A 50,485-nucleotide genomic window follows, 5' to 3' on the forward strand; every position below is an offset into this window, starting at 1 on the left:
CCCATTCCGCCGTGTCCACCCATTCCTCCGCCATGAAATCCTCCCATCATATACATACATCTCCTTTTTTAATTGTTTACGTGTCATTTTGTAGGGTAATCTTTTGAAATTAGAATGATTACCATTAGTACTGTATGCATGACATCCGTCCAATGAATGGGCGCCTGTGAGATTCTAAGCAGATGAGAATACAATTGCCAGCCTGTTTCTTGTTATAATAACAAGGAGGACGTGTGAATTACAGAGAGGGGGGACCCTAAGGCTATGAAAATTATGGTTCTAATTGCGGATGATAACTCTTTTATTCGGGAGGGTCTGAAGATTATTTTGTCGACTTACGAGGAATTTGAAGTGCTTGACACGGTGAGTGATGGAGAAGAGGCCGTCAATTACTGCCTGGCACATGCAGTCGATATTGCCTTGCTAGATGTGCGTATGCCCCATTTAAACGGGGTCGAAGCAACGAAATTGATCGCCGAGCAGACGAGTACGAAGCCGATAATCTTAACCACTTTTGATGATGATGAATACATATTGGATGCGATTAAAAACGGGGCCAAAGGCTATTTATTAAAAAATAATGATCCTGAACAAATCCGTGATGCGATGAAAAGTGTTTTTCATGGCAACAGTATTCTTCAGGAGGGAATCCTTGAAAAATTAAAATCCAATCTGTCGGTGACGGCAACGAACGAATCAGAAGCAAAAATGGACCTAACTCCGTTTACAGAACGAGAGCGAGATATTTTGGCACTGATTGCAAAAGGCTATTCCAATAAAGCGATTTCGAAGCAATTATTTATCTCTGAGGGGACGGTTGCCAATTACATCACGTCTATTTTAGGTAAGACAGGGCTTGAGCACCGAACCCAAATTGCCATTTATTATTTGACCGGGAAAGTCGACTGAGATGGAGTTTTGGATCATTTTTACAAAGATGGTGCTGCTAGTCTATATTGCCGTTCAATGTGTCCAAGAAAATGTCAGTCATATCTCTTGGGTGGTTCTTGCCTTCCTTATTTATTTTTCTACCAATATTACCGTTTATCTTTTTAAAAATCACACCACCAAAAAGGCGGTCCTAGCCCTGTCGATTGCTATTACGACAGTGGCCTATCTCGTTGTCCATCCTTTGTTCAGTTTGATCTTACCGCTAACGATCGTTGAACTGGCGGCTGGCTGGATTGAAAAGAAATTATTCATATTGCTGCTAGCTTTGGTCCCCATTTTGGATATGGATCCATCGTTACGGCCGATTTATAGCTTAGTAGCCTTCCTTTCGTTTCTGATTTTTTCGCTTACGTCCACCTATGGTGAAAAACTTCTAAAAAATGAAGAGCTAAACGATTCAATGCGAAGAAAGCTGCAGAAACTAACTAAGAATATCAATGAAAATACAGAATACATACGGCAGTCCGAATACACCTTTAAATTGGAGGAACGCAACCGTATTTCACAGGAAATCCATGATAAGATTGGCCACTCGATGACAGGGGCACTCTTTCAAATGGAAGCGGCGAAACGGTTGCTGATGACCGATCCAGATAAGGCCACGGAGCTCCTTCAAAATGCGATCAACATTTCAAAAGAAGGAATTGAAAATATTCGCCTGACCCTAAAGAATCTGAAGCCCCCGACAGAACAAATGGGGATTCATCGCTTGAAGCTGTTGATTGATGATTTCAACGCCAAACAACCGCTCAAAACGGTCCTTACCCATGAAGGTAACTTAGACATCATTTCCCCCATTCAGTGGAAAATCATCCATGAAAATATCACTGAGGCGTTGACGAACGCGCTTAAATATTCTCATGCCAGCCAAGTTTCGGTCGATCTAAAGGTCCTTAACAAACTGATTCGCGTTGAAGTGAGGGATAATGGGGCGGGAACGGATACGATTAGGAAGGGTTTAGGAATCATTGGTATGGAGGAGCGGACAGCTGCTGTCCATGGAAAGGTAATTATCGACAGCACGCAGGGGTTCTCCGTGACCATGCTCCTGCCCTTCGAATAAAGTGGGCTGTAAGACACCGAGGTGTTGAAATTTTCCCTTTATGAGAATCTCACACTAACTATATGAATATTCTCATGTGAAAAGAATGAACGATTGCACTTATGCGCGTTCATTCTTTTTCTATATACTGGAAGCAGACAAATGGATTAGGAGTGAGAGGATGAATGTCTTAGAAATTAAGAACTTAACGAAAAAATTCGCTGACTTTATTGCAGTTGATAATATGAGTCTATCTGTGGCTGAGGGGGAAATCTTTGGTTTCCTTGGTGCCAATGGAGCAGGGAAAAGTACGACGATTAATATGATTGCTGGTCTGCTGCGCAGCAATGATGGGGAGATTTACATCCTCGGGAAAAACAGTACCAAACACAGCCGCTTTGCCAAAATGAATATTGGCATGGTCCCACAGGATTTAGCCATTTATGAAGATATGACTGCCTATGAAAATGTGAAATTCTTTGCGGGCCTTTATGGCTTGCGCGGAGCCGAATTACATGAGCGAGTCGTGGAGGCTCTTGAATTCGTAGGCCTCGAGGATAAACACAAAAGTTATCCGAAAAGCTTTTCCGGGGGGATGAAACGCCGCCTCAATATTGCATGTGCAATTGCCCACCGCCCAAAGTTAATTATTATGGATGAACCAACCGTCGGGATTGATCCACAATCACGGAACTATATTCTTACCTCCGTCCGCAAGTTAAATGAAATGGGCTGTACAATCATTTACACGAGCCACTATATGGAGGAAGTCGAGGAGATTTGTTCACACATCGCAATCATTGATCATGGCAAAATCATTGCCGAGGGGACGAAAGAGCAGTTGAAGTCGATTATTACCAATACGAAGGATGTCTGGATTGAGGTTAAATCGGCAGAAAAGGTCGACGTAGCGGCGCTTAAAAGCATTAATGGTGTGGAAGCCATCTCGGTCGATGAAAATATGATTAAAATTAACTCCGATACTGGCGTCAATAACCTCAACAAAATTATTGAGCATTTGATGAGCTGCCAAATGGAAATCCGCTCCTTACAAGAAAAAGCACCAAACCTGGAGACTGTATTTTTAACATTGACGGGCCGAAATTTACGTGACCAATAAGGGGGATTCACTTTGAATATCATCAATATCGCCTGGAAAGGAATTAAAACGGACTTCCGCGACACCCGCACTTTGGTTTTTATGTTAGCTTTTCCGATCGTGTTAATGCTTGTACTTGGGACGGCATTGTCGAACACGTTTACGACCAGTCTTCCTGTCGATGATATCGATGTTTTATATAAAGATACTACAATGGGGGAGTACTTTGGGCATTTTATCAGCGAGGCTGAAAAGTCTGGTCTTCATTTTAAAAAAGTGACCGGCTTCATTGATGGTGAAAAGGAAGTCAAGCAAGGGAACTATGATGGCTATGTTGAAGTAACTGATCAAGGGATTCAGCTCTTTGTCAATAATGGGACCAGTATCGAAGGAACGATCCTCGAAGGCATGCTTTCCTCTTTTGTCGACCAATACAATATTGCTTCTGAAATTATCAAAGTGGCTCCGGAAAGGCTGGAAAGTGCCTTCACTCATGAAAATTCAGTGAATTTTATTAAGGAAACTTCATTGCTTCCCGACCAACAGCCGGGTTCGATGGATTATTATGCGATTGTCATCACGACGATGATTATCCTTTATGGAGCCATGTCCGCCAGTTCATTAATCACGAGTGAGCGGGTGCGGAGGACAGCCGAGCGCCTGATTGCTTCGCCAGTCAGAAAAAGCGAAATATTTATCGGAAAAGTACTGGGGAGTCTTGTCAGTAATAGCCTCTGTATCCTGCTCGTTATCCTCTTTAGCAAGCTCATTTTCAAAGCCAATTGGGGGGAGCATCCTGGTCTGGTATTCCTAGTGTTACTGACAGAAGTGGTGTTTGCGGTCAGTTTGGGAATTGGTGTCAGCTTCCTGACAAAAACTAGTGCCGGCCCGACCGTGATCATCATGCTGTTCGTTCAGTTATCCTCCTTTTTTGGCGGTGCGTATTTTAAAATTGATAATCCTGAAGGCATCTTTAAGTTGATAACCGACCTCTCGCCGCTAACTTGGATGAATACCGCGCTGATAAAGATTATTTATGCGAATGACTTTGCGGCAGCCATTCCTGCCCTGACGATTAATCTTGCTGGGGCACTCATTTTCTTGCTCGTGTCGATTATCTCTTTGCAAAGACGGGAGGGATTATAATGAAGGAAATCCTCTGGTTAATTAAGAACACCTTGCGTGTGACGTTTCGAAAAAAGAAAAACATTATTATGTACTTATGTATGCCATTAGTCGGGATTTTTATTTCCCTGCTCGTTTATGGCGGCGATCAAAAAACAATTCTGCATGTCGGGATTGTCAATCAGGATCAAAGCGCGATCACCTCGGATACGATTCAATTTTTAAAAGGCTTAGAAAATGTCGAAATAGCGCCGATAGCCGCTGATCAAGTTAAGGGGAAAATTTCCTCGGGTGACCTCGACAGTGTGATTACCTTTGAGAAGGGGTTCACTGCCAGTGTCTTGGCTGGAAAACCGGACCATATACAGATCACCTCAATCAAGGGAGCAGCGATTACTGGCTACGTGAAGTCGTATTTGCATCAGTATATTGATAATATCGCGACCATTAGTTATGTGGCGGATGGAAATCAACAGACGTTCGAGCAGATGTATCAAGACTTCCAACAAACGGGGTATCAATTGACCACACACGCGTTAGAGGATTCTTCCAAAAACAAGTATATGACCAACCAAACAATCGGATTCCTGATCATGATTATGCTCATGTCAGCCGGCAATATGTCCGAGATCATTCTACTGGAAAAAGAAAACCGTACCTATTATCGGTTATTATCGACACCGATTAACGCCAGAGAGTATATCCTTTCCAATGTGATCGTTAACATGATTTTGATGTCGATTCAGGTACTGATTACGTTGACGATTATGAAAGGGATCTTTCATATCGGGATGAATATGTCGTTTGGTGCTGCCCTTTTCGTGATGTTACTGTTTTCATTAATAGCAGTGGGAATCTCGTTAGTGATTATTTCTTTTTCAAACAGCCGCAGTGCCGCGGGTGGGCTGCAGAATTTAATTATTACCCCAACTGTGATGCTTTCCGGCTGCTTCTGGCCGGTGGAAGTAATGCCGAAATCATTACAAAGAATCGCTGATTTCCTGCCGCAGCGCTGGACCTTGGATACGTTAACGAAACTGCAGGAAGGAAATTCATTTAGCGGTTTGTATTTACATTACATCATTCTATTCGCCTTCGCGGCCGCGTTTTTCTTGATTGCTGTTTATCGATTCAGCCGAAATAATTCGACACAGACCTTTATTTAATCTGGTTGTTAGGTTATACCTATTAAAAAGGTAATGAAGTAAGGAGAAAGACTATCAAATTTTGATGGTCTTTTTTCATTGGTCTAGGTAATTTGTACTAAAAGTTAGTGATTTTGACAAAAGTTGAGGTCATTTTTTTCGACTCTTTCACTAAATATTCTACATAACATTACAAATTCATTACATTTTCCCAACTTCCATTGTTATTATTCTCTTGAAAATTTAAACTATAACTATATTAGTCGGAAAAATTTTCTTGAGGAAAAGGTGTGTATGTATGAAACGGAAATTATTAATATATTCGGTATCAGTTGCGTTACTAACTTCAATCTTTCAAGCAGCTCCTGCTTTTGCAAGTCCAACGGTTACCCAAGGGCAAATCAATCAGACAAAAGGACAAATTGATAAGACAAAAGATCAGATTGAAGAAGTAGAAACAAGAATTCAAAAACTAGACGACAAAATCATGATCGGAATGGAAAAAAGCAAACAGCTAAACGATGATATTAAAGGGCAACAGGGTCAAATCATCAAAACAAAGGCTGATATTGAAAGAGCCAAAAAAGACTTAGAAGCGAACAAAACCTATTATTCTGCAAGACTAAAAACCATGCAGGAGCAAGGCCAGCAGTCAATGATTTCCTACGCAGAATTTATTCTGTCTTCTAAAAGCTTTTCCCAGCTATTAACTCGCTCGACTGCGATTATGCAAATTCTTGATAGTAATACAGATGTCATGAACGCGTTAGCTAAAAAAGAAGAATCATTAACATCAGCAGAGCAAAAGCTTGAAAAAGAATTAGCTCAATTAAAAAACAGCCAGGATGAATTAGCTTCAGAACAGAAACAGATTGAAGCGGATAAAATAGAAATGAATAAGGTATTAGCAGACTCAAAGGATACCTTAAAGCAACAACAAACCCAGCTAGCTAATGAAGAATCACTAAAACAGGCTCAAGATCAAGCACGTCAAGAAGCGCAAGAAAGAGCAAGAAGAGAAGCACAAGAAAGAGCTCGTCAAAAAGCTCCAGTAAGTCCGAGTCCAAGTCAAAAGGCACCTCGTTCTTCGGCAAACAATGACAACAACGATAGCCCATCTATCATAAATGAGGATGATGGAGCAACAAACGCTGATAAGGCAGATGCAGTTGTCGAATATGCTAAACGGTTCTTGGGTGTCCCTTATGTTTGGGGCGGAACATCTCCAAGCGGGTTTGACTGTTCAGGTCTAACACAATATGTGTTCCGTTCAGTTGGCATTTATCTTCCAAGGGTAGCTCGTGCTCAACAGGATGTTGGCACCGCTATTTCTCCGTACAATGTCAGAAAAGGTGATTTAGTATTTAGAGGAAACCCTGCATACCATGTCGGCATCTATATTGGAGGCGGCAAATATATTCATGCTCCACAAACGGGTGATGTCGTAAGAATTAGAGATTATAACCCAGCTAAATTTACAACGGCAGCAAGAGTGTTGCATTAAAATATAATAGAGCAGCAAAAGGCTTGGAGGAACACTCCAGGCCTTTTTTCTATGCGTAAAGACATATGACGTAAATTTGTGGACTTATAACAAATTGAAGGGCACTTATGACATAAATTTGCAGACTTATGACATGTTTTCGGATATTTATTACCTATTTTACAAAACTTACGACATTATCTGGATAATAATTGGAAAATTCTTTTAAAGCCGTTCAATAGTTCGTCAAAACATTTTAAACAAACCGTGAACTTATCACTATACCTGTGTTGTTTACATAGAAAATGCAATATATTGGAATCATAAAGAAGAAACAAAATTTGAAAGGCGGAATCATTTATGTTTAATAAATTTCTAAGAGAAAATAAGATTGCAGCAGTTATATTAACGTTCATACGATTATACCTAGGTTATTCTTGGTTTACAGCAGGTTATGGAAAATTATCAAGCGGCGGCTTTGATGCGGCAGGCTTTTTAAAAGGAGCGATCGCAAATCCTGTAAAAGGTCCAGATGGCACCGTTGTATTTGGCTGGTATGTAGACTTCTTGAAACACTTTGCACTACCTAATGTTGATGTATTCAATGTCATCGTTCCGTGGGGTGAAACGTTAATCGGCTTAGGATTAATTCTTGGATGCTTAACAACTGCAGCGATGTTCTTCGGTCTAGTCATGAACTTCAGCTTCTTCTTAGCAGGTACGGTATCTCATAACCCTAGAGACATTTTCCTTGGCTTTATCATTTTAACAGCTGGTTACAATGCAGGCAGAATCGGTTTAGACCGTTGGGTGATTCCATTTATTAGAAGAATGAGCAAAAAAGGTACTGTTCACGAGAGAGTTTAAGTGAATAAATTCTCAATCAAAAGACGATTCAGTTCCGAATCGTCTTTTGCGCTTTTCTAGTTATCATTAACAATTGGCTGGTCAAATAAATCAGAATTAACTGCCGTGCTGGTACTTGATCCCGTAATTGTTGTTATATGAACCCCTGAATTAGTGGATCCTGAACCGACTGTGCTTTTAGAGGCGCTTTTTGGAGATATAAACAATGAATTGCCAAACTGGACCACCCCGCCACTAATGGTATCAATCTTGACTGGAAACTCCTTCATAAAGAACATCCTTTACTTTTTAATTACTTACTATATGCAAATTTCCTATTTTTGTTCGCGGGGCGATCTTTTCCTAAAAATTCTCGTCCTTAATTAAATGCAAAAATTTCTCTAAAATGGCATATCGATCGTGTATATCTGAATGAATATGATCAAAAACCTCCGCAATCACTGCTCGTATTTGTTCTTTTGGCAATCGCTGTATTGTTGAAGAGGGTTTAAAATAAAGGTACATTGGGAACCCGCCTTCATGTGTAGGAAGCTGATAAGGGATGTTTAACTTTCTAGCTCCCAATCGTTCGTAAAAGTTTATTCGTCGTTGTTGCTGTTTTCGCGTCGCTTCATTACCCTCGGGTATTTCCACCTCTACGAACATACCAACCAAGTCATCCCGCTTTGTTTGAATGATTTTATTAAAAAGCTGCGTTCCGTACCCAGCATTCCTGAATTTAGTGTCGATTGCCATATAATCAAGCCAGATGGCTGATAGATGTTCTATCTCATAGAGTAAGGCATAGCCTACCAACTCCTCTTTCTCTTTTGCGAGGAGAAGCTTATAGTGCCTTTTCGCCAAAAGCGATTGCAAATGCTTGTACGCTTTTAGTTCATTGGCTGGAAATTCGCTTACTAAACTTTGATAGACGTCCATAAGCTCGTCTAGACTGCCTTCTGATACTTCGATATTATTGATTTTCATCTTCGCTGCCTGCCTCATCCTTGGTAAATATTCTCTATAAAATCATGCACTAATAGTAAAAAAATATCCATCTATGTGCGTTAAACAAAGTACTAAGGAGTAAGGTGTGGCTATCCGCCAGTAAACAAGTGCCGACTACTTCCGAGGAAACAGGACGCCATCGCTGGTCTCGTATTTTCAACAATTACTTTGCAAACCGAAATTTTCCTTAGATTCGTGTCGAACTACGTAGTATAATAGTTTTTATGAGTCTATCAGACATATAAACTATTATATTAGGAGGAATAATGAGGAAAGTAGTCATCTCTGTCTTGTCACTGTTGATTTTTGTTTTAGTACATCCATCTTTCATGAGCGCAGCCGGAACGACATATCCCAAAGTAAACGATTATATTAATTCTAAGAAACTAGTACCTGCAAAGGTAGAAAATGATTACAAAAGCGTTTTTACCAATTTTACTTACCGAAATGGTTATGGCGAAGTGGAGGGCGTCGTTGCCCATGAAACGGCCAATAACAGCTCAACGATTACGGGTGAGATTGCCTATATGGTGAGGAACCACCAAAGTGCTTTTGTTCATGCGTTCGCCGATAGTTCGCGGGTCATTGAAATCCATACACCGAATTATGGGGCATGGGGAGCAGGCTCTTATGCAAACCAACGTTTTGTGCATATTGAGTTGGTCAGAGAGAATTCCTTTGACAAATTTGCACGCTCGATTAACAACTATGCGAATTACATTGTATCTGTACTTTATGATTATAACCTTCCGCTAGTTAACGCGGAAAAAACAGGTGTAGGAACGTTATGGTCTCATGGGGCGGTTTCGAAGTACCTTGGCGGAACCAACCATAGCGATCCCCATGCTTATTTTAAAAAGTGGGGTTATAGCTGGGATCAGTTTGTCCAGCTAGTCACGGCGAAATATAAAACGCTCCCTAACAAAACAGAGAGCACGAACCGTTTAGGGCAGCTCCCAAGCAGCAAGGTAATGATTTACCAAGACTATAATAATACAGCATCCGCCTCCCCAGCAGGTGAAGCCTATACGAACAAAACCTTGTTCATAAAAAAATTAGCCTTTATCAGCGGCCAAACGTATTACTTGCTTAGTGAGCAGCCAAGCAGTGTGGACGGAGTGATTGGCTGGGCGAAGGCCTCAGATATACTCACCTATCCTGAGTCCAGTGTAAAGGCTACTTCAAAAACCTTGTATTTTACAGGGAAAGGCAGTGCCTATAGCAAGGCTTGGGGCATGAAGAAAGATATCGTTTATTCACTTTCCAGTTACAAAGACCAGGAGTTTAAAGTGAATGCGACCGAAACAGTTGGCAATATGGTTTGGTATCGCGGAGGGTTAGATGGAAAAACCGTTTGGCTTTATTCGAGTCGATTGGCGCCTAAAGTGGAGAAGTCAACCAGCCGTTTAGGCCAGCTTAAAAATGCGTCTGTGATGATTTATAAAACAGTCGGGAACCAAGATGGGTCCATTCAAGCTGGAGCAACCTACACCGGTACCGTCCATTATATTAAGAAACAGGCAACCATCAACGATCAAACCTTTTATTTAATTAGTAGTCAGCCTAGTAGTGTCACAGGTGTAATCGGCTGGGTCAAATCGTCGGATATGACCAGCTATTCCCATACAACTTATGACAACAAGGCAAAAACCATGTATCTCACGGGCAAGGGCAGCGCCTATAACAACCCATGGGGCAGCTGGAAGAATCTTGTCTTTAAAGATCTTTCGAAAAATAAAAACCAAGAATTTAAGATTAACTTAACCGAAAAAGTGGGCACTGGCACATGGTATCGCGGAAGTCTCGCTGGTAAAACCGTCTGGATCAACGGCGGGTACCTGACACCTGCGCTCGAAAGCTCTACAAATCGATTAGGTAATATCAAAAAAAGCAACATCAAGATTTATCGCAAGCTGGGGGCGAGCGCCTACTTTACGGCAACCTCTGGTTATACCAATAAGGTTTACTATATTAAAAGAAAAGGTAAGCTCAGCGGTCAAACCTATTATTTGTTAAGTAAAAGCTATGATGGTTCGGGCGTGGTCGGCTGGGTCAAATCGTCCGATATCTCCGACATTAGCTATGCGGTGGTAAGCCAAAAAGCTAAAACCATCTATCTAAAGGGAACGGGCAGTGCCTATAGCAAAGCGTGGGGCGGTAAGAAGGATGTTGTGTATAAGTACCTTTCTTCCTACAAAAACAAGAAATTCACAGCGGAGCTGACGGCTAAAGTCGGAACCACTTACTGGTATCGCGGAAAGCTAGCGGGGAAGACAGTTTGGTTGACGAAATAGGTTAATTTAAATGGGAAAAGGGGCTAAAATTAGCCCCTTTTTTCTATGGTTCATCATCCTAATACCTTAACTTGATTATTTACCTCACTAATAGCAACTGCTACATCTTCAACTTCTTTAGTTTGAGTTTCAATGCTAGAGTCTAACTCTCCTGTTTGCTTCATGACATTTTCGACCTCTAAAGCAATTTCTTGACCGTATCTAGCCTGTTCGTTAATTGCAACCATCATTTGGTTGACGCTCTCTTTGATGCTGGTGATATTTCGAACAATTTCATCTGAGGTTTGTGCCTGTTCTTTTGTGGCAATCGTTACCGAGCTTGATTGTTTGGTGACATTTTCAACTGCCTCTACTATGGCAAGTCCGCCCCTGGCTTGTTCTGAAGTTGCAATAGAAATCTGGTGGACCTGATCTTTTGTATCGATAATACCCTGCACAATTTCGGCTGCCGTGGTCGCTTGTTCTTTGGTTGAATGTTTCATTTCAATGGTTTGAATTGTTACATTCTCAACAGCCTCTGTAATGAATTCACTATTCTTCCTCTGCTCCTCAGTTGCTTTAGCAATTTGGTTCATTTCTTCTGTTACTTGATTAATACCTTCTGAAATTTTCTGGATGGCCTGATTGGTTTTGTCGGCCAATTGATTGCCGACCCTAACTTTATGGGCACCTTCTTTTATTGATGTCACGGCAACAGCCGTTTCAGCTTGGATTCCCTTGATAAGATTGGCAATTTCTTTCGTTGCATGCGCGGAACGTTCCGCCAGTTTTCGTACTTCTTCAGCTACAACTGAAAAACCCTTTCCATGTTCACCCGCTCGAGCCGCTTCAATCGCAGCATTGAGAGCCAGCAGATTGGTTTGGTCTGCAATTTCATCAATAACTGCGACAATGCTGCCAATTTCCTCCGAACTTTTTCCGAGTTTTTGCATGATTTCACTAGCTTGGTTAATCACTTGAGAAATTTCTTTCATTCCATTCAAGGTTTCATTCAAGGATAATGTCCCTTCCTGGGCATCATCCTTAACAGAGTTGCTGAGATTGTTGACTGTTTGGACACTTGCAGCAATTTGTTTGATTGAGACAACCATTTCTTCAACCGTTGCTGAAGTTTGTTCAGCCGTATCTGTTAATGCAACGGCATGTTCACTAACACCTTTAATTGATTTACTCATTTCTTCAATAGCTTCCGCAATTTGTTCGACACCAGCACTGGCATTGCTAGCATTGCCAGCCACCTGTTCAATGGAAGCCATCATCTCTTCAATGGCAGAAGAGGTTTCTTCTGCTGAGACAGCAAGTGTATTTGCACTTCCAGCTACTATGTTGATCGTTGCATTCATTTGCTCCACCGCTGCTGAGATTTCATCAACTCCAGACGCTGTTACATTGGTATTCCCAGCTACTTGTTTAATAGAATTAACCAATTCACTAACGGAATTATTAGCTTTGTTCATAGATGCATCTAATTCTTGGGCACTAACCGCTGTTTTATCAATCGACTTTTTAATTTCTGTCACTGAATTATTCGTTCGATCGACATTTTTAATAAATCCTTTTACCGTACGTGAGATGAGTCTAGTTGTAAAAAAGGCAATAAATGAACTAAACAACGAGGCAATAACTGATAGGATGAGAATTTCATAATTGAACCTGTTTGAGTCTTTGTAGGAATTATCAATCGTATCATTGGCATTATCTTTAGCGGTTTGATAAAGCTCTCCTAGAAGCATATTGTTCTTCTCACTAATGAGATTGAATTCTTTCAACTGTGTATGTATTAATTGATAATTGTTTGTTCTGGACTTGTTAAAAAACAATGAAAGATTTCCGTTATATTGTTCAAAATTGTTGTTAAACTCGGTTAGTAATTTTTCGCCTTGATTAGAGTATTTGAGCTTGTTTAGCTCCTTTACATTCTTTTCTACATTTGCTATGTCCTCTTTTATAAGCTTTTCTAGTTTTACCTTTTCTTCAATATTACGTTCAAAACCATGTTTGGTTATATTTTGATCGATTCGAATGAGTTCTTCTTTTAAGTCTCCTAATGCCACTATCTTAGGCACATTTGTTTTCCCAATTGTAATAGTTTGGTCTCTGAGGTGGAGGACGTTGTTATAGGAAACATCTGTTATCACGATAAAAAATAGGATGATAATAATATAACTGCCCATTTGTTTCACATTCATTGACACATTTTTAAACATAATTTTAGCTCTCCTTTTCAATGTGTTTGCCTTGGTTGTAATTATATTAAAATATTAATTCCTAGGAAAAATAAACCATTTACTTCACCAAATATATAGATAATTGGAAGGGATTGTTATGAGAAATGTCACAATTATCCACTTGAAAAATTACTCTTTTTTGAAATGACATAGAAAACTCATAAAATAAATTGGAACACAAAAAACCTACTAGGATTATTAGTAGGTTTTTGACAGATCAACTTAGTGTTGCACTGGCTCGATCGTTCTATCGTCTTTAAGCTGTACAGTGGCTGGTTTTTGCTGCTGAGTCAAAAAGAAAAAGACGCCAAGCAGGACGAGCAAACCGCCGATAATTTGCCAGGTGACAAGATGCTCATTTAATAAAATAACTGCTAGAATGGTGGCACCGACGGGTTCACCTAAAATACTCATTGAAATGGTTGTCGCATTGACGTAGTTTAGAAGCCAGTTGTTTATCACGTGACTGACAGTTGGTACCGTGGCGAGTAGTAGGAAGATTCCCCATTCCTTGGCTGGATAGCCTGTTAATGACACGCCTGCCGAAACGTTATAGATGGTAAGGACAATCGCTGCTGAAAAAAAGACACAAAAGCTATAGAGCCAATGGGAGACTTTTTTGACGATGGATTGCCCAATTAATAAGTAACCAACGACAGAGATCACACTAAAAAAGGAAAGTAAATCACCCGTAATAGCATTCTTACTTAAACCGAAGTCGCCCCAGCCAATCATCATCGCACCGATGATGGCGATTCCCATCGTCATCAATGCAGAAATCGTCGTTCGTTCTTTAAATAGAAGAAAGCCACCGAGCAGGGAGACAATTGGCTGCAAGGCAAGGATAATCGTTGAACTTGCAACCGTTGTTAGCTTTAATGACTGGAACCAAAGAACAAAGTGAAGCGCTAAAAAGAGACCAGAAAAAAATAAAAAGAACCAATCCTTTTTAACGATATTTTTAAATTCACCACGTTTTTTCCAAACGATGGGCACCATTAAGATACTGGCAAACCACATCCGATACATGCTCAAAATCGAGGCCGGTGCATCTGACCATTTGACAAAAATCGCTGAAAATGAGATAGCGATTATGGAAATGGTTAGCGGCAGGCCGATGCTTCTAGTAGTATCTTTTTCCTGTTGTTTCATCATATCCCCCTCTGCCTATTAATAGGCCTGTTCTAATAAATAAAACTTCCTTCGAAGCCCGAAAGTTATAGTAAATAAATTTTATTATATCATGGCGTCAGCTACCGGACGTAATAAATTTATACCAAGATGAAAGGGGAATTGAGTAAATGATGAAAAAAATCCCCTTAATGATTCATTAAGGGGATAAGATTTATTTTACTTTCACTGTCCTCGCTTTACTTACATTTCTTGCTTTGTCCGTAGCTGTCAAACTTAGGACCGTTTTCTTCTTTTGTGCTTTGATTTTCACTTTATACTTCCCTTTTGAGTCTACTTTGGTAGTACCAATGACTTTTTTACCAACCTTAATGGTAATGGTAGCGTATGCCTCGGCAGTACCTGAGATCTCTTTGGTTGTACTTTTCACCGAAGTAGTGACAACTGGTACCGACGGGGCAATTTTGTCAACGACGGTTACATACTTAGCAGTACTGATATTTCCGTCTGCATCCTTGGCTGTCACGGTTAATTTCGTATCTGCTTTTTGAACTGGAACGGTTACTTTATAGTAACCCTTTGAATCTGCTTTTCCAAGGTACTTTTTTGATCCTATTGTAACGGCAATATAAGCTCCAGCTTCTGCTTTACCCGTGATAACCTTGTTTAGGTTAGAAATGGTATAAACAGTTGGTACCGACGGGGCAATTTTATCAAGAACTGTAATAATTTTAGCAGTACTTTCATTTCCTACTCCATCCTTAGTTGTTACAGCTATCTTTGTCCCTGCTTTTTGGAGTGGAATGATTACTTTATAGGAACCTTTTGGATCTGCTTTAAAAGCTGTATATTTTTTCGTACCAATTGTTGCAGTAACAATAGCTCCAACCTCTGTTGTCCCTGTGATGATGTTCGATTTATTTGAAACCAAACTGATTGTTAATAAGGTTGGCGCGGTTTTGTCGATGACAGTAATGGTTGTCACGGAGCTAACATTTCCATTACCGTCAGCCGCAGTAATGGTGATCTTTATTCCGGCTGTTTGTATTGGAATGGTTATTTTAAAGTTTCCGTCAGAATCCGCAACTTTCGCGAAGGTTGAAATCCCAATTGTAACAGTCACAGTTGCTCCAGCTTCCGTTGTACCACTTATTTCGTTTGACTTGTCAGAAACTACACTCACTTTAGGTGCCGCTGGTGCTGTTTTATCAATAACTTCAACAATCGTAAAATCACTAATATTTCCTACTGGATCGGTTGCCGTGATGACAAGTTTTGTTCCGGCTGTTTGAACGGGAATGGTAACAATGAATTTACCGTCAGTTTCTGTTGTACCAGTACCAATGACTGATTCAGTTACTTTTACTTCCACGATAGCCCCAGCTTCTGCCTGGCCCGTAACAATTGTATCTTGATCGGTCACATTATTTACGCTTGGCTGTAGAGGTGAGGTTACATCTTTTACCATGATTGATGTGGACTCGACAGCATTTCCATCTTGGTCAATTACGGTAATAATTAATTCAGTGTCGGCCTTTTGGACAGGAATGGAGATAATAAATTTACCATCAGTTCCTGCAAATCCCTTACCAATCACTAAATCGTTTGCTATTACTTCTAGATTAGCTCCAGCTTCCGCTTGCCCTAAAATGGTCGTATCTTGGTCGGTTACTTCATTGACAATTAGTTGTTTTGATGGAGCAGTCGTCTCTTTGACCACAACGGTAGTGGCATCACTCATATTTCCAGATGTGTCAGTCGCTATTATAAATAGCTCAGCCCCTGCAAGTTGAACCGGAATTGAAACCGAAAATTTGCCATCGGTTTCTACCGTTCCAGTCCCAACTACTGTGCCACTTGCTTTCACTTCAATTTTGGCTCCAACTTCCGATTGCCCTTCCACTTGAGTGTCTTTGTCGGACACTTCATATACTAGAGGTTTTGCAGGAGCGGTGACATCTTTAATAATGACAATAGCTGCTTCACTCCTGTTTCCGCTAGTATCGGTGGCAGTAATGACTAATTCGATGCCAGCCCTCTGAACTGGGATGGTAACCATAAACTTGTTATTTAAGTCGGCCGTTGCCGTACCAATCACCGAATCATTTACTTTTACTTCCACGACAGCTCCGGCTTCAGCTTGCCCTGTGACGTAAGGAGCCTGATCGGTAACCTCATTTACAATTGGTTTATCAGGAACAGTCATATCGATTACAACCACAATTGCAGCCTCACTAACATGCCCCGCTTGATCAGTCGCTGTAATAACTAATTCCGTTCCAGCTTTTTGAAGAGGGATGTTCACAGTAAAATGGCCATCCGTTCCTGCAGTTCCTGAACCGATGGAAGTCCCATTTACTTTTACTTCAACCCTTGCTTCTCCCTCGGTTTGACCTTTTACCACAGTATCTTTGTCTGTCATTCCGTTCACTACAGGTTTCACAGGTGCGGACACATCTTTCACGATTATTGTGACTGGTTCGCTTACGTTTCCGTCCTTGTCCGTTGCCGTAATGCTTAACTCCGTCACAGCTTTTTGAACGGGAATCGCGACACTGAATGTACCGTCTGCTATCGCATTGCCTTCACCGATGATTGATCCGTTACTTTTAACCACGATCTTGGCTCCAACCTCGGCCTGGCCGGTAATAGCTGTATCTTTATCTGTAAAATCATTGACGACTGGTTTGGGAGTATAGGTTAGTGCGTTTCGTGCATTCAGCGTTTTTCCGGTTGCTACTTTTCCGGTTAATGCTGCAGAATCTGCCCCGGATGCTAGAATAATTGTTTTTAATTTTCCAGGATCGATCCCAGGGTATTTACCTGCCAAAAGAGCCGCAACACCAGTAACGTGGGGGGTTGCCATGGAAGTGCCATTTAAATAGGCATAAGCATTTGTATACGTTTCTTCCGCAACGAATTTCAAGTTTACTTTCGTGATTGCTTCATTGGCACTTGAAATATAATCGGCGTATGGTGCGTAGGAAACGCTATAGGATAGTCCGTCATAAACCGTCCCGGCTGTCCCAGTGACCTTTGCGCTTGTTTCACCTTCCCCTTTTATCGTAAGCCCAAGAATAGTATTCACAAAATAAGAGTCTTCATTGCGATAGAGAAGGTCTTGGCCACTCAATACTAAAGATTTATTGCCCCTTTTTAAAAATTGTTCTAACGTACTTAAGTCGGTTGAGGTCAAATTAGGATTGACTTGACCCATGGCGTTACCAGAAAACCAAATGACGGTATCGTACCCAGAAAGTGTTGAGAGACTTGGACCATTCTCATTCGCTGATACGGTTTTAAGACTATAAGGCAGTCCTGCATTATTTAATAGTGTTGTATAAATTGATAAATAGTTTACATTACCAATATTAGCTTCATCATCCTGTACCAATAGGATTTTTGAAGAGGAAGTAAGTCCTAAATAGCTGACGGCTTTCGCGAAGGCTGCTTGTCTATCGGCTGCGGCGAAATTTTCAAAACCAAAACCGTTAAAGATTGCTTTGTAACGGTAGGAACTATTGTAAATTTGAGCAGCTGTTCCTTCTTCTATTTTTCTGGGAACCGTGCTTAAAATGTTTGTACCTGGTGCAGCAATGTCTACACTGTTTGCTCCAAAGTTTGAGAAACCTGCTAGCTTACCAGAGTTATCAATTGCAGCAACAGAAATTACATTTGGGCTATTATAACTAGCAGGAAAATCAGGTTGCAAATCATTATTAAGGCCATCATTGCCAGCTGCAGCTATGAAAAGCATATTGGATTGGTCAATTGCATCTTTAAGGGCTTGGTCGTATTCAGAACCGCCCCAGCTATTATTGGTTATTTTAACACCCATTTTTTTGGCGTATTCAATCGCCTGAATTGCATCGGAAGTATTCCCAGATCCATCTGCTCCAAGGAACTTTAGCGACATAATCTTCACATTCGGAGCAATACCCGATATGCCGATACCGTTATTACTTTTAGCAGCAATTGTACCGGCGACATGTGTTCCATGTTCGTCGCCATCTTCTGCATCAAACACGGAATTATCAGAATGATAGAAGTCCCAGCCATGGATATCATCGATATAGCCATTTCCATCATCATCTATTTTGTTATTCGCTATTTCACCCGGATTTGTCCAGATACTATCTATTAATTCCGGATGGTTAATGTCGATACCCGTATCAATTATGCCAACCACCACTTGCTGTTGATTTGTCACCTTACTAAACTCTTGCATAGCTTCAGGGTAGTCGATATCCACATCGTTCACCCCGGATGCACCGTTTACCTGTTGTCCCGTGTTATGCAGGCCCCAGAGCTTGTTGAACGAAGGATCGTTGGGAACATCTGCCGCACGATAGATATAGTTAGGCTGGACGAAAGCAATTGCAGGGTCGTCCTCTAACGTTTTTACCAAACTTTCAATGTTTGCACCATTCTCAACCTTAACGACCTCGGCCCCTATTGATTTGAACTTCTTCTCAGTTTTCAGAGAGTGTTTATTTTTTAAATTAGCAGCAGAGACAGAATTTTTATACTTAATAATTAATTCATCCGCTTTATAGTCTTTCTTGTTTTTGGGGGTAAAACTAGTAGTTTGCGTGATTCGTTGCTTGTGTAATTGGTTTAATGGTTGCAACGGGTCCTTTTTATCTACAACAGATATGGTGTTTGAATCCTTTTCAGCGGCTGTAACAATGTTTGTGCATGCCGGAGAGAGGACTAGTAAAAAGGAAAGCAACGACAAAAGCCCTTTGCTCGCTTTCTTTTGAGACAAATCTAACCGAACCCCTTTCTAGTGAAAATATACATATAATATAGTTCTTATATAAACCATATTTTACTATAATACTAGTCAAAATTATATAAAGTTCGACACAATCAAAAAATAATCCATTAGCGAAAATAGGAGATATTTATCAGAATATAGTAAATTAATGTAAGTTTCTATGGTAAAATTACGATATTAGTCTATTAAAATCCAAAGGGTGGGTTGGGATGTATAAACGGGTAAAATGGAACAAGTTTCTTATAGTTCTAGTGCTGATAACCTTTATTTCTGGTAATTCATTACCGGTTATGGCACAGACAGTAGGAAAGGTTTCAACTTCAAAGGTAAATCTTCCAAAAGTGAAAAATGGGGTTGTGCAGTTAGAAGCAGAGGGTCAAGCTGATGCACCTCCAGCAGTGGAGAATCCAGGCAAAATTAACACGATTGAAAAAAGTAGCTCCAAACAAGTTTCTTACGGTCCTTATAATGAAGATGATTCGAAAAAAGGCCATGCCTACGAGCCTTTTAAAGAGAAAACTGAAAAGAAGGACGTATCAAAGGAGCTTGGTTATCGTAAAGATCGAGTATTGGTTAAGTATAAAAGTACGGTAACAAAAGCAAAGAGTGGTACATATTCTGTCAAAGGAAAATCTTTGTCGTTAAGCAAACAAGGGATTAAGGAACTAGAACCTTTAGTGCCTGAAAAAAAGGCTAGTAGTTCGAATGCAAAAGTAAAAAGGATAGAAGCAAAACTAGCTAATTGGAATAAAGCCTTTATTGCAAAAGGGAAAGATATTGAAAAAGTTGTTAAAGATTTAAAAAATGATACAAACGTAGAATCCGTAGAGTATGACTACATACGAGCGATTGATGAAACTACATCTACCGTTCCATTAAATGATGAGAATATCAATGAGCAATGGCATTTAGAAAGCTCTGGCGTGAATAAGGCATGGGAATATCTGAAGTCACAGGGAATTAATCCAGGCGGCAGCAGGGATGTTGTTGTTGCCGTGATTGATACGGGTGTTGACTACAATCATCCTGATTTAAAAGGAAATATGTGGGTCAATACGGGGGAGATTCCTGGAAATAGGGTTGACGATGATCAAAATGGGTTTGTTGATGATATATACGGTGCATCAACGGTTGGAAACCCATATGCAGGGGATTCTGGTGATCCAGCAGATGATAATGGGCATGGTACCCATGTTGCTGGTATTATTGCCGCGCAAGGAAATAATAGCATTGGCGGCGTTGGTGTTGCCTATAATACAAGGATTATGGCGATTAAGGCTGCACAGTCAAGTGGTGTGCTTTCATCCTCAGATATAGCAGAAGCCATTAAGTATGCCGTTGATAAAGGTGCTGATGTTATTAACATGAGCTTTGGTGGGTATGGACGGTCAACTGTTGAGGAAGATGCTCTGCAGATTGCCTTTGGTACGTCGGTATTAGTTGCTGCAGCGGGTAATGATGGAAAGCCAAATCTCCCACATCCACTAGGAGCCGATATGTATCCAGCTGCATACAACTGGGTACTCGGAGTTATGGCTGAAAAACCATCACCAAGTGCTAACGGTGATTATTTAGCAGATTTCTCTAACTGGGATTTTAAGCAGCAAGATTCACATGAATATGAGGTAATGGCTCCTGGGGTAGATATATATAGTACGTTACCGAATGGTCAGTATGCGAAATGGTCGGGTACTTCAATGGCGACTCCAGTTGTAGCAGGGATTGCCGCGTTGGCACGTTCTAAGTTTGCCGATAAAGATACCTATTCTTCCAGATTTATTATGGGACAAATTGCTGAAACAGGAAAACTTAAGCAAGGTATTACATATGACCCTAAAGAGGATCCACTATTCTATAAAAGTGTTGACGCTTTAGGTGCATTAACAAAAACACCAAAACCAAAACTTAGCTATCTAGAACACTATATTTTTGATAAAAATACAATCGCTCCAGAAAACGATGATGATGGTGTTGTGGATGCTGGAGAAACGGTAGATCTCGCAATGGTCATCCGCAATCACTGGGGTAAAGCCGATAACGTCAAAGTGACTATAGATACAAAATCACATGCGGGGATTGCTGATCCATATGTAACGATATTAACTGATACCGTTGATTATGGTGCAGTAGGTACGTTTGCCATCGATGATAACGGATTAATCTATGAAAATGATATGGTTACAGGAGTTAATCTACCATTCAAGCTAAAAATAGCTCCAAATACACCAAACGACCACGTTGTGCCTATTAACATTACCCTTACAGGCAATAATGGGTATGATTCACAGGATACCACAACCTATACATTTAATAGCGGATTCAGTTTCGCTGTTCGGAACGGGGTTGAATTGCCTGGTGTTATTGATAAGGATATGACATTGACAAAGGATAAGTATTGGATTGTTCCTAATGCAACACTGATCAAAGAAGGGGCAACGGTTAATGTAGAGCCTGGAACACAAATCCAGTTTTGGAGTTCTGAGCCCGAAGATCCTTATGCTGAAAAAACAATGGCCTATATTCAGGTAAAAGGTAAGTTCTTGGTGAACGGAACTGCGGAAGAGCCTGTGGAGATGTTTCCTAGTAGTATGTATTCGGGGTATGAGGTCAAAGTTTATTCTACTAATTATTTAGAGCAATATGGATCGTCTGACTCGTATCGAGGCTATTCAGAGATTAAATATGCAAAAATAATGAATCCGAATTTAGCTGTTCAAAAGGTGGACCATTCATATTTTTCTCAAGATCTATTTAATAAAATATATAAAAGATATCTATATGACGGTGAGGTAAGAACTGAAGACTATTATGGATCAACTATTAATGCAGATATTATAAGTAACTCACGATTTGTAGGTATGGGCTCAAATCCTTATAACTCTTCACCACCGAGTACATCTAGTATGTTTAAAATTAACGGGATAAGTAAAGGTAATCTATTCGATTCCAGCCTATATTATATGGATGAAGAGCGCGCAGAAAACAATGTTTATTTGAAAAATTACAAGCTACCGGAGACACAATATGGTGATCGAACCTACTGGCTATCTAAGGGAAAAGGTTTTGGCACAAGCATTAACTCAAATTACGTCCTTCAAAGTATTTTTCCTGTAAAATATAATGAAAACGGAAGTACTTATATTGCAGTTAATCCAAATATTTCATTTAATAATCTCGACGAAATTAATATGGTGGAAAACTATGCAAGGGAATTAGGTGGTCATATTGTCACCATCGATGATGCAGAGGAAAATAATATAGTTCAAAATTACGTGAGTACTTACCTTACGTATTCTAATGTGCAAAATAAGTATCCTAATTTAGATTCTTATTATTTTGATAGTGATCCATTAATTGGATTGAATGATTTTGAGAAAGAAAATGATTTTAAATGGGCAAATGGTGCCTCAATAAGCTACTCAAATTGGGAAGTTAATGAGCCGAATAATCAAATAGGATCTTACAAGCCTGCGAATTTTGTGAAATTAAATCGGTGGTCTGGTAAATGGTACGATTTTTCAAGAAGTTCTGATTATCGGGGATATTATATTATAGAAATTCCAGGTGTTTCAAATGTAACAGGAATTAGACTTGATAAATCTTCTATGACCCTGGGTGCAGGTGGAGGAACGGAACATCTTCAAACTACGATAACACCTGCTAAAGCTACAAATAAAACAGTTACCTGGTCTTCTAGTGATTCAAGAATCGCAAGTGTGGATCAAAATGGTAATATAACTCCTTTAAGCAAGGGTAGAGTAACCATTTCAGTTAAAACTGAAGATGGTGGCTATATTGCTACTTGTGAGGTCAATGTTATTGACATAGTTCCAGCTACTGGAGTTAGTTTGAGTGACACAAAACTAGAACTTTCTAAGGGGCAGCAACAAACAGTATCTGCAACAGTGTTGCCGGAAAACTCCACAAATAAAAAAGTTAGTTGGAGTTCAGGAAATGAATCAGTTGCGACTGTGAATCAGAACGGAACTATTACTGCTGTGGATAATGGGACTACCATCATTACAGTAACTACAGATGACGGTGGTTATCAGGCAAATGTCATTGTATCTGTTATTGTCCCTGTTGAGGGGATATCTATAGATCAACAGTTTTTAAGAATGGTAGTTGGAGATGGACCTACGGCATTAAAGGCTACAGTGCAGCCAGAAACAGCAACAAATAAAAAAGTAATATGGTCATCAAGTAATACAGCGGTTGTTACTGTTGATGAGAATGGTTTAGTTTCACCTATTGGAACAGGAACCGCTATGGTTACAGCAAAGACTGAGAACGGTGAATATCAAGCTCAAACGGTTGTTACAGTTTGGGAAACTAACGTAACATTTCAGTCAGCACAAATTAAAGCAAGTCGATATCATACATTAGGTTTGAATAGGGATGGAACTGTTTGGGCATGGGGACTTAACGACTATGGACAACTTGGAGATGGCACAAGAAATAACCGTTTAACACCTGTACAAGTCATTGGATTATCATCTGTAAAGGATATAGCAGTAGCGGATAATTCCTCCTTGGTATTAAAAGATGATGGGACCGTATGGGGCTGGGGATATTATTTTAATAGTATAACGCCAATTAAAATTAATATTAGTAATGTAAAAGAAATTGTAGCAGGTCAAAACCATTTTGTCGCCTTAAAGGCAGATGGAACAGTTTGGACTTGGGGCTATAATAGCAATGGGGAATTAGGGGATGGAACAAATACTTACCGAAGTATTCCAGCTCAAATCCCAAACTTATCTGATGTCATTTCAGTATCTGCCGGGGATAATCATTCTTTGGCTTTGAAAAAGGATGGAACAGTTTGGGCATGGGGTTATAATTATTACGGTCAGATAGGAGATAAAACATATACTACCCGTTTATCACCAGTTAAAGTTCAAAATTTAAGTGGAATTACAGCAATTGATGCAGGAGCTAAACACAATTTAGCTTTAAAGAATGATGGAAGTGTTTGGGCATGGGGCTATGATAATCACGGACAATCTGGACTCAATAATTATTATTACCAAAATTCTAATCCACAGCAAATCCAGAGTTTGTCAAATATTATAAAAGTAAAAGCCGGTGATAACCACTCCATTGTGTTAAAGAATGATGGTACGGTTTGGACATTTGGTAATAACGCATATGGCGAATTAGGGGATAGTTCTATTAATTACCAATATACACCATACCAGGTAAAAGACATGATTGCTTCTAATATTGAGGCTGGTCCATTTAACTCATTTATAGTTAAAGAAGATGGGACAACTTGGTCATGGGGGTACAATTCTTTTGGACAGTTGGGTAATTTGTCGACAACGAATTCAAATAAACCCGGTCAAGTTTTATTTGGTATCTTACCAGACACAACACCGCCTACACTTGTATCTACTTCTCCAGTCAATGGAGAAATTGGTGTGGGGATAGATACTGAAATTACCTATACCTTCACAGAAGGTATTAAACCAGGGGGGAATTATCCGCTTATTACTTTAAGAGATCAGAATTACAATACTCTTTCGATTAAAGAGATGAGAATTGATGGAAATATTTTAAAGATTGTTCCTATGAACCAGCTTGAAACGAACAGTAACTATTCAGTTTATTTACCTAGTAATTCGTTAACTGACATGTTTAATAATCCGACAAATCAAGATTTTAATTTAAATTTTAGTACAGCAGCCAACTATACATTATCAACATTTAAAGAGAGAGCAGTTAAACAACCAAGTTATTTCGAGTTGACGGCACTACTTAATAAAATGGATTTTAACTCTACGATTTCTACTGATTCTAAATTGGCAGATGGTTCAACCAATACTGAATTAACTAAATCGGTAGCAACAGCAGAAACTACGACTTCTAATATAAGGACTAGTGATCAATTAGTTGTAAAAGAAACCTCTTTAACTAATGAGGAAATAACGCAGCAGTATATAGACGATAAGAAACAGGCCTTCATTAATAAGGGTGATATGTCCAATGTTAAAAATAATGCGATTTTAAACAGATGGTGGGATCCAAATGTTGATCATTGGATGCGGTTTACTAGTGAAGTAGGCGAAAATAAAAGGTTTTTAACCGAGAACTTCTGGGGAACAACCAATACTGATTTAATAGAAAAGGCTTTAATTCACTTTAATGATTTTCAAAACATGGAGGAAATCATCTATAAGCCAATCCTAACCAATGCACCAGAAACCGCCTACCCATTCGTAACCGATGTCTACGTTTCTACCGAATCACAGGAACGTGCCACCAAGGTAGGTGCGGAAAATATCCAAGTCCATGTTTTATTCAACCGTGATATGGATCAAACGAAACAGCCGCAAGTGTCGTTCGGACCTGATATGCCGACGACTGACTATACTGTTAATGGTGTCGATGGTGGATGGACGTCTCCACGCCATTGGGTTGGAAGTATGAAAATATCACCATTGACTGGTGATGGCTATCAATTCTTCCGTGTCGCAGGAGCCGTTGCTGCCGATGATCCTTGGTTAGTAACGGGTAATGATACAGAGCGCTTCCGCTTTGAAATCGTTACTTCTGGTACGGAGGCCATGAACCTTCAAGCGACTGGTGGAGAAGGAAAAGTCAACTTAAGCTGGACACAAGACGATTTTGATACATTGGCAGGGTACAATGTTTATCGAAGTGAAAATCGACTTCCGCTTGAAGGTTATACCAAGATCAATAAATCACTGATTCCATCTGATCAAAAGTCCTATGAAGATACAAATGTGACCCCAGGAAAAATGTATTACTACCAATTTAAAGTAGTCAAAACTGACCTAGCTGAATCAAATGCTTCCAATGTTGCATCGGCTGCACCGATTGATACGATTGCACCAGTGATCACTCATACGCCGATTCAACAGGCAAAGGTAGGTCAACCGGTTCAAATTTTTGCAGATGTAACGGATAATGTTAAAGTTTCAAAAGTAACCTTGTTCTACAAAGCTGCCAAGGATACCACGTATAAACAAAAAGAAATGGTGACTACTACGAATAATCGTTATAGTACGACCATCGATGGTACAAGTGTCGTCTCGCCTTGGATTGATTACTATATCGAGGCTACGGACGGAGCAACGAAAGCACAATCCGGTAATCAAAATCAGCCTTATCGAGTCATGGTGTCGGATAAAGCTACGATTACTTCTGTTTCACCAGCCGAAGGACTTGAGACTGGCGGCACAAAAGTTGTTATTACTGGTTCTAATTTTAAACAAGGGGCAAGTGTATTATTTGGCCAAGCCGTTGCATCGAATGTAGTGGTTGAAAGTGAAAATAAAATCACCGCCGAAACTCCAGCCCATTATCCGGCAAAAGTAGACGTAACCGTAAATAACCCTGATGGTACGACAGGTGCCATCCTGGGCGGATACACCTATATTAGTGAAGGCAAAGAAGTCAGCATCGCTAATGTAACGGGTAATAGAGGAGATATCATTGACGTTCCCGTGTATATTTCCAACGTGTCAGGCTTGCGTTCGGCAGACTTTAAAGTGAAGTTTGATGCCAAATTATTGAAGGTTGAAGGAGTTACCTTAGGAAACTTAACGAAAAATTTCTCTCTTGCATCTAATAAAAATACGAGTGGAGAAGTTCAGTTATCAATGGCATCTTCGACAGCTGTGAATGGATCCGGTTCGATTGCTGTGGTTTCTTTTAAAGTATTGGATAGTGAATTAACCTCTTCAGCGTTAACGTTAGATCAATTATCGTTTAACTCTGGCAGCATTAAAACCAGCCAAATTAATGGCACCTTCAATCTAGCAGATACGTATTCGCTAACAGGTAATGTCCGTTATTACAGTAACTATCGACCTGTTAATAATGTGTTGTTAGAGCTAATTGGAACCAATCAGCAATATCAAGGAAACTCGGATGTATCGGGATACTTTGCACTTAGTGGGATTAGAAGCGGTGGTTATACGTTGAAACCTAGCAAGTCAGATGATATCAATGGAATTTCTTCCTATGATGCATCGATGATCCTCCAGTATGCTGTTGGCTTAATCCAGTTGGATGATTATCAAAAAATCGCTGCCGACGTTGATGGAAATGGTATGATCAATGCCTTGGACGCTGCGTATGTTCTTGAAAAATCAGTCGATTTAATTGATCTTCCTTTCCCTGGAGCAGGTAAGGTTTGGACCTTTACAGGAGGAGATAGAAAATATGATAATCTTTCAAGCGATGTATCCTACCAAGACTTTACAGCCATTTTATTAGGAGATGTCAATGGGGACTGGGGTGAGGCCTCGACCAATCTGTCATCTTTATACAAGGTCGGACAAACAATTGTCCAAGGTGACGGTAAGTTGACGGCACCAGTTGAATTTAATGTGGGAGAAGCGGACATATACAGTGCCAAAGTCAGCATTACCTACGATCCAAAAGAAGTTAAGCTTTCTAATGTTGTAAAATCTGAAACAACTAAAGATTACAGCTTAGTTTACAATATGAAGGAAGATGGCGTCGTAGAGATAGCCATAGCAGGAACAACTTCTATTCAGGGAAGTGGAAAATTGGTTGACCTTGAGTTTGAGCCAATCGACACTACTATTAATACGACAGATCTTCAGTTAACCAATGGAAATATTAACGATGAAAGCATTGTCGTTAAGTCCTTGAGAGCAAACAAGGCATCCAATCAGAGTGTTGGGACAAAGGTAAAATGGACTTCAGATGCCCTTGGAGATGGACTCACTTATTCATGGGTGTTATACCAAGGTTCAATTGGAGTCGGAAAACAAAAATACTCGAAGAATAACGTCTTTGAAACAACCCTTTCGAAGGGTGGAACCTACAAAGTTCTCCTCATGGTTAAAGACAAGAATGGGAAGGTCGTTTCGAAGTTTTCAGATGACTTCATTATTAATGAATAAATTGTGCTAGTTAAGGAAGGAACTGTCAGTAATATATGACAGTTCCTTTGCTAAGTAGTTCCTTATTCAATTATTTACAAAAATTTTCAATTGACGATTGGTTAAGGATTCTATAAGATATGAAGGAGATAATACCCGTACTTGCGGGAGAGGTTCATAGCTGATACCCTCTATAAAAAACTATGGATTCATGACTTTAAGCCATGTCCATATCGGACGTGGCTTTTTTGATGGATGCCTTTAGTAGAGTTACAGCGGAATTCTTTCTTGGAAAGTGTGGCACAGATTGCAGGGAGGTTTTTTTATGTCTGGCAGAAGCCATGAGGAAGGTTTAAAGGATTTAACACTATTAGGGAATCAAGGAACCTCATATTCCTTTGAATATGCGCCGGAAGTATTAGAGGCGGTTGATAATCTTCATCCGGATCGTGATTACTTTGTAAAATTTAATTGCCCGGAGTTCACAAGTTTATGTCCGCTGACACGTCAGCCGGATTTTGCGACGATGTATATTTCGTATGTTCCGGATAAAAAGATTGTTGAGAGTAAGTCACTGAAGTTATATTTGTTTAGCTTCAGAAACCATGGGGATTTCCATGAGGATTGTGTCAATATCATCATGAATGATTTAATTAAGCTTCTTGACCCAAGGTATATTGAGGTTTGGGGCAAGTTCACCCCAAGGGGCGGAATTTCAATTGATCCATGGTGCAACTATGGGAAGCCAGGGACAAAGTACGAGGAAATGGCTCAGTTCCGTTTAATGAACCATGACCTTTATCCAGAAAAAGTTGATAACCGTTAATAAAATTTGGCCGGGATTTAGAATTCCTTTCGCGGTTAAACCGAATACGATGATGAGAAAAAGCCACAGGCGGGATGCCGTGGCTTTTCTGTTTGGACTACCATACGAAGTCGTCATGCTCTTCTTCATGTATGTCTTCATCATTTAGCCGGTGTTCAAGCCACTCGTCGTGAGTAATGCCGGTGAACATCATTTCATTTTGAACTTCTTCACTATTCCATTCGTCCTCTAGCATATCCCCACGAAGGTTCGGGTCTATTGTCATCATTTTTTCACCTCCTCTACTATCATTGCCAATTTCTTCGTGGCTATAATAAGAGGAGAATAAAAAATAGGTTACTCAATGGTAGAATAAAGTGGCCGCTTGATACGATTCCTTCCAGATTTAAAGGAGAGAACGTACACTTTAAAAAGAAAGCTTGGTGTTTTCAGTGGATATTGGTGGTTTTGATATAAGAAGGAAATTGTTCTCTAACGATTTTGGCCTAAGTGTTTTTGAAGTGGTGGAAACTGAAACGGCTCGGACGTTTATCCTCCGGTTAGTTGATTTTTCGAACAAGGCCACGGATTTTAAGAAGGCGCAATGGAATCAGCTGCAAGAGGGGTACCGGACGGGGATTTCCGACTATAGCCATTTGCCGCGGATTGAGCAGGTTGCACAGGTAGATGAAGGACACTTATATTCTCTTTTAGAATGTGAAGAAGGGGTGACCTTAGTTGAAAAGGGACAGCTCGATTCTGATCAAATCAACCAGCTCGTTGCTGCTGTCCGTCATCTACATGATAAAAGAATCGTTCATGGAGCCCTTTCACCTGAAAACATCTGGATTTCAACTCAGGGAAGAGTAATTTTATATGGAGCTGGGGAGGCAAAAGTCCTCGAAGGTAAGGGGCGACTTGGAAATGTTTCTGATGTCCGGCAATTGATTTCAATTATTCAGCGTTATTCTACTGTGAGTGAGCGTGTTATAGAAAACCTGAACCTTGAAGAACCGATGACGATTGAGGAATTAGAGCAGATTCTGACTCGTCCGGAAAGAAAAATGGGAATTAGTGACGATAATAAATTGGCCGCATTTTTTGAAAGAAAAAGCCTTAATCAAAAAGCGGAAGCTGCCGAACGTGAGCGTAAAAAGGCTAAAAAAGGCAAGCGGCGAGGAACAAGCATGTTGATACTTGGTGGAGCCGTTTTGGTCGTGATGATGATCTTAGCTTTCTATTTCCTTTTTTAAAAAACTAAACAAACAAATGCGGTTCACATGAGATGAACCGCATTTTTAAATATTTTTACTCTAATTCGTAATCAACCACGCTGCGGTCGACGATTCTTGCTCCTTTAGAAGACACAAATTTACCGGTGCTCGTTGTGAAAATTTCAGCTGCAATAATCTGGTCCATCGATAGTTTAACGACTTCCTCCTCAATAGGTTCCTTCGGATTATCGATGGATATACGTGCAGTTTTTCCGAGCTCTGTGCCAAATTGTAATTCTAATGTTTTCGCCATATGTTTTCACCTCCTTCCCTAACTCCCGTTCAACCCTGATTAAGCGATAATTTCGGTACTGTCATTACGTTCCACTTTGTATAACGTATCATTACATAAAACGGTAATTGCTAGGGCTGCTTGAAAAAATTGATCTGTAGTCCCTTCCTTTCTGACATTGCTAAACGTTTTCGAGCGGAGGATTGGTTTGCCGTCCTCATCCATGCCTGCTTCAAAAACCAAGCGGAGTTTCGTCCCTTCTAAAAGTGATTTTGCCATAGTCCCTCACCTCCTTTCACCTTCTATATAGGAAAAAGTCGGTCAAAAAGACAGGGCAGGGAAAAATAAATTTTTAAAAATGTGGTACCTGACACCACCAAAAGACACCAAAAGAAATGAGTCGAATGGAGTCCTCTTATAAACAAAAAAAGGCAGCGATTTTTAACTGCCTTTCTAGGTCGGGCTATTTAACGTAGATTGTCTTAGAGTTATAGTTTCCAACAATGTCCTTCACTACAACTACTAATTTAGCGTATTTCTTTTGCTTGTTCATTTTTAAGGAATAGCTTCCTTGGCTATTTGTTTTTCCAGAAGCAACCACTTTTGATCCATACTTCACCTGAACAGTCAAATATGCACCAGCAGTCCCGGATATTTTGGTGCTTTTTGAGGTCACAGTATTTACCCTTGGTACCAATATATGCGTTTGGACTTTCGTTGTGGAGTAGGCGGTATCTCCGAAACTATCTTTAATAATGACAACTAAACCTGTCAACATCTTTTGCTTCGGAATTTTAACAGAGTAATTGCCGCTGCTATTTGTTTTACCTGTCCCAATGACGGTATATCCTCGTTTTACGGTCACGGACATGTTAGGACCTGCCGTTCCCGAAATGGTGGTATGATTACTTTTTACCGTGTTGATCTTTGGAGAATACGCACCTAATAAGACAGAAGTCCATGCAGAGGAAGTATTTCCTGCGTCGTCTTGGGCAGCTACCGTTAATTTCGCGTTATACTTTTGTTTCGGTATTTTAATTGAATAGGCACCATATGCGTTGGTTTTTCCAGTACCAAGTACAGAAGGCCCGAGTTTGACAACAACGGTTACATTCGGGTCGGCTGTCCCTGAGATGACGGTTTTATTGGAAGACAACGGATTAATTGTTGGTTTCTTTTTTAGCCCATAGGAAATCTTTAAGTTGTAGCGGTTGATCGTAGAGTATTTTTTATCATACTCGTAAGTAACCACTTTTGCATAATAGGTAGCCTTTTCATTACTTTGGAAAGTAATCATTTCATCATAGGTGTCACCACTGGTTGAACTATCGAATAGATTTCCAAGACTGTCATAAACATATAGATTATAGTTAAATGGCAGTTTAGTGAGACTTACATTTACATGGTTTCCTGCTGGAACAGTAAATTTATAGTAATCTTGATCATTACTAGCATCTAAAAGCTGTGAGTAAGTCCTCATGGTTTCCACTGGAAAGGCGGACTCAAATGTATCATTTGGCTCTAATTCCTTATCAAAAAGAACTGTATTTGTAGGATACGTGACCTTCATTTTATAAGTAAAGGTTGAGGAGGATTCACCACTTTCAGGATAAACTTTTAAATAGTAGGTACTGGCTTCGGGTGCAAAAAACTCAATTACCTCATCCGTTTTACCGTAATTTGAGGAATCATACGTTACTTCGTTACCATTTCTGTCTAGTAATTTTAAATTATAATTAAATGGGAGCTGCTCTAAGCGGGCATAAATTGTCCCTTCTTTTTCAGTGGTGAAAGTATAATAATCCACATCGGTAGGGGAACTTATTTTATCAAAATATGCAGTCCCTGATAGGATGGGATAGGATTGCTCTTTTATATCATTCGGTTCAAATTCAGAGCCTCTTGGATCACTAGAAGGATAAGAAATTTTCACCTTATAATTGGATGAAGGTGAGTAATTTGAACTATATGGAATTACGGCAATATAATGGACTTCATTAGTCGTTGTGTAATAGTCAATGACTTCTGAAGCAGTTCCGTCACGATCGGAACTTGCCAGGTAGTTTCCCTGGGCATCGTATAAATATAAATCATAATTAAATGGCAAATTTTCTAGGGTGGCTCTAATTTGGCCTTCGCCGTTTGGTTGGATTTCATAGTAATCTACATCTAAAATGGAATCAATTGTCCCATAGTATTCTTTTCCCGAAACGACTGGAAAAGCATTTTCTTTCGTATCATTTGGTTCATAAACTGTGTTAAAATTAGGAGCATTTGATGGATAGCTTGCTTTAATTTTATATTTACCTGAAGGAGTAAATTCCTTTGAATCATATTCATACCGTTCTACTAAAATATAATAAACTCCTGGTTCATTGGCAGTGTAATTTATTGATTCAGGATAAGTAGAACTGTTTGTTGAATCTGCAATATAGTTTCCATTAGCATCGTATAAATATAATTGATAATTCTTTGGCAATTCTTCCAAAGTAATGCGGATATCTCCTGCCCTTTGTGTGTTGATTCCATACCAATCTTCATCTGTTGAGGTGCTGATGGCCCCGTACTTGGCCTCACCGTTGACCAATTCATTGGCAGAATTTCTTGTGTCATTTGGTTCAGTTTCCTCATTTGCAGCTGCTGCATGCGCCGGTGTTACAGAAGCAGCTGGTAGAATAAAACCAATCAAAAAAAGTAAACTGAGCCATATTTTGAAATTTTTACTAATTTTTACCATAACTGTTAGATAACCTCTTTCCCTCGTAATATATCCTAAGTTTAATTCTACCAAAATTATACATCAAAAATAAATTTATCCAAATATTATTATAGGAAAATAGATAGTGAGATTAGCTGTCCTTGGGTAAAAATTTCTAGTTAACCATCATCCAGTTTGACTGGATAAGTTCGCTGAGTGTATTTTTTTAGGTTAAATATGACGATTAACCACATAGATAAAGACCTCTTCTGTGTAGATAAAGAGGTCCTTCAAAAGGGTGCATGAGTTGGGTTCCCATTTATAGAATTTTGATCGAGCGTGCGAGGGCTGAAGTGTTGCTCTGTTCTCCAGGTCGTCATTAGACGGAATGGATCATTTGTTGATAAAGGCTTAGAATGGATTGCCCGTAGGTTGTGCCTGGAACAGCCCATTTACCGTTTAATGCGGTCCAAGTTGGAGCAGTCCCTCTATCGACGAGATGAAAGCGGGGATCCACTAATGGATATTGATTAGGTAGTGGTTTTGTTGTTGCATACGCGTACAAGTGCTGAAGTTGGGCGAGGACGCCTTCTTCCTGATTTTTAAAGCTTGCCCCGCGGTTATCTCCTCCAGTTGCCCCAATTCCTGCGTAGTTGTTCTGCCCAGGATTGACGACTCCGGTAAAACGAAAATAGTCTGTTTCATGAATAGCTTGAGCAAAGGCTACATCCCCGCGTATCCCGTAATATTTTCCAAGGTCTTGATAAAATTTACCTAATTCAGGAGCCTTAGGATTCACCTTTTTTACAAATTGGTCCATCTGTTCAGGGGATAGGAAGGTTGGTCCTAAAATCGTGAATTGACCGGGGTCGACAATGACGGGGATTTCTTTGGTCGTGTTGTTTGGAGTCGTAGTTGGATTCGTGCTTGTGCCTGGTGTTGCTGGTTTACTAGTGCTTGTGGCCGGTTTTGTGGTTGCTGGTTTACTGGTGCTTTTGGTCGGTTTTGTGGTTGGTGTTGTATTGGTGCTTGCCGTAGGTTTTTTTGTTTCTGTTTTCGTTGTGGTTTCTTTTTCCGTAATAATAAAGGCATCATCGTAGCCTGCTTTTTCGATTGCTTTTAGGCGCTTTACAGCATTGGCGTTGGTTGAATAAGAGGCTACTTTCACTCGGTACCAGGTAGCTCCAGAGATTTTTGTGGTAACAATCGATGATTTAATACTCTTTTTCTTCAATTCTGCGACCCTATCTTGGGCATTTTCTTTTGATTTATAAGAACCGACATAAACTGTATAGACTGTCTTTGTGCTAGTTTGGGTGGTCTTTGGTGTGGTTGTTGCAGGTGTCTCCTTCACAGCTTTGCGTTTCAGGCCAAAGGCTTTAGCAATCCCGGTCACATGGCCTTGGGCTACTTTTTGCTGCCAAGCCGAGTCTTTCATCAATGCGGCATCATGTTTATTACTGATAAAGCCATTTTCAGTAAGTATCGCAGGCATTTTCGTTTCTCTGAGTACGTGGAAGTTGGCCTTCATTTGGCCGCGATCATTCATCTGATTAAGCTTCATCACTTCAGCATGAATGAGATCCTGGTATTTTGCTGCTTTACTGGACTTGGCTGAGACATCGTAAATATAATCCTCATACCCCTGGGCAGAGGTGTTGTCGGCTGAGTTGATATGAATTGAGAGGAAAAAGTCGGCATCCCAATCATTTGCCCCACTGGAGCGCTGTGCTAAGCTTTTGGTGGTATCGCTTGTACGACTCATCTTTACTTGAACATTTTCATAATCATTAAGGATGATCTTTCGTATTTTAAGCGCAATAGCTAAAGTAATGTCCTTTTCATCCAGCCCATTTCCTTGTGCACCTGAATCATCTCCGCCATGCCCTGGGTCTAAATAAAGCTTCATTTTGACTCCTCCATTTCAGATAAAATACGTTCATATATATCCTATGGCAATGCCCATCCAGTGGACACAAACTGAATCGTTCAAAAGAAAAAACCTACAAAAGACCTCCCATCTCTCGCATAAAGGAGGTCTTTTGTAGGATATAAGCGCACGAGGGAGTGTCCACGAGCGGCGGATAAGTGTCCATGAACGGTACCTGTCACCCATCAATGTCACCCATCATGTTATTCTGCAACAAGGAAGGCGTCGTTGATTCCAGCTTTTTGTACGTCTGCGAGGCGGTCTTCTGCATTTTCTCGGTTTGAAAAGGCCCCTGCTTGTACTCGGTACCATGTTTCGCCAGCGACTTTTGTGGAATCAACAAATGATTCGATCCCTTTCTTTTGAAGCTGTTCTACTCGCTCGTCCGCATTTTCTTTGGATTTGAAAGAACCAGCAATTACTTTGAAAAGCGATCCGGAATCCGGTTTATCAGGCTTAGGTGGTTCATTTGGTTTGCGTTTCAAACCAAAGGCTTTGGCAAGTCCATTTACGTGACCCTGAGCAACCTTTTGAATCCAAGAGGACTGTTTCATTAGTGAGGCGTCATGATCATTTGAAATAAATCCATTTTCTGTTAATATAGCTGGCATATTAGTCTCTCGTAACACATGGAAGTTTGCTTTTTTCTGACCTCGATCTTGCAGCTGATTCACTTTTTTCACTTCTGCATGAATGATATCCTGATACTGAGCGGCCTTAGAAGAATTAGATAAGCCATTGTAAATATAGTCTTCATAGCCTTGTGCGGAGCTTGGACCGGAATTGATGTGAATGGCTAAGAAAAAATCGGCCCCCCAGGCATTGGCCTCACTAGATCGCTGAGCTAAGCTTCTAGTTTTATCGCTGTTCCTGCTCATTTTTACGTCAATGTTCTCATAATCATTTTGTAAAATGGAACGTATTTTGAGCGCGATCGCTAAGGTTATATCTTTTTCATCCAATCCATGACCTTGAGCACCTGGATCATCTCCACCGTGACCTGGATCTAAATATAGCTTCATTTCATCATCTCCATTTCCTAAAAATTGATTATATGTACATGTTATGTAGCGTTGGACAAATAGGTTCGGGTACTTGTCACAGTTTTTTGGAGGACATCCACAATTTGAGTTTCTATGTGACCGGACTTGTGTTTCAGTGGCTCCACGGGAACATAGAAAGCCTTTATGTGACCAAAACCGCAAATGGGACCATTCTGCGGTAACATAGAGAGCCTTTATGTGACCGAAAACTTAAATGGAGCAAGCTTTGGGTAACATAGAGAGCTCTTATGTGACCGGAGCGAAGGCAGAATTGAATTTTGGGTAACACAGTGGGCCAAGACCTAGGCCAGTGTTACCTCTAGACTGGATTGCCCATATAAAAATTAACCTACGTTCGTTCCTTCATGCGTTCGGGAAGATTCTGGATCGAGGTAACGACCATATCTAGCTTTGATTCAATCCGGTAAAGCAGATATAGAGTCACAACGATAGGGAAGCCCACCTCACTGATGATTGGAATGAGTTGATCCACTTTTTTCACCTCCTGTCATTAGATATATAGGTAAAAGTTGGCGAAAAGGACAGGGGCAGAGAAAATAAAATGAATTAATGATATACTTGGAGAACGCTTTGGTTTCGGGAAGGAGATAATCATCTTATGAAGTATTTGAAATCACAAATGCAGCAGCTTATTAAGGATAATAAAGAATTGCATACAAGGTTGAAAGAGTTGAAGGTAGAACACGGCCTCGAGAAAAACACAGCCCTTAAGGCATTGTACCATTCAGAAGTAGCAGACGGAGGAAAGTATCAGTTAGCTTACCAAGCTCTTGACCAGCCTAAAAAATAAATAAAATCACCAAAAAAGCCAGTCTAGCGACTGGCTTTTTGTAATTAATGCTGTAAAAATGCGAGCTGGATAAAAAACAAGACGGCGAATACGTAAAGTAGTGGATGAATTTCACGCCATTTCCCTTTGACTAACTTTAAAATCGGATAGCTAATAAAACCTAAAGCAATCCCCGTTGAAATGCTCGATGTTAGCGGCATGCTCAAGACGGTCAAAAATGCAGGAAAGGCTTCATCCAGCTCATCCCAGCGGATTTTCGCAATACTTCCCATCATGAGACTGCCAACAATGATTAACGCCGGTGCAGTAATCGCAGAAATCCCGGATACAGCGCTAACGAGCGGTCCGAAGAAGGCGGACAAGATGAAGAGGATGCCAACCGTAAGGGAGGTTAAACCAGTCCGTCCTCCTACTGCAACCCCTGATGACGATTCAATATAGGCCGTTGTTGGGCTCGTCCCAAATATAGCCCCTACTGCAGTACCAATCGAATCGGCGAGTAAAGCCTGGCGAGCACGCGGCAGTTTGCCGCTTTTCATTAGACCTGCTTGATTTGCGACCCCAATCATTGTTCCAGTTGTATCAAAAATAGTTACTAAAATGAAAGAAAAGACAACGGCATAAAGGCTGTGCTCAATTACGTCCGTCAATGCTGTCAAAGGATTGGCAATGATAAGTCCCTCGGGCAGAGTTGGCAGCGACATAAAACCTTCCTTAAATTCTAGCTGGCCGGTAAAGAAGGCAATCATCCCTGTAATGACCATTCCAAAAAAGATCGCACCATTGACTCGGAGTGCCATTAGAATCAGTGTAATCACTAACCCTACTAATGCTAAAAGAGCGGATGGTGAATGAAGGTCGCCGAGACCAACAAGATTAGTCGGGTGGGCTGTAATAATTTTTGTAAGACGAAGACCGATAAAAGCAATAAACAAGCCGATTCCTGCAGTAATCCCATGTTTGAGATTCTCGGGGATGGCATCAATTAATTTTTCCCTAAGCGGGGTTAACGATAAGATGACAAAAATTACACCTGCGACAAAAACAGCGGCAAAGGCCGTTTGGTAGGTGATCCCCTGATGACCGCCTACAACAGAGTAAGCAAAAAAGGCATTGAGTCCCATTCCTGGGGCAATCGCAATTGGATAATTGGCAAACAGAGCCATCCACAATGTTGCGACAACAGAGGCAATGATGGTTGCGGTGAACACTTGCCCGAACGGAACTCCAGCGTCGGCGAGAATGACCGGATTCACGACCACAATATAGACCATTGTAAAAAAGGTTGTGATTCCCGCAAGCAGTTCTGTTTTTGTATTGGTATGATTTTCTTTTAGTTTAAACATCGTTGAACCTCCAAAATACGAACATTTTAATAAGACTAACCTATATTATTCGTTTTTAATTGAAATTTCAAGGGGAATATAATATTTTGTACATTTTTCGTAACAATTATACTGGTACCTGACACCAATGAAAAAATACCACCACCCTCTGCCGGGGCAAAAACTTCTCCGATTTAATACCATTAAAGATGTCTGTCACAAAAAGTGGATGGCAGTGGGTGTCAGGTACCTAAAAAACCGCAAAAAAGCCCAAATTCAAAAATTGGGCTTTTTCACATTATTGATTTAATTGTTTTTCTACACTTAGTTTTTCTCCGAATATGCCCTTTGATTCCATGAAATGCTGGATTCTTTTCAGGGCTTCTTGAAGCTGCGGCATTGAAGCAGCGTAGGAGCAGCGAATATAACCTTCGCCGCTTTCTCCGAACACATTGCCAGGGACAACGGCAACTTTTTCCGTCATCAAGAGTTCCTCGGCAAATGCTTCTGAGCTGAGGCCGCTTGCCTTAATCGATGGGAAGACATAAAAAGCTCCTCCGGGTGTATGACAGTCTAACCCGATTTTATTCAACGTTTGCACCACATAGTTTCGTCTCATCCGGTAGCTTCGTTTCATCGCTTCCACCTCATGAAAGGTATTCTTGAGAGCTTCAATCGCACCGTATTGAAGCATAGTTGGCGCGCACATCGTCGTGTATTGGAAAATTTTCAACATGACCTCAATAAATTCTTTCGGCGCAGCGAGCATTCCCAAGCGCCAACCGGTCATTGCAAAACCTTTAGAAAATCCATTGATTAAAATCGTTCGCTCATACATGCCTTCAAGCGAGGCGAAGCTGGTATAGGTTTCTTCGTAGGTTAACTCTGCATAGATTTCGTCAGAGACAACGATTAGGTCGTGCTTTTCAACGATCGCGGCAATCTCCATGAGCTCTTCTCGATTTAAGGTGCTACCTGTTGGATTGTTCGGTGAACAAAACAAAATCGCTTTTGTTTTTTCCGTAATCGCTCCTTCTAGTTGTTCAGGAGTTAATTTAAACCCATTGGCAGCAGAGGTGGAAATGGCGACAGGCGTCCCGCCGGCAATCGCAACCAATGGTGCGTAGGAAACAAACGCCGGTTCAACAATCAGCACTTCGTCACCTTGGTTTAAAATCGCCCGAAAGGCAAGATCAATTGCCTGGCTCGCTCCAACGGTCACGATGATTTGATTTTTGGGATCATAATTGACAGCAAAACGTGTTCCTAAATAATTAGCAATCTCCTGCCGTAATTCTAATAAGCCCGGATTGGCGGTATAGGCAGTATAGCCTTGTTCCATTGATAATATGGCAGCCTCGCGAATGTTCCAGGGGGTAATGAAGTCTGGTTCGCCAACCCCCAATGAAATCACATCCTTCATACTTGCAGCTAGATCGAAAAATTTCCTAATTCCAGACGGCTGCAGGTCGCGGGCAGTTTCAGATATATAGTGGGAATAATCCTTTTTCATGGTGTAATCACCATTCTCCGGTCTTTATCATCACCACTGCCAAAAACTACCCCATCATGTTTGTATTTCTTTAACATGAAGTGCGTCGTGGTGGAGATGACATTTTCAATCGTGGATAGTTTTTCCGAGACAAAGGTGGCGATTTGATTCATCGTTTGCCCTTCGATTGTGATTGACAAATCGTAGGCGCCACTCATGAGGTAAAGAGAGGTTACTTCTGGAAAACGATAAATTCTCTCGGCGACCTCATCGAATCCCACTCCACGCTTGGGGGTTACCTTGACGTCGATCATCGCGATGATGCTTTCCTGGCCCTCGACTTTGCTCCAATCAATTAGCGCGGGGTAGCTGACAATGATTTTTTCTTCTTCTAATTTATTAATGGTATTTCTGACTGTTTCTTCGCTGCTCATCACCATTAAGGCAATAGTTTCGACGGAGATTTTATGGTTTTCTTCAATCAGCTTTAATATTTCCAGTTCTTCATTACTTAATTTCATAAGGGTGCCTCCTGATTTGTTTTTCCTATTATTGATTGTAAAGGAGGATGGGTTCGAACTCAAATGAAAGTATAATGATTATTCTCTTTTTTTTGATAACTATCTATAAAGGTAATGACTTTCATAGGTTTTTTATCCTAGTGCTGCAGTTTCTTGACCTATTAACCTTTTAGACTGTTTAAAGAAAAATTGGCCGATTAGGGAGGAATAAATGATGTGATTTTACAAGTTTGACTAAACTTCGAGGTTCCTTTTTTAAAAATTAATAGAATATTATGGGTATTCAAGAAATATGTAGAATTGTGTGGTCAGACGTTATACAATAATGGTAGTAATTATTACCTAATGGAAAGTGAGGGAGAATCTGGAAGTTTTGCAGCTTAGAAGACCACTCAGAATATCATACTTGAAATTGGAGGGATTTTTTCTGTGACTAATTTAGTAAACAGGTCGAAAAAGTGGATTAGCCTGGCACTTACAGCTATATTGCTGTTAGCGATGGTACTACCATCCAGTGTAAGCGCTGCCGCAGAGACGGTATCGTTGGCGAAGTGGGATTTCAGCAGCGCAACGAATAAATTAATAGCAACATCAGGTATTGCTTCCAACCTTGATAAAACTTTGACTGCAACTGGTGCGGCAATCTCCACAACTTATGTGGGTGGACCTACAACTGGTGTGCAAGTTCCAAACGCTACTCCCTGGACTAGTAATCCTTCATTTTGGAAGGTAGGCATTTCCACTAAGGGCCACAAAAATATAACTCTATCATCTAAGCAATATAGTTCTAATACAGGACCAAGAGATTTTAAGGTTCAATATAGTTTGGATAACTCTAATTGGGTCGACGTTTCAGGTGCAACCGTATCAGTTGCAGCGAACTGGACTAATGGGGTATTAACAAATGTGGCATTGCCTAGTGATGCCAATGATAAAGATGTTGTCTATGTTAGATGGATTAAAACTTCTGAAATAGCTGCAAATGGTTCTGCTCTTGCCTCTACTGGAACTAGCCGTATGGGCGAAATCGAGTTCAAAGGTGAAGCGGTAGTAACCACTCCACAACCAGATCCAGGTGCTGTACCTGGTCAAGGGAAGATTACTTTAGGAAATGATGCGTTAGCGAACATCACTTTCAGTCTTCGTGAGACAACTACTGGTGTATGGCATGATTTCACCTCTGATGCGAATGGAGTATTCACTCACAATCTAGCAGATGGTACGTATAAAATTGAAGGTTTATGGGTTGCGCCGGATTGGTATCCAATTGGCAAAACCGTTACGATTAAAGATGGGTTAGTCGACGGCTTACATGAATTAGCATTCGATGGCTTAAATCCAGCTGAGGGTACTTGGAATGTATCCGGTACTGTAAAAAATGGCTCACAAGTGTTGGCGCAACTTCCATTTAGTGTACATAGTACAGATGGAAAGTGGTATGATGCCAAAACGGACAAAAATGGTAAATTCAACTTCAAATTAGCTGATGGCAGCTACCAGGTTGATGGGATTTGGGATGCGTCAGCCGCAAAATGGTATGAATTAAATAAAACGTTCTCCGTAAAAGATGGCAAACTTGAGGGTGCCGCAGAATTACAACTGGATATCTCAGGTGTCTTAAATGTAACAGGTACATTGACAAAAGGAACTAAAGCATTAAATGACACCGTTTTCAGTATTCACACAGCATCTGGTGATGTGAAATGGGTCGATGTAAAAACTGATAAAGATGGAAAATTTGCTTTCAAACTTGCTGATGGTTCTTACACCATTGACGGAGTTTGGGACAGTGTCGATCAAAAATGGTACGAACTTAAAAAGGACTTTACTGTTGCCGGTGCACTCGTATTGAACATTGATGTTCTTAAAGATGGAACGGGTGTCATTTCTCCAAACGTAACAGGTGTCGTGAAAAAAGGTACAGAAGTAGTACCAAATGTTGTGTTCAGTATTCATACCGCAACTGGAGAAGTGAAATGGTATGACGTTACCACCGATGCAAACGGAAAATACAGCACAACCTTACCTAATGGAAGCTATGTACTAGAAGGTATTTGGCTTGGTACAGAAAACAAATGGTATGAATTGAAAAAAGAATTGACCGTTGATGGCATTACAGAATTAAATATCGACGTGTTAGCTGGACAAGCTAACAAGAAGTTTACATTGAACTTAATGCACACAAATGATACACATGCAAACATTGATAATGTGGCGAAGAAAATGACGGCGATTAAGTCGGTTCGTGCGGCGAAGCCGGATGCCTTATTACTTGATGCAGGTGATGTGTTCTCTGGAACATTATATTTTAATGAGTATAAAGGTTTAGCAGATTTAGAGTTTATGGAATTAGCTGGATATGATGTAATGACTTTTGGTAACCATGAATTCGACTTGGGCACTGAAGCGTTAGCAAACTTTGTAAAAGAAGCAGACTTCCCGTTTGTTAGTGCAAACGTTAATTTTACAAATGATGCGAATTTGAAATCTCGTTTCCATAACGATGTAACAACAGCTGCTCCTGTAGGCGGAGAAATTTACAATGGAATCATTAAAGTTGTAAATGGCGAAAAAATCGGTATTTTTGGCTTGACAACAGCTGAAACTGCATCAATTTCTAGCCCTGGAGCAGGTGTAGCATTCGAAGATTATATTGCAGAAGCACAAAAATCTGTAGATGCTTTAAAAGCACAAGGCGTAAACAAAATTATCGCTTTAACACATATCGGTTTTGATGACTCACTTGTATGGGATAATGACCAGCAATTGGCTGCGGCTGTTGAAGGTATTGACGTCATCGTAGGCGGACATTCTCATACGAAGCTTGATGCTCCTGTGTTTGATACAACTGGTGATGAGCCAACAGCGATCGTTCAAGCAAATGAATACAACAAGTACCTTGGAACATTAGATGTAACATTTGATGCTTCAGGTAAAGTAGTCGTACCTGAAACAACAGGCAAACTGCTTGATATCGCTACTTTCGCAGATGATACAGCTGTAGCTAACATTTTGAACACAAAATACAAGCCAGCCATTGATGCTAAGAAAGCAACAGTAGTTGGAACTGCAGCTGCTCCATTAGTAGGTGGAAATCCTCCTGCACGTGTTGGAGAAACAAACCTTGGTAACTTCGTAGCAGATGGTATGCTTGCCAAAGCAAAAACAATCAATCCGAATACGATGATTGCTCTTCAAAATGGCGGCGGTGTTCGCGTTACTCTTCCTGCTGGAAACATTACATTAGCAGATGTATTTAAAGTATTACCGTTCGGAAATGCTTTAGGAATTATGGAATTAAAAGGTGCTGAAATTAAAGAAGCGCTTGAGTACAGTGTGAAAGATGCACCAACAACTGCCTTTGGCGGATTCTTACAAGTTTCAGGCTTGAAATTCACGTATGACAGCACGAAACCAGTTGGATCTAAGGTTCAAACCATTGAAGTGAAAGGTCAAGACGGAAGCTACACAGCGTTAGACTTGACTAAAAACTACTTTGTTGCGACGAACATCTTCACGGCAAAAGGTGGCGACGGATTCACTATGTTTGCCAAAGCTTATGCAGAAGGTCGTGTAAGTGAACCAGGATTTGTCGATTGGGAAATGTTCAGAGACTATATTGAGGCCCAGCCAAACAAAGTGGTTAACCCTCAAGTTGAAGGACGGATTATCAATGTAGCTCCACAAGTGGTAACTGCAGCTTCTTTTAGCGGTACGGCTGCTGCTCCAAAAACATACTTTGGTAACGTGGTTGTCGATGTAACAGGTGTAGCAAAACTTGAATACGCAACTGTAAAAGGCAACTTAACATTAAAAGGAAACACGGGTGTTGAGCTTTCAAACGTAACAGTAGAAGGCGAAACTATTTTTGAAGATTAATTAACAGGAAGGTTCCTCCAGCACTTAGCTGCTGGAGGAATCTACAACAAAAATTCATAGCTCCAAATATTCACCCAACCGAACCAGGAGGTGCAAGTATTTGTCTAGAAAAAATAAAAAGAAGTTGAATATTATCCTTGTAGCGATTTTGCTAATAAGTATGGTATTGCCAAACTACTATATTAAATCTGCCATTGCTGCTACTAACGCCACTGATCTCTTTATCTCTGAATATATTGAAGGCACCAGCTTTAACAAAGCACTCGAACTCTATAATGGAACAGGTGCGGCTGTCAAATTAAGTGAATATTCACTTGAACACTACAGCAATGGTGCTTCCACTACCACTTTTAAAATGTCTTTATCCTCTGACCCGACTGCCACCCTTGCCAATGGATCAACATTTGTTATTTCACGTAGTGACGCAGATCCGGCTATCGTCGCTAAGGCCAATTTATTAGATGCAGGTAAAACCGTTATCAACTGGAATGGTGACGATGCCGTTGTTTTAAAACATAACGGAACGATTATTGATGTCATCGGTCAAGTAGGAGTCGATCCAGGTACTGCTTGGGGAACCACCGTCAAAACAATGGACCAAACCATCGTCCGTAAGAGTTCCGTTACTGCTGGTGACAGCAATCCAAGTGATGCCTTTGACCCAGCAACCGAATGGGACAGCTTAGGTCTTAATGTGTTTACAAACCTTGGCATTCACACGATGGATGGCGGATCTACTCCGGTAGAAACAAAGGTTGCCAACGTAACTGCTTCTCCTGCAGCAGGTCCAGTTGCATCTGGTACGAAAGTATCATTAGCAACAGCAACAGCTAATGCAAAAATTTACTTCACAACCGATGGTTCGGCACCAACCGCAGCAAGCACTGAATACACAGCACCAATTAATATTAGTGCCGACACAACCATTAAAGCCATTGCTGTCAAAGCAGATTTAGAAAACAGCGATGTTTCAACGTTTGCTTATACCGTTGTACAAGCAAGCACAATTGCAGAAGTAAGAGCAGCTGCCTTACAATCCAACGTTCAAGCGAGCGGCGTGGTTACAGCTGTCCTAGGTAGAGCAATTTATTTCCAAGATGCAACGGCGGGAATTGTTGCTTATACACCAACAGATAGTACTGTTATCCAACCAGGTGATAAAATCACTGTATCTGGTAAACTAACAGAATACTCTACTTTATTGGAAATCGAAGCCAATCATGAAAATATTATTGTAACTGGGCAAGAAGCTGTTCCTGCAGCAGAAGTGTTAACAGCTGCTCAGTTAGAAGAAAGCAAAGAAGCCAAACTAGTAACCGTCAAAAATGCAACTGTCGGTGCCCTCTCTGGTGGGAACTACACAGTTACAGATGCAGATGGAACCAGTTTCCAGGTTCGTCCGCCAAGTTCAACGATGCTTGCAACTGGTACAACCTATGAAGCCATTACCGGCGTTCTTAGTGCTTTTAATGGGGTTTACCAATTAATTCCACGGAACGAAGGCGATATTTTACTAGATTCTAGTATCGTTCAAGCAGTTGTTGCCACTCCAGGTGCCGGATTGGTCACGTCTGGAACAACTGTAACACTTGCAACTGGGACTGCCGGAGCAACGATTTACTACACGCTTGACGGCAGTGAGCCAACTACTGCCAGCCCAGTGTTTACACAGCCAATCGTCATTTCAAAAGCGACAACAGTTAAAGCCGTGGCTGTAAAAGCAGGATTCAAAAATAGTGCAGTGGCTACGTTTGATTATGCCATCCAATCGGGTGCGATTCACACGTTTGATATCCAAGGCAAAACCCACACATCGTTATTTAACGGTAAAACGGTTACGGATGTAGAAGGTGTTGTTACGTATATTGATGGAACAAGCCGCTTCTTCATTCAAGACCTAGTGGGTGACGGCGATAATAGCACTTCTGATGGAATTCTCGTGTTCAAATCAGCTCATGGTGTCTCTATTGGTGACCGCGTAAAAGTATCAGGGAAAGTAACTGAATTTTACGGTGAAGGATTTGCTGAGAAAACCACAACGGACTTAACGATTACAGAAATTGAAGCAACAACGATTACAAAGAATGGTACGGCTCCTCTTCCTGCGCCAATAAAACTTGGTGTTGACCGAATTGCTCCAACAGAAATCATTGACAATGATCAATTTGCAACCTTTGATCCTGAAGAAGATGCGATTGATTTCTGGGAAAGTATTGAAGGGATGTATGCCCAAGTAGACGACGGAAAAGTGATTGCGCTCCAAAAAGACGGATTAGTTTGGGTTGTTCCGAAGAACTATCCAACTAACGTAAATCCGGGCGGTCTGCGTATTACGGCAACCGATACCAACCCAGATCGAATTGGGGTGGATGTAAGAAATGGTTCAACCGCTAATAAAGCCTACCGTGCAAAAATGGGTGACTACTTCACTGGTTCAATTAAAGGTGTTGTCAACTACGGTTACAGTAACTATAAACTAATGGCCCAAGAATCAAGTCTTCCAACCTTAACAGAAACACCAATTGTCCGTCCTGCTACAAAAATTACACCAGCAGCTGACAAGTTAACGATTGGTACGTATAACGTTGAGAACTTCTCAACAGCTACCCCAGATGCAAAAGTAACAAAAATTGGTGATGCGATTGTCGATAAAATGAAGAGTCCTGACATTATCGGCTTAAATGAAATCCAAGATAATAATGGGGAAACCGACACAGGTATTGTCGATGGAACACAAAGTGCCCAAAAAATTATTGACAAGGTTGTTGCACTAGGCGGACCAACCTATGCCTATACCGAAATTACCCCAGTCAATAATCAAGATGGCGGAGCACCAGGCGGAAACATTCGTGTTGCGTTCCTTTATAATAAAGCGCGCGTTTCGTTAACTGCAGGTGCACCAAAAGGTACATCAACCCAAGCTGTCGGCTTTGAAAACGGTAAGCTTACTTTAAACCCTGGCCGGATTGATCCGACGAATGCGGCGTTTAACTCAAGCCGTAAACCGTTGGCAGCACAATTTGATTTCCTAGGTCAATCTGTGATTGTTGTGGCGAACCACTTTAATTCAAAAGGCGGAGATACACCATTATTCGGTAAAACTCAACCGCCAGTATTAAGCAGTGAAGTTCAACGTCATAAGATTGCAGCGATTGTTAATAACTTCGTTAAGGATGTTAAAGCAAAAGATGCAAACGCAAACGTTGTTTTACTAGGAGATTTCAATGATTTTGAATTCACAAAAACGCTCGAAATCGCCAAAGGAAATGAATTAACAAATATGGTTGATAAAGTTCCTGCGGAGGAGCGTTACAATTATTCTTACCAAGGTAATGCGCAAGAATTAGACCAAGTGTTAGTGACAAATAATATGGTTGCCAATACAACTGTAGATATTTTACACATTAACTCAATCTTCATGGAAGAACATGGTCGTGCAAGTGACCACGATCCAGTAATCATTCAAACACAGTTAAAAGCTGCCGGTGAAGTTTTACCACCAGTTACACCACCAGCATCGACTAAGGTTTATAACTTAAACGGCTTCAAAACGAAGAAGTTAACAGTCAACAATGCAGCTGCCGATATTACGGTATCTGCCGATTCAGTAATTACTGAAGGTATTGTCATTAAGAGTTCTTACGCGAAGCTGCTTGGCGAAGGCTTAAAGAACACAGTGATTACGCTGAGCCCAATCGCACCAGGTGCCGTTATTGATTTTGGCGGTGCAGTGGTCAAGGAAGTTGTTATTGATAATGCAAATATCAGCCAAATTAGAGGAATCGAGCAGGTTCAAAAGTGGACAGTGAATGTTGGTGTGGATTCATCACTGATTAAATTCACGAATGTGGATGGAGTGGTTCTTCCCTCTCCAATTGCTGCTCCGCCAAAAGTGAATCAGGCACCAGTTGTTGCTGTACCGTTCTCAAATACTACGGTTCAGGTAAATACACCGGTTTCCGTTAATTTAACAGGTCATTTTACCGATCCAGATGGAGATGCATTGACGTACACATCTTCAGCAGGCACGATTCTAGGTTCAAATTTAACGATCCAAACACCTTTAGAGGGTACCATCACTGTGACAGTTACAGCAAATGACGGAGCAAGGACCGTTAGTACTTCCTTTACAGTAACCGTTACAGCGGTACCAGCTACTAACGTGGAACCATATTATCAGGCGGCAACTGGAAAAACAGGGGCTGACCTAAAGCTTGCGTTACACACAATTATAAAATCAACACAATCGACGAAATTATCGTATGCACAAGTAACAGAAGCGTTAAAGCAAACGGATGAAGATCCGAATAATCCTAATAACGTTATCCTTCTTTACACTAACCGTTCACAGGCAAAAACTACGTTCGGTTCTGGTGTAAATGACTGGAATCGTGAGCACGTCTGGGCCAAATCTCATGGTGACTTTGGCACAACTGCAGGACCAGGTACAGATATCCACCATTTACGCCCAACGGACGCCTCTGTCAACAGCACACGCGGCCATTTGGATTTTGATATCGGCGGCAAGTCTCAAGGTGAGTGTGCCGATTGTTACTACGATGCGGATTCCTTTGAGCCGCCTAATCGGGTAAAAGGTGATATCGCTAGAATGCTCATGTACATGGATGTTCGCTATGAAGGGGATGGCGGAGAGCTCAATTTGGAGCTAGCTGATAAAGTAAATACGTATCCGACCCCATTCCATGGCAAGAAATCAGTGTTGCTACAGTGGAGCAAAATGGATCCACCAGATGCCTTTGAAAAACATCGTAATGATGTCATTCAATCGATTCAAGGCAACCGCAATCCATTCATTGATCACCCAGAGTGGGCAGACTCAATCTGGCCAGCATCTTAAACCTAATAACAAGGAAAAGCACCTGCGATTTTGTGATCGCAGGTGCTTTTTTCATATCTTAAAAAGGGTGTTAGGGACAAACTAGAGTGCAGCAGGTAGTCAAAATAACTAGTCTAATCAACATCTCTAACAAACGCTCCAACTCCTTCTGGAATGGATGATTACTATCCATATCATAACCATTAAATATTAAGTTGGTATTTTTCAATTGTAAATTTATTGTCAATTCTAAGAGGAGGTGTGAAAATTTCAACTTTACAAAAAACATATATTCTTTACAAAACTATACAATCGATTCACACTCCCTTAACAAAAAAAGATTATTCTTAAACCTGTAAACAACATCAAATTTATTAGGGGGATTTAAAAAAATGAAAAGATTGAAAAACTTAAGCCTACTTACCTTGCTAGCAGCATTAATGGTTTTCATGGCAGCATGTGGGGGCACAAGCACTTCTACAGATAAGAAAGAAGGTACTGCTAAGAAAGAAACACCTAAAACAGAAGAAGTAAATGAATTATCCGGTACATTAAGCATTTCTGGTTCCTCTGCGATGCAGCCGTTAGTGGCAGCTGCAGCTGAAGAATTTATGGCTGAAAATCCAAAGGTTGATATCCAAGTAAATGCGGGTGGATCTGGTACAGGCTTATCACAAGTGGCTGAAGGATCTGTTCAAATTGGAAACTCAGACGTTTTTGCTGAAGAAAAAGAAGGCATCCCAGCCGGTCAGTTAGTTGACCATAAAGTAGCTGTCGTCGGTATGACTGCCGCAGTTAACCCAAAAGTAGGTATCAAGGATATTAAAAAAGCAGATTTAATTAAAGTATTCACTGGAAAAATCACTAACTGGAAAGAACTTGGCGGAGCTGATCAAAAGATTGTGCTTGTCAACCGTCCTGACTCATCAGGCACTCGTGCTGTATTCAATAAATTTGCTCTTGATGGTGCCACTCCTGCTGAAGGAATTACTGAAGATTCATCCAACACGGTTAAAAAGATTATTAACGAAACAGACGGTGCGATTGGTTATCTAGCATTCTCTTACTTCACTGACGATTCCGTTACGCCACTTGCCATTGATGGAGTAGAACCAACTGCAGAAAATGTGCAATCAGGTCAATTCCCAGTTTGGGCTTACCAGCATTCCTATACAAAAGGTGAGCCAGATGAGCTTTCTAAAGCATTCTTCGATTATTTAATGAGTGAAACGGTTCAGAATACATTATTACAAGAACAAGGATACTTGCCTGTAACAAAAATGACAGTCGAACGTGACGCGCAAGGCAATCAAAAGAATCTGTAAGAGTGATATCTTTATATTTAAAAAGCCTTAATTCCTTTATAGTGAGGAATTAAGGCTTTTTTGATTCTATGATGTTTCAAATTAATTCCTCCAATGTAATGTTCACTTCATTTAATAATAGATTACCAATCCAAACTTAAGATTTTTTTAATATGAAGCTCGGGGTGTTGGTACCGTGTGAAAAATTCACAGGTATCAACACTTTTTTCATAAACAGGAAATAGAGGAGCCTCTCATTTCCCGAGAGAGTGTTTATCTTCGGAGAAAGGGAAAAGAGAGCGCCTCTCATTTACCAAGAG

The 50,485-nt window shown here is 40.6% G+C and carries 30 protein-coding genes and 1 riboswitch; of the genes, 15 read left to right on the forward strand and 15 right to left on the reverse strand.

What is annotated here, in order from left to right; genetic code table 11:
- The first annotated feature begins 264 nt into the window (after positions 1-264).
- From V7121_RS07330 to V7121_RS07360, 7 genes are all read left to right on the forward strand, one after another.
- The gene (locus tag V7121_RS07330) at positions 265-909 is read left to right on the forward strand and encodes a response regulator transcription factor (protein WP_335502751.1); all 645 of its coding nucleotides are present in this window, start codon (positions 265-267) and stop codon (positions 907-909) included.
- A 1-nt stretch (position 910) separates the two neighbouring features.
- Complete coding sequence (locus tag V7121_RS07335; RefSeq protein ID WP_335546202.1) at positions 911-2,014, forward strand: sensor histidine kinase; 1,104 nt, start codon at positions 911-913, stop codon at positions 2,012-2,014.
- Positions 2,015-2,174: 160 nt separating this feature from the next.
- On the forward strand, positions 2,175-3,113 hold the full coding sequence (locus V7121_RS07340) for an ABC transporter ATP-binding protein (protein ID WP_335502746.1): 939 nt from the start codon (positions 2,175-2,177) through the stop codon (positions 3,111-3,113).
- Positions 3,114-3,125: 12 nt separating this feature from the next.
- Positions 3,126-4,238: an ABC transporter permease gene (locus V7121_RS07345; protein ID WP_335502743.1), complete on the forward strand. Its 1,113-nt coding sequence runs from the start codon at positions 3,126-3,128 to the stop codon at positions 4,236-4,238.
- Positions 4,238-5,383 (forward strand): ABC transporter permease, encoded by a 1,146-nt coding sequence (locus V7121_RS07350; RefSeq protein ID WP_335546204.1) that lies wholly within the window; start codon positions 4,238-4,240, stop codon positions 5,381-5,383. The genes V7121_RS07345 and V7121_RS07350 overlap by 1 nt, the downstream gene beginning before the upstream one ends.
- Positions 5,384-5,660: 277 nt before the next feature.
- Entirely contained in the window at positions 5,661-6,866 is a 1,206-nt protein-coding gene (locus V7121_RS07355; protein WP_335546205.1) for a C40 family peptidase, read from the forward strand.
- 339 nt (positions 6,867-7,205) lie between these two features.
- Positions 7,206-7,712, forward strand: a complete 507-nt coding sequence (locus tag V7121_RS07360) for a DoxX family protein (RefSeq protein WP_335502735.1) — start codon at positions 7,206-7,208, stop codon at positions 7,710-7,712.
- Between the two features lie 56 nt (positions 7,713-7,768).
- Here V7121_RS07360 and V7121_RS07365 read toward each other — a convergent pair whose 3' ends face one another.
- The gene (locus tag V7121_RS07365; protein WP_335502732.1) at positions 7,769-7,981 is read right to left on the reverse strand and encodes a spore germination protein; all 213 of its coding nucleotides are present in this window, start codon (positions 7,979-7,981) and stop codon (positions 7,769-7,771) included.
- 73 nt (positions 7,982-8,054) lie between these two features.
- On the reverse strand, positions 8,055-8,678 hold the full coding sequence (locus tag V7121_RS07370) for a GNAT family N-acetyltransferase (RefSeq protein ID WP_335546207.1): 624 nt from the start codon (positions 8,676-8,678) through the stop codon (positions 8,055-8,057).
- A gap of 287 nt (positions 8,679-8,965) precedes the next feature.
- Here V7121_RS07370 and V7121_RS07375 point away from each other — a divergent pair, with 287 nt between their 5' ends.
- Positions 8,966-10,993 (forward strand): peptidoglycan recognition protein family protein, encoded by a 2,028-nt coding sequence (locus V7121_RS07375; RefSeq protein WP_335502727.1) that lies wholly within the window; start codon positions 8,966-8,968, stop codon positions 10,991-10,993.
- Between the two features lie 53 nt (positions 10,994-11,046).
- On the opposite strand, the gene V7121_RS07380 is transcribed toward V7121_RS07375, so the two are convergent.
- The 3 genes from V7121_RS07380 to V7121_RS07390 all read right to left on the reverse strand — a co-directional run bounded on the left by V7121_RS07380 (position 11,047) and on the right by V7121_RS07390 (position 19,120).
- Positions 11,047-13,200 (reverse strand): methyl-accepting chemotaxis protein, encoded by a 2,154-nt coding sequence (locus V7121_RS07380; protein ID WP_335546209.1) that lies wholly within the window; start codon positions 13,198-13,200, stop codon positions 11,047-11,049.
- Positions 13,201-13,443: 243 nt separating this feature from the next.
- Positions 13,444-14,373, reverse strand: a complete 930-nt coding sequence (locus V7121_RS07385) for a DMT family transporter (RefSeq protein ID WP_335502721.1) — start codon at positions 14,371-14,373, stop codon at positions 13,444-13,446.
- A 193-nt stretch (positions 14,374-14,566) separates the two neighbouring features.
- Positions 14,567-19,120, reverse strand: a complete 4,554-nt coding sequence (locus V7121_RS07390) for an Ig-like domain-containing protein (RefSeq protein ID WP_335546210.1) — start codon at positions 19,118-19,120, stop codon at positions 14,567-14,569.
- Positions 19,121-19,341: 221 nt separating this feature from the next.
- On the opposite strand from V7121_RS07390, the gene V7121_RS07395 reads away from it, so the two are divergent.
- Together V7121_RS07395 and queF are read left to right on the forward strand one after the other, a co-directional pair.
- A complete protein-coding gene (locus V7121_RS07395) occupies positions 19,342-28,035 on the forward strand; it encodes a S8 family serine peptidase (RefSeq protein ID WP_335546212.1) in 8,694 nt (2,897 codons plus the stop codon).
- A 143-nt stretch (positions 28,036-28,178) separates the two neighbouring features.
- A riboswitch (PreQ1 riboswitch) is annotated at positions 28,179-28,225 on the forward strand.
- Positions 28,226-28,339: 114 nt separating this feature from the next.
- On the forward strand, positions 28,340-28,840 hold the full coding sequence (gene queF / locus V7121_RS07400; RefSeq protein ID WP_335546214.1) for a preQ(1) synthase: 501 nt from the start codon (positions 28,340-28,342) through the stop codon (positions 28,838-28,840).
- 97 nt (positions 28,841-28,937) lie between these two features.
- Here the strand turns inward: queF and V7121_RS07405 are convergent, their stop codons facing one another.
- Complete coding sequence (locus V7121_RS07405; protein ID WP_335502711.1) at positions 28,938-29,108, reverse strand: hypothetical protein; 171 nt, start codon at positions 29,106-29,108, stop codon at positions 28,938-28,940.
- 163 nt (positions 29,109-29,271) lie between these two features.
- Between V7121_RS07405 and V7121_RS07410 the strand changes: the two genes are divergently transcribed.
- Positions 29,272-30,072 carry a serine/threonine-protein kinase gene (locus tag V7121_RS07410; RefSeq protein WP_335546217.1) on the forward strand — a complete coding sequence of 267 codons (801 nt, stop codon included), beginning with the start codon at positions 29,272-29,274 and terminating at the stop codon, positions 30,070-30,072.
- A gap of 55 nt (positions 30,073-30,127) precedes the next feature.
- On the opposite strand, the gene V7121_RS07415 is transcribed toward V7121_RS07410, so the two are convergent.
- The 6 genes from V7121_RS07415 to V7121_RS07440 form a co-directional block, all read right to left on the reverse strand.
- A complete protein-coding gene (locus tag V7121_RS07415) occupies positions 30,128-30,346 on the reverse strand; it encodes a DUF2922 domain-containing protein (protein ID WP_335546219.1) in 219 nt (72 codons plus the stop codon).
- Between the two features lie 39 nt (positions 30,347-30,385).
- Positions 30,386-30,604, reverse strand: a complete 219-nt coding sequence (locus tag V7121_RS07420; protein WP_335546221.1) for a DUF1659 domain-containing protein — start codon at positions 30,602-30,604, stop codon at positions 30,386-30,388.
- 184 nt (positions 30,605-30,788) lie between these two features.
- Entirely contained in the window at positions 30,789-33,062 is a 2,274-nt protein-coding gene (locus V7121_RS07425; protein ID WP_335546223.1) for an Ig-like domain-containing protein, read from the reverse strand.
- A gap of 340 nt (positions 33,063-33,402) precedes the next feature.
- Entirely contained in the window at positions 33,403-34,932 is a 1,530-nt protein-coding gene (locus V7121_RS07430) for an N-acetylmuramoyl-L-alanine amidase (protein ID WP_335546225.1), read from the reverse strand.
- Between the two features lie 224 nt (positions 34,933-35,156).
- Positions 35,157-35,975, reverse strand: a complete 819-nt coding sequence (locus V7121_RS07435; RefSeq protein ID WP_335546227.1) for an N-acetylmuramoyl-L-alanine amidase — start codon at positions 35,973-35,975, stop codon at positions 35,157-35,159.
- 370 nt (positions 35,976-36,345) lie between these two features.
- Positions 36,346-36,489: a YvrJ family protein gene (locus V7121_RS07440; RefSeq protein WP_335502693.1), complete on the reverse strand. Its 144-nt coding sequence runs from the start codon at positions 36,487-36,489 to the stop codon at positions 36,346-36,348.
- A 126-nt stretch (positions 36,490-36,615) separates the two neighbouring features.
- Here V7121_RS07440 and V7121_RS07445 point away from each other — a divergent pair, with 126 nt between their 5' ends.
- Positions 36,616-36,807: a hypothetical protein gene (locus V7121_RS07445; protein WP_026564084.1), complete on the forward strand. Its 192-nt coding sequence runs from the start codon at positions 36,616-36,618 to the stop codon at positions 36,805-36,807.
- A 44-nt stretch (positions 36,808-36,851) separates the two neighbouring features.
- Here the strand turns inward: V7121_RS07445 and V7121_RS07450 are convergent, their stop codons facing one another.
- The 3 genes from V7121_RS07450 to V7121_RS07460 form a co-directional block, all read right to left on the reverse strand.
- On the reverse strand, positions 36,852-38,153 hold the full coding sequence (locus tag V7121_RS07450) for an NCS2 family permease (protein WP_335502690.1): 1,302 nt from the start codon (positions 38,151-38,153) through the stop codon (positions 36,852-36,854).
- A gap of 277 nt (positions 38,154-38,430) precedes the next feature.
- On the reverse strand, positions 38,431-39,645 hold the full coding sequence (locus V7121_RS07455; RefSeq protein WP_335502687.1) for an aminotransferase: 1,215 nt from the start codon (positions 39,643-39,645) through the stop codon (positions 38,431-38,433).
- Positions 39,642-40,145 (reverse strand): Lrp/AsnC family transcriptional regulator, encoded by a 504-nt coding sequence (locus V7121_RS07460; protein ID WP_335502682.1) that lies wholly within the window; start codon positions 40,143-40,145, stop codon positions 39,642-39,644. Before V7121_RS07460 ends, V7121_RS07455 begins: the two co-directional genes overlap by 4 nt.
- Positions 40,146-40,574: 429 nt before the next feature.
- Here V7121_RS07460 and V7121_RS07465 point away from each other — a divergent pair, with 429 nt between their 5' ends.
- The 3 genes from V7121_RS07465 to V7121_RS07475 all read left to right on the forward strand — a co-directional run bounded on the left by V7121_RS07465 (position 40,575) and on the right by V7121_RS07475 (position 50,186).
- Complete coding sequence (locus V7121_RS07465) at positions 40,575-44,024, forward strand: 5'-nucleotidase C-terminal domain-containing protein (RefSeq protein WP_335546229.1); 3,450 nt, start codon at positions 40,575-40,577, stop codon at positions 44,022-44,024.
- A gap of 100 nt (positions 44,025-44,124) precedes the next feature.
- A complete protein-coding gene (locus V7121_RS07470; protein ID WP_335546232.1) occupies positions 44,125-48,882 on the forward strand; it encodes a chitobiase/beta-hexosaminidase C-terminal domain-containing protein in 4,758 nt (1,585 codons plus the stop codon).
- Positions 48,883-49,253: 371 nt separating this feature from the next.
- Entirely contained in the window at positions 49,254-50,186 is a 933-nt protein-coding gene (locus V7121_RS07475) for a phosphate ABC transporter substrate-binding protein (RefSeq protein ID WP_335546234.1), read from the forward strand.
- The last annotated feature ends 299 nt before the right edge of the window (positions 50,187-50,485 follow it).

Source organism: Neobacillus drentensis, assembly GCF_036962125.1.
Taxonomy (GTDB): Bacteria; Bacillota; Bacilli; order Bacillales; family Cytobacillaceae; genus Neobacillus; species Neobacillus drentensis_B.

What these genes read in the sequence shown, in the direction of transcription:
- V7121_RS07330 (WP_335502751.1), top strand. Translation starts at nt 265, where the DNA reads ATGAAAATTATGGTTCTAATTGCGGATGATAACTCTTTTATTCGGGAG.
- V7121_RS07335 (WP_335546202.1), top strand. Translation starts at nt 911, where the DNA reads ATGGAGTTTTGGATCATTTTTACAAAGATGGTGCTGCTAGTCTATATT.
- V7121_RS07340 (WP_335502746.1), top strand. Translation starts at nt 2,175, where the DNA reads ATGAATGTCTTAGAAATTAAGAACTTAACGAAAAAATTCGCTGACTTT.
- V7121_RS07350 (WP_335546204.1), top strand. Translation starts at nt 4,238, where the DNA reads ATGAAGGAAATCCTCTGGTTAATTAAGAACACCTTGCGTGTGACGTTT.
- V7121_RS07355 (WP_335546205.1), top strand. Translation starts at nt 5,661, where the DNA reads ATGAAACGGAAATTATTAATATATTCGGTATCAGTTGCGTTACTAACT.
- V7121_RS07360 (WP_335502735.1), top strand. Translation starts at nt 7,206, where the DNA reads ATGTTTAATAAATTTCTAAGAGAAAATAAGATTGCAGCAGTTATATTA.
- V7121_RS07365 (WP_335502732.1), bottom strand. Translation starts at nt 7,981, where the DNA reads ATGAAGGAGTTTCCAGTCAAGATTGATACCATTAGTGGCGGGGTGGTC.
- V7121_RS07370 (WP_335546207.1), bottom strand. Translation starts at nt 8,678, where the DNA reads ATGAAAATCAATAATATCGAAGTATCAGAAGGCAGTCTAGACGAGCTT.
- V7121_RS07375 (WP_335502727.1), top strand. Translation starts at nt 8,966, where the DNA reads ATGAGGAAAGTAGTCATCTCTGTCTTGTCACTGTTGATTTTTGTTTTA.
- V7121_RS07380 (WP_335546209.1), bottom strand. Translation starts at nt 13,200, where the DNA reads ATGTTTAAAAATGTGTCAATGAATGTGAAACAAATGGGCAGTTATATT.
- V7121_RS07385 (WP_335502721.1), bottom strand. Translation starts at nt 14,373, where the DNA reads ATGAAACAACAGGAAAAAGATACTACTAGAAGCATCGGCCTGCCGCTA.
- V7121_RS07395 (WP_335546212.1), top strand. Translation starts at nt 19,342, where the DNA reads ATGTATAAACGGGTAAAATGGAACAAGTTTCTTATAGTTCTAGTGCTG.
- queF (WP_335546214.1), top strand. Translation starts at nt 28,340, where the DNA reads ATGTCTGGCAGAAGCCATGAGGAAGGTTTAAAGGATTTAACACTATTA.
- V7121_RS07405 (WP_335502711.1), bottom strand. Translation starts at nt 29,108, where the DNA reads ATGATGACAATAGACCCGAACCTTCGTGGGGATATGCTAGAGGACGAA.
- V7121_RS07415 (WP_335546219.1), bottom strand. Translation starts at nt 30,346, where the DNA reads ATGGCGAAAACATTAGAATTACAATTTGGCACAGAGCTCGGAAAAACT.
- V7121_RS07420 (WP_335546221.1), bottom strand. Translation starts at nt 30,604, where the DNA reads ATGGCAAAATCACTTTTAGAAGGGACGAAACTCCGCTTGGTTTTTGAA.
- V7121_RS07425 (WP_335546223.1), bottom strand. Translation starts at nt 33,062, where the DNA reads ATGGTAAAAATTAGTAAAAATTTCAAAATATGGCTCAGTTTACTTTTT.
- V7121_RS07430 (WP_335546225.1), bottom strand. Translation starts at nt 34,932, where the DNA reads ATGAAGCTTTATTTAGACCCAGGGCATGGCGGAGATGATTCAGGTGCA.
- V7121_RS07435 (WP_335546227.1), bottom strand. Translation starts at nt 35,975, where the DNA reads ATGAAGCTATATTTAGATCCAGGTCACGGTGGAGATGATCCAGGTGCT.
- V7121_RS07445 (WP_026564084.1), top strand. Translation starts at nt 36,616, where the DNA reads ATGAAGTATTTGAAATCACAAATGCAGCAGCTTATTAAGGATAATAAA.
- V7121_RS07450 (WP_335502690.1), bottom strand. Translation starts at nt 38,153, where the DNA reads ATGTTTAAACTAAAAGAAAATCATACCAATACAAAAACAGAACTGCTT.
- V7121_RS07455 (WP_335502687.1), bottom strand. Translation starts at nt 39,645, where the DNA reads ATGAAAAAGGATTATTCCCACTATATATCTGAAACTGCCCGCGACCTG.
- V7121_RS07460 (WP_335502682.1), bottom strand. Translation starts at nt 40,145, where the DNA reads ATGAAATTAAGTAATGAAGAACTGGAAATATTAAAGCTGATTGAAGAA.
- V7121_RS07475 (WP_335546234.1), top strand. Translation starts at nt 49,254, where the DNA reads ATGAAAAGATTGAAAAACTTAAGCCTACTTACCTTGCTAGCAGCATTA.